This is a genomic window from Agrobacterium sp. 22-209-1 (assembly GCF_053522485.1).
The window spans coordinates 283,580-341,250 of record NZ_JBNWCH010000005.1; the positions used below are offsets into that span (position 1 = coordinate 283,580).

Sequence of the window (57,671 nt, forward strand, 5' to 3'; positions counted from 1 at the left end):
TGTCACGTTTTCGGTTCGCCGGAAAAAGACGATAGTGGCCCTTGCCGCGACGGGCGGCTGGGGGACAGAGATGCGAAACAGCGAAGACATATTGCCGGGCGCCGATTGGTGTGATCGCTTTCAGGGCGAGATGATGAGGACGGGCATAACGTCGCTCGATGTGAGCAGACTGCTTCTCGATCGTCCTCCGCCGTGGATCCGCAGCCTAATGGTGCTTCGAAACCGCGTGGTAGCGCTTTTCGGATTGAGAATGGTAGAAATTGCGGCTGGCACATCGGCAGGCGGTTTTCCCGTCCTGTCATCCACGCCACAGCGGACTGTGCTCGGCTTCGACGACCGCCATCTGGATTTCCGGATCGTCGTCGATCTCGAAGAGAAGGAAAACCGCCAGCTGGTGAGTGTCACCACCATCGTCAGGCGCAAGAACCTGTTCGGGCGGCTTTATCTTCTTGTCGTGGGACCGTTTCACCGCCGCATCGTGCCGGCGACGATGCGGCCGTTCTGCGCCAATGTCCGGCCCGTCAGCATCGGGAATGAGCCGGTCAATCGACCCGCGTGAGGGTGAAGCCTTCCGCGCGCAGCAATTCGACAAGACCTTCCTCGCCCGGCAGATGCAGTGCGCCAACGGCCATGAAAACATTGCCCCTGGCAAGTTCTGGTGTGGCCCGCTCCGCCATGACATGGTTGCGGTCGGTGATGATGCGCTGTTCGAAGGCGGCGTAGCCCTGTTCGCTTTCGGCCGCTGCCTTTTTGGGGTCCAGGCTTTTCAGCATGGGCATGGTCATGCCGATATCGCCGGCGACGTATAGATCGGTCATGGTTGTCATGATGTCATCCATCCGATCGCCCAGTTCGAGCGTTTCGATCAGCGCCTGAAGATGAAACTCCATCGGCAGCTCGGACATGGCCGTCAACTGCTCCACCATGGTCTCGAGCCCGACGAGCCGTTTTCCGTCCGCAATCGCATCTTCCGCCAGCTTCTTGTCGAGAAAGGAAAGGCCAGTGGCCTTACGGGCGAATTCACAGGCGGGAAGGGCGACGAAGCTCGAAAGCATCCACGGCTTCATGCGTGAAACGGCGTTCAACGGAATGCCGCGTTCCTTGAGGCCCTTTTCCAGACGCGTGACATTTTCCGGTGAGAGGATATCGGTGATCGATTTGCCATCCAGAAACATGGTGAGTTCAGGCTTGCTCAGCAGCGAGGCGGCGACCTTCTTGTCATCGACGATTTCGTCCGATTCCACGATGACAGTCGCGGCTTTTTCGAAGGCCGGGCTGGCAGCGGTTGGCATTTCCAGAACACGCGGATCGGTGACATGCATGGTGCCGAGAAGATAGGATGTGGGCGTTCCGGCCTTTTCGATGCGCCAGAAATTGCCCTTGCCGTTCGGGATAGCTGTCGCTTCCTGTTCGATCTTTGCGAAGGCTTGTGGATCAGTCTTGCGCATTTCCACGAGAATGTCGCTGCCGGTGCAGGCGATCTGCTGCTGCGCGGCTTCCGCTTCACTGAGCGACAGCAGGGTCATGAGCAGGATGGCGACGGCGGTGACGTGCAGGGCGGCCAGCAGCCAGAGCAGGGTGTCGCCGGTCTTACCCATCAGGGTGGCGGTGAAGTTTTGCGGTTTTATCAGGCTATTCATCGGTTCAATCCGGTTGTCGTTCGCTTATAGAACGGCGGCTTGGATGTCTGGTTAATGGTTATGGTTAACCATTTCGTGCTTCATGCGCGCGGATGGGCGTTGTCGTAGATTTCCAGCAGCCTCGCGGTGTCGACGCCGGTATAGACTTGTGTGGTGGACAGGCTCGCATGGCCCAGCAGTTCCTGAATGGTGCGAAGGTCGCCGCCGCCGGCGAGAAGGTGCGTGGCGAAGGAGTGGCGTAGCGCATGCGGTGTGGCGTTTTCCGGCAGGCCGAAAGCACCCCGCAGCTTCTGCATTTCCCGCTGGATGATGGCGGGTTGCAGCTTGCCGCCGCGCGCGCCGAGGAAGAGGGGTTCATCCGACGAGAGGGCATAGGGGCAAAGCTTCCTGTAGGTATCGACTGCTTCCGTCACCACTGCCAGCAGGGGCACAATCCGCGTCTTGTTGCCTTTGCCGGTAATGCGCAGGCTGCGGGCGCCGGACGGGAAATCGGCCGGGGTAAGACCAAGCGCCTCGGAAATGCGCAGACCGCAGCCATAAAGCAGTGAAAGGACCGCTGCGTTGCGGGCGGCGATCCATGGTTCGTCGTTCAGTTGCGCTTCACTCGTGGTGATTTTCAGCGCCTGCCGGTCGGTCAGCGGTTTCGGTAGCGATTTCGGCTGTTTTGGCGCGCGCATGGCAGTGGCACCGGCGGCATTCACCAGGCCTTTTTTCTGCAGGTACTGAAGCAGGGAGCGCAGGCCTGCCAGATGCCGTCCGAGCGAACGTGCGCCGGCGCCTTCCTTGCGCCGGTTGGCCAGAAAGGCGCGAAGATCGACCGGGCGCAAATCCGCTATATCGGTTACGGAGGCTGGTTTGCCGATATACCCGGTCAGGAAGGTCAGGAACTGACGGGTATCGCGCTCATAGGCCTCGACGGTATTGTCGGAAAGGCGGCGTTCACCGGCAAGTGCCGTCAGCCAGGCCTCGCGCTCGGCGAGGAGATCGGGTTGGGCAAATGTCAGGATTTCGGTCACGCGGCGCTCCATTCCATGGCTCTATGCTATACGCTTATGGTCAGCATTTGGTTAAGAGGTGGACTTTGCCGGGCGCGCCCACTACATCCGGGCGGTTTCCTTTTTCCTGTCGTCGGGGCATTGTCGCCACATCATGGCAAAAGATTCGTCCGATCTGTTTGGGGCTCTGTTCGACCCGCCGTCGCCCACGCGCACGGTGCCCGTTCTCGTGCCCATGCCGGCGCCCGGGCCTTACAGCTATTCGGTGCCTGAGGATATGGTGGTGGAGACCGGTTCCGTCGTGCAGGTGCCGCTCGGTCCCCGGCAGGTCTTCGGCGTGGTGTGGGACGATGCCGGCGAGAAGGGCGTCGATCCGAAGAAGCTGCGGCCCATCACCAAGAGTTTCGAGTGCCCGCCGCTGAAGGCGGAAATGCGCCGCTTCGTGGACTGGGTTGCCGCCTATACGCTGTCTCCGCCCGGCCTCGTGGCGCGCATGGCGCTGCGCGCCCCTGCCGCCTTCGATCCCGAACCGATGATCGAGGGGCTGCGGCTGACGGAGGGTCGGCCGGAGCGCCTCACCCCCGCCCGTGAGCGGGTGATGGAACTGGCGGCGGAAGGGCATGGCTGGACGAAGAGCGGGCTTGCCCATGCCGCCGGCGTTTCGACAAGCGTCATCGACGGTCTCGTCAAGCAGGGCGTGTTCGAGACGGTGTTTCTGCCGGCACCGCCTGTGGTGGCTGAACCCGATCCAGACTATGTCGAGCCGCGTCTGGAAGGCCCACAGAAACAAGCCGCCTCGGAGATACTGGAAGATGTGCGCAAGGGCGGTTTTCATGTCTCGCTGATCGACGGTGTGACGGGGTCAGGCAAAACCGAGGTTTATTTCGAGGCGGTGGCCGAGACGCTCCGTCAGGGCAGGCAGGTTCTCATCCTGCTGCCCGAAATCGCGTTGACGGCGGCGTTTTTGGAGCGTTTTCAGGATCGTTTCGGCGCGAAACCGGCGGAATGGCATTCTGATCTGTCGCCGCGGATGCGCGAAAAGGTCTGGCGGCAGGCGGTGACGGGTGAGGTGAAGGTGGTGGCTGGGGCACGTTCGGCGCTTTTCCTGCCGTTCGACAATCTCGGTCTCATCATTGTCGATGAAGAGCACGACCCGGCTTACAAGCAGGAAGATCGTGTCTTTTATAATGCCCGCGACATGGCGGTGGTAAGGGCGCGGATCGCGGAATTCCCGGTGGTATTGGTGTCTGCCACACCGTCGGTCGAAAGCCAGGTTAATGGTAGTTCCGGGCGTTACAACACCATTCACCTGCATACACGTTTCGGCGATGCAGCGATGCCGGACCTGCATCTTGTCGATATGCGCCGCCACCCGCCCGAGCGGGGAGGGTTTCTCTCACCCGTCCTGCTGCGCGGGATCGGCAAGACCATCGAAAAGGGCGAGCAGGCGCTGCTCTTCCTCAATCGCCGCGGTTATGCGCCGCTCACGCTCTGCCGCGTCTGCGGTCACCGTTTCCAGTGCCCGCAATGTTCCAGCTGGCTGGTGGAGCACCGGTTTCGCAATCAATTGCAGTGCCATCAGTGCGGCCATAATGAGCCGACGCCCGATCATTGCCCGGAATGCGGCACCTTCGATCATCTGGTGGCCTGCGGCCCCGGCGTGGAGCGCATTGCCGAGGAGGTGGAGAAACATTTCCCTGAGGCCCGCACCATCGTGCTCTCCTCCGATCTCATGGGCGTCAAGCGGTTGCGGCTGGAGCTGGAGGCGATTGTTAAAGGTGAGGCGGATATCGTCATCGGCACGCAGCTGGTCGCCAAGGGTCATAACTTCCCGCTGATGACGCTTGTCGGCATCGTCGATGCCGATCTCGGCCTTGCCAATGGCGATCCGCGCGCGGCGGAGCGAACCTTCCAGCTGCTTTCACAGGTGACGGGACGCGCCGGGCGAACCGGTTTGAAGAGCCATGGCTTGCTGCAAACCTATCAGCCGCAGCATCCGGTCATGCAGGCCATCGTTTCGGGTGATGCTTCGGCTTTCTATGAAAGAGAGATCGTGGAGCGGGAAAAGGCTGTTCTGCCCCCCTTCGGACGCCTTGCCTCAATCATCGTTTCCGCCGATACGCGTGCAGAGGCCGAAACCCATGCACGGGGTTTAAGGGCGGCCGCGCCGCAAGTTACGGGCATCATGCTGCTCGGCCCGGCGGAAGCGCCGCTGGCTCTCATCCGCGGACGCCACCGTTTCCGCCTCCTCGTGCACGGGCGTCGCAATTCCGACATGCAGTCTTTTCTGCGAACGCTTCTGACCAATGGCCCGAAAGAGCGCGGCAGCGTGCATGTGCAGCTCGATATCGACCCGCAAAGTTTCCTTTGAAACTCGCCGACGGGGCGTTTTTCCGTTGTCATGACCGTGTCATAACACAGCAGGCAATCAAAGATGATTTGGGGAACGAGATGGAGTTTTATTTTCCCGCCGAGTTCGGCGAGCAGCTGGCCTTCGGAGCGGCAGTAGTTTCGGCCATGATGGGCCTTTTTTTTATGTTTGCACCGGGTATTACGCTGCGTGCCTTCGGGCTGCAGCCAGCGGGTGAGCGCCACGATGGTTATACGCTCGCGCGCTCGTCGCTTGCCGGGTTCTATCTCGGTCTCGGCGCCGCCGCCCTGCTTCTCGCGCAGCCCATGGTCTATCTCGCCTTTGGTGCGGCTTTCGGCCTCAGTGTCTTTGGCGGCATTCTCTCCATACTCTCCGATGGCGGCGCAACCATGCGGAATTTCATACTTCTGGTTGTGCACTTTCTGCTCGCTGCGCTGTCGTTGAGCTACGTCTTCGGGCTGGTCTGAGGCGGGCTTTTTGGCTTTTGTGCCGCAGATGCGCCGCATCCTGAGCGAAATCGGAAAATTTAAACGCATTCCCCCTTGCCCAAACGGCGCTTTCCGCTATTACGCGTGTTGCGAGTCCCGGCGTCCTATGCTAGACGGACCGCGAAATTGGGAAAAGGCAGGGGGGAATTCCGGTCTTTTTCGGGGAAATTGAAACGATTTCAAGAATTTGATGCGGTGGAGCCCCATCGCTGATGGTCTTGGACGATTAGCAGGGAAAAAGTGCCCGTGGCAGACACCTCCCATGGAACATCCGGTGTAGCGGAAAGGTATGCGTCGTCGCTTTTCGAGCTTGCTTTGGAAGCGGGTGCGGTCGAAGCGGTTCAGGCCGAGCTGGACAAGTTTGGCGCACTTCTCGACGAAAGCGACGATTTGAAGCGTCTGGTTGCGAGCCCGGTGTTCTCCGCCGAGGATCAGTTCAAGGCAATCGCCGCTATCTGCGAAAAGGCCGGTATCTCCGGTCTCGCTCTGAATTTCCTCAAGGTTGTTGCGAATAATCGCCGTCTCTTCGCTGTTCCCGGCATGATCCGCGCCTACCGCACCATCGCTGCCGCCCATCGCGGCGAAATCACCGCCGAGGTCACCTCGGCACATGCGCTCGACGAGGCGCAGGAAACTGAACTGAAAGCGGCGCTGAAGAGCGTTACCGGCAAGGATGTGACGATTTCCGTTACCGTCGACCCGTCGATCCTCGGTGGTCTGATCGTCAAGGTCGGCTCCCGCCAGATCGATACGTCTCTTCGCACCAAACTTTCCACCCTTAAGCTTGCACTGAAAGAGGTTGGCTGATGGATATCCGCGCCGCGGAAATTTCCGCAATTCTGAAAGATCAAATCAAAAATTTCGGCAATGAGGCGGAAGTCTCGGAAGTCGGCCAGGTGCTTTCCGTCGGTGACGGTATTGCTCGCGTTTACGGTCTCGACAATGTTCAGGCCGGCGAAATGGTTGAGTTTCCGGGCGGCATCCGCGGCATGGCGCTCAACCTCGAAGCCGACAATGTCGGCGTGGTTATCTTCGGTTCCGACCGTGACATCAAGGAAGGCGACACCGTAAAGCGGACTGGCGCTATCGTTGATGTTCCCGTTGGTCCGGAACTGCTCGGCCGCGTCGTTGACGCGCTCGGCAATCCGATCGACGGTAAGGGCCCGATCAATGCCGCCAAGCGTTCGCGCGTTGACGTCAAGGCTCCCGGCATCATTCCGCGCAAGTCGGTTCATGAGCCGATGTCGACCGGCCTCAAGGCCATCGACGCGCTCATCCCGGTTGGTCGCGGCCAGCGCGAGCTCGTCATCGGCGACCGCCAGACCGGCAAGACCGCCATCATTCTCGACACGATCCTGAACCAGAAGGCCATTCACGACAATGGTCCTGACGGCGACAAGCTTTATTGCGTCTACGTCGCTATCGGTCAGAAGCGTTCGACCGTTGCCCAGTTCGTCAAGGTTCTGGAAGAGCGCGGCGCGCTGCAGTACTCGATCATCGTCGCCGCCACCGCTTCCGATCCGGCTCCGATGCAGTATCTGGCACCGTTTGCCGGTTGCGCCATGGGCGAGTACTTCCGTGACAACGGCAAGCATGCTCTCATCGGTTACGACGACCTTTCCAAGCAGGCTGTTGCTTACCGTCAGATGTCGCTGCTGCTGCGCCGTCCTCCGGGCCGCGAAGCTTATCCGGGCGACGTTTTCTACCTCCACTCCCGTCTTCTCGAGCGCGCTGCGAAGCTCTCCGACGAAATGGGCGCTGGCTCGCTGACGGCTCTGCCGGTCATCGAAACCCAGGGTAACGACGTTTCGGCGTTCATTCCGACCAACGTGATCTCGATCACCGACGGCCAGATCTTCCTTGAAACCGACCTGTTCTATCAGGGTATCCGCCCGGCCGTTAACGTCGGTCTGTCGGTTTCGCGCGTTGGCTCTGCCGCCCAGATCAAGGCGATGAAGCAGGTTGCCGGTTCGATCAAGGGTGAACTCGCCCAGTATCGCGAAATGGCAGCCTTCGCCCAGTTCGGTTCGGACCTCGATGCTTCGACGCAGCGCCTGCTGAACCGCGGTGCACGCCTGACCGAACTTCTGAAGCAGCCGCAGTTCTCGCCGCTCAAGACGGAAGAACAGGTTGCGGTGATCTTTGCCGGCGTCAACGGTTACCTTGACAAGGTTGCAGTCGCGCAGGTCGGCAAGTTCGAGCAGGGTCTGCTCTCCTACCTCCGGTCGGAAGGCAAGGCGATCCTCGACACCATCCGCACGGAAAAGGCTATCAGCGACGATACCAAGGGCAAGCTCAAGGGCGCTCTTGATAACTTCGCCAAGTCTTTCTCTTAAATCAGGGCTCTTTTACTCGGACGGATAACGGATGCCTTCACTAAAGGATCTGAAAAACCGCATTGCCTCCGTAAAGGCGACGCAGAAGATTACCAAGGCGATGAAAATGGTCGCCGCGGCGAAGCTTCGGCGCGCCCAGGAAGCTGCGGAGGCCGCCCGGCCTTATTCTCAGCGCATGAGCGCCGTTCTTGCCAACATCGCGAATGCGGTCGAGGCGGACGTTGCTCCGGCGCTGATGACCGGCACCGGCAAGGACGATGTGCATTTGCTCGTCGTCTGCACGGCTGAGCGTGGTCTTTGCGGCGGTTTCAACTCGCAAATCGCCCGTTTTGCCCGCGATCATGCCCGCAAGCTGATTTCGGAAGGCAAGACGGTCAAGATCATCACGGTTGGCAAAAAGGGGTACGACGCCCTGCGTCGCGAATTTGCAGCCAACATCATCGAGCGCATCGAACTGCGCGACGTGAAGAAGGTCGGTTTTGAAAATGCCGACCAGATCGCCAAGAAGGTGATCTCGCTCTTCAACGCCGGTGAGTTCGACGTCTGCACGCTGATCTATTCGGAATTCAAGTCCGTCATCAGCCAGATCCCGACCGGCCTGCAGCTCATTCCCGCCGCAACGCCTGTTGTGGAAGAGGATGCCGCGACGCAGAGCGCCGTCTATGAATATGAGCCGGATGCGGCTTCTATTCTGGAAGACCTTATTCCGCGCAACATTTCGGTTCAGGTTTTCCGGGCTCTGCTCGAAAACGTTGCCGGTGAAATGGGCGCCAAGATGAGCGCGATGGATAACGCAACGCGCAATGCCGGTGAGATGATCAACAAGCTGACGCTGTCCTACAACCGTCAGCGTCAGGCTCAGATCACCAAGGAACTCATTGAAATCATTTCGGGCGCGGAAGCGCTCTGAGGTAAGGAAAGAGGGTAAGGATAATGGCTAAGGCAGCTACCCCCAAGAAAACCGCAGCGGTGAACGGCGCGGGCAAGGTTACCCAGGTTATCGGCGCTGTTGTCGACGTGGCGTTCGAAGGCGAACTGCCTCCGATCCTGAACGCGCTCGAAACCGAGAACAACGGCAACCGCCTGGTTCTTGAAGTCGCGCAGCACCTCGGTGAAAACGTCGTTCGCACGATCGCCATGGACTCGACCGAAGGTCTTGTTCGCGGCCAGAGCGTTTCGAACACAGGCGCTCCGATCTCGGTTCCGGTTGGTCCGGAAACACTCGGCCGCATCATGAACGTTATCGGTGAGCCGGTTGACGAAGCTGGTCCGATCGTGACCGCTTCCAAGCGCGCTATCCACCAGGACGCCCCTGCTTACGTCGAGCAGTCGACCGAAGCACAGATCCTCGTCACCGGCATCAAGGTGGTCGACCTTCTGGCTCCTTACGCCAAGGGCGGTAAGATCGGCCTGTTCGGCGGCGCCGGCGTTGGCAAGACCGTTCTCATCATGGAACTTATCAACAACGTTGCTAAGGCACACGGCGGTTATTCCGTATTCGCCGGCGTTGGTGAGCGTACCCGTGAAGGTAACGACCTCTACCACGAAATGATTGAGTCCAACGTCAACAAGCTTGGCGGCGGCGAAGGTTCCAAGGCAGCTCTCGTTTACGGCCAGATGAACGAACCGCCGGGCGCCCGCGCTCGCGTCGCTCTGACCGGTCTGACGATCGCTGAGAACTTCCGTGATGAAGGTCAGGACGTTCTGTTCTTCGTGGACAACATCTTCCGCTTCACGCAGGCTGGTTCGGAAGTGTCGGCTCTTCTCGGTCGTATTCCTTCGGCCGTTGGTTATCAGCCGACGCTCGCAACCGACATGGGTCAGATGCAGGAACGCATCACCACCACGACCAAGGGTTCGATCACCTCGGTTCAGGCTATTTACGTCCCCGCCGACGACTTGACCGACCCGGCTCCGGCCACCTCGTTCGCCCACCTGGACGCAACGACGGTTCTGTCTCGTTCGATCGCTGAAAAGGGCATCTACCCGGCCGTTGACCCGCTCGACTCCACCTCGCGCATGCTGGACCCAATGATCGTCGGCGAAGAGCACTATGAAGTGGCCCGTAAGGTTCAGTCGACCCTGCAGCGCTACAAGTCTCTTCAGGACATCATCGCCATCCTCGGCATGGATGAACTGTCGGAAGAAGACAAGCTGACGGTTGCCCGCGCCCGCAAGATCGAGCGCTTCCTGTCGCAGCCGTTCTTCGTTGCTGAAGTCTTCACCGGTTCTCCGGGCAAGCTGGTTGCTCTCGAAGACACGATCAAGGGCTTCAAGGGCCTCGTCAACGGCGAATACGACAATCTGCCGGAAGCTGCCTTCTACATGGTCGGTTCGATGGAAGAAGCCATCGAAAAGGCAAAGAAGCTGGCTGGCGAAGCTGCATAATAATGAATTGGCGGGCGCGTGGTTTAACCGCGCGCCTTCCAGCCAATGACGGCGAAACCGGAACGGCTTTGCCTTTGTTGTAACAGACAAGTCTGCGACGCCCGCGTAATTGAAAAGAAGTGAATAGCCATGGCTGACAGTTTCAAATTCGATCTCGTTTCCCCGGAGCGTCTGCTCGTTTCCGAAACGGTTACGGAAGTCGTCATTCCGGCTACGCTGGGTGAAATGACGGTTCTGGCCAATCATGCGCCGACAATGACCACGATCAAGCCGGGTCTGGTGACTGTGAAGTTTGCCTCTGGCGAAACGCACAAATACGTCGTCTTCGGTGGTTTTGCCGATATTCTGCCGACCGGCTGCACGCTTCTCGCCGAATCGGCCGTCTCGGCCGATGATATGTCTCCCGACACGCTGCAGAAGCGTATCGATGCGGCCAAGGCCGAAATCGAAGAGGGTAATCATCACCACGAGCATTTGACCAAGCTTGAAAAGCATCTTTACGAACTGACGAACCTGCATGAGGTTCTCGTCGCTGCTTGAAAGCACCGGGCGGGTTCGAAAGAATGACTGCCCACAAAAAACCTAAAGCAGAAAGCGGCCGTTTCGGTCGCTTTTTTGTTTTGGCCTGTTTCCTCACCATATCAGGCAAAGCATGGCTGGCCTCGCATAGAAAACGTCAGTTGGCCTGGTCATAGCTTCGGCATGGCCTTGGCGGGATCGCATCAGTGCCGAAAATGGATAAGGCAGGGTAGCGCCTTCAACGGGTGCATCCGGGAAATCGATTCCGATTTTCCGGGCTTTCGGTTAGATGTGATACCGGGAAGAAATGCTGCTTTGGTATCTTGAGCGAGACGAGGCGGATTTTCGTCATGGAGGAGTGATCGCGTGTCGGCAAAGGCAAGTTACCGAAGGGTTGCAAGAACCGCTTTGCGCGAAGGTGCCATAGTGGAGGGCGAAAGGGCGGTGCCTGAGGAGGTGCCGGTTGCCTTTTCCTATGGCGGCAGCACGCATGCCGTGATGATGGCCAGCCCGGCCGACCTTGTCGATTTCGCGGTCGGTTTCAGTCTTACGGAAGGCATCATATCCACAAGGGCGGAAATCCGTTCCATCGAGGTGATCGAGGCGGGGCAGGGCTTCGATGTTCAGGTGGATTTGCAGGATGCCAATGCGGATGCGTTGAGGGCAAGAAGGCGGCATATGGCAGGCCCTGTCGGCTGCGGTCTTTGTGGTATCGAATCCATAGAGCAAGCGGTTCGTGTGGTACCGGAATTGAGCGACGTGGACGTCTCCGTTGACGGTGATGACATCGTCGCCGCGGTGAAAGCGCTGAATGAAGCGCAAAACCTCAATCGCGAAACGAGAGCAGTTCACGGCGCGGGTTTCTACAATCCTAAAAAAGGGCTGCTTGCTGTCCGCGAAGATGTCGGCCGCCACAATGCGCTCGACAAGCTCGCAGGTGCGGTCGTTAATGCGGACCAATCGCCCGATAGGGGTATTGTGGTGGTCACCAGCCGACTGTCGGTGGAAATGGTCCAGAAGACAGCTATCCTTGGCAGCCCGATTCTCGCGGCGATCTCCGCGCCCACTGCGCTTGCCATTGAAACGGCGCAGAGTTCGGGTATCACACTTGTGGCGCTGGTGCGGGGTGAAGATTTTGAAATCTTCACCCGGGCGGATCGTATCATTCTATAAAGATTGAGGCCGCCGTTTCCCGGCGACCCTTGGCTTCAGAGCGGGCCTAGAATTCCGCCCATTCAGCGGCTGCGTTTCCGTGAGACCTTGGCGCGGCGGCGTATCGCGGCTGCGGTGTCGGGAGCCGGGTGACAGGGGCGGGCTTTTTGTCGGCCGGGCGGGCGGTTAGTGCCGATGCCTCATGCGATATTCTGAACTGCCGCAGCAGTTCGTGCAGGATTTCCGCCTCATTTGCGAGTCCATGGCTGGCGGCAGTGGTTTCCTCCACCATGGCGGCGTTCTTCTGGGTAGCCTGATCCATGATGTTGACGGCCTGATTGATTTCCCTGAGACCGCTTGACTGTTCGCGGGAAGCTTCAACGATGGCCGAGACATTGGTGTCGATCTCGCTCATTTGGGACTGGATATCCCTGAGCGCGCCGCCGGTTCTGCCCACCAGATCAACGCCATTGGCGACCTGTTCGCGTGACGTGTTGATAAGAGACTTGATTTCCTTGGCCGCAACGGCGGATCGCTGCGCGAGTTCGCGGACCTCCTGCGCCACGACGGCGAAGCCTTTGCCCGCTTCGCCCGCCCGGGCGGCTTCAACGCCTGCATTCAGAGCCAGAAGATTGGTCTGGAAAGCGATGTCGTCGATGACGCCGATGATGTTGGTGATTTCGCCCGAGGAACGCGAAATCGCGTCCATGGCAGAAATTGCCTGCTGGACGATTTCTCCGGAATGTTCGGCATGTTCTCTCGTCCGCAACACCAGCTTTCCGGCCTCGCCGGCGCGCTGGCTGGCATCGGTAACGGTGGTGGTGATTTCTTCCAGCGCGGCCGCTGTCTCTTCGAGTGAAGCGGCCTGCTGTTCCGTGCGCTGCGAAAGCTGATCGGCGGCGATGCGGATTTCCCCGGAGCCTGAGGCGATTGTCGAAGCATTATGGGCGATGGTCTGCATGGTGGCCTGCAGCTTGGCGACAACTTCGTTGAAATCCGCGCGCAGCTTTTCCATGCTGGGTACGAAGCTGCTGTCGAGGCGTTGCACAAGATCGCCTTCGGCCAGCGCCCGCAGAGCATCTGCAAGCACACTAATGGCGCTCATGCGGGGCGTGACATCGGTGGCGAATTTCACCACTTTCACCACCTTACCGGCTTCGTCCATCACCGGATTATAGGCAGCCTGTATCCATATTTCCTTGCCGTTCTTTCCATAGCGGACAAATTCATCCGAGATGAACTCCCCTGCTGCCAGCCGCTGCCAGAAATTACCGTAGGCGGGTGAGGCGGCATAGTCCGGATCGCAGAACATGCGGTGGTGCCTGCCCTCGATTTCCTTGAGGTCGTAATTCACCGTTGCGCAGAAATTCGGGTTTGCGGTGATGATGGTGCCATCCGGAAAAAACTCGATTGTAGCCTGCGAACGGGAGAGCGCCTCCAGTTTGCCCGCGTCGTCCACGGCCCTGATCTTCTTGGCGGTGATGTCGGTGGCGATCTTCACGACCTTATAGGGTTTGCCCGAACGGAAAACCGGGTTGTAAGACGCCTCGATCCAGATAACCGATCCGTCCTTGCGGACACGGCGATATTCCTTTGCCTGGAACTCGCCACGGGCGAGAGAGTCCCAGAATTCCTGATAAGCCCGCGACCCGGCAAGCTCGCTGTCGCAGAAGATGCGATGATGCTTGCCGACGATCTCGGTGAGATCATAACCCAGCGCCGCGCAGAAGTTTTTATTCGCGGTGAGGATGTTACCCTTGAGATCAAATTCTATGACCGCCTGCGATCTGGATATCGCGTCGAGCATATTTCTGTTATCTGCGCTTTTCCCTAACCCCAGCATTATACGTCCCCCAAAATCGGTCCACAACGCGGCGTGGCGCACAGGACATGCGGTCCACATCGAATCATGTTGAACAATGAACAGGTTTTGCCGCCGAAGGCAGCAAGGCAGGCACTTCCGTCTTTCCGCCTCGGTCAGGTATCGGGTTCGCCTTATATGCGTAATGGCGCGACACTGATCTAGGGTCCGTAATATTAGACATCCATAATATTAAAATGTTCTTATTTGATGAAACGAGGTAAAGAAGAAAAACAAAACCGCCGGGCGGGTGCTCCGGCGGCCTGGATTTATAGATAGTCTTCGTGCGGCGAGGCCAGACGAAAAAGCCTTATTAGGCCGCGAGATCTTCCGCTTCTGTTCCCTTGAACATTTTCGCAAGATTGAGGAAGCAGATCATGCCGTGTTCGTTGGCGATGATGCCTTCCGAATAGGACTTGTCGAAAGAGGCCGAGATCTCCGGAACCGGCTGAACCTGATTTGCCGGGATCGTCAAAATGTCGGAAACGCGGTCGACGAGCATGCCGATGACCATGTTGTGCACTTCCGCCACCACAATCGCGCTTCTTTCATTGGCGACGGTGCTTTTCATACCGAGCTTGTGAGCCAGATCGATGATCGGAATGACAGACCCGCGCAGGTTCATGACGCCGATGACGTCTTTCGGCGCATGGGGAATGGGCGTGGAAGGAGCCCAGCCGCGAATTTCGCGTATGGTCGTCGTCTTCACGCAGAATTCCTGATCATGCAGGCGGAATGCGATGATCTCGAGCGTCTCACCGCCAAAATTGGTAGAGTTAATCATTGCCATCAGAATTCTTCCCAATGCTCGCTGTGGAGGCCGGCGCAAGTGCACCGACACTTGCATATGCGGATTCGGCGTTCTGCCTGGTGCCTGAACAGCCGGAAACAATATTTCCGTCTTCAATGGATGATTCGTAGCATGAGATGGTTTCGCAAACCTAAATGCGAAGCGACCCTAGAATATTTTGCGCATTGTCCGGGCGTCAAATCGTTACGCCCTCTTAGTGGAAATGCTAATACTCCTTCTCGTAAAATATGCCGGCTGCGCCTTCGCCATTGCCGCCCGCTTCTCCGCGCAGCTTCACGCCCCGCCCGACATCGAGGTTGATGATGGCTTTTGCGCCGGATTCGCCGCTTTGCTGCAGCTCGAGATACGTTCTTTCGTTGAGATATTTACCGGCGGAAACGCGGGCCTGCCCTTCGGAATCGGTCGAAATATCGAGGTCGTCGACACCGAGATTGCTTCTGAGCTTGTCAAACAGCGAAGTGGAACGTCCGCCGGCCAACTGTGCGGCTGCATCGGCCAGCCTTGCGATCTGCAAAGCCGAGAGTTTCGACATGGACTGGCCGAAAATCAGTTGCGCCATAACTTCATCCTGCGGCAGGGCGGGCGCGGAGGAGAAAGCAAAGGCCGGATCATTGGCGTTGCCGGACACCGACACAGTGACCGTGGTCGACCCCACCGTCGAGTCTGCCTTCATATCGAGAACCGGAACGAGGCCCCCGCCGAAGGTGATATTGCCGGTCGTGAAATCGAGGCGGCGGGTGAGGATTTCCAACCGGCCGCGACGCATTTCAAAGCCGCCCGAGATGACAGGAACGGCTGCCGTACCACGGATGGTCAGACTGCCGGTCAGTTCCGCATCAATACCGCGTCCGCGCACGAAGATACCGCTCGGTGCGTTCACCTGCAAATCGAGATTGATGGTGGACGAACTGCCGCTGCCGCCCTGATCGGCTCCGAGCGCCTTGGCCTGAGCGCGTACCTTCGGGGGGGCGTTCTTGTGCTTGACATCGATTTCCGTCAGCGAGGCCGGAAGTTTTTCCGGAATGGTGATGGCGCTTCTGTCCAGTGTCAGGTTGCCGCCCAGTACGGGGGAATTCAGCAGCGGGCCTTTCAACGTCAGCGTGCCGCTTACCACCGTTGTCACCAGCGTGCCGTCATTATAACCGGCACGATTAAGAGTAATCGATATATCGCCGGGGAAACCTGAGCCACCGGCTATGCCGACGCTGCCGGTTCCCGAGATCGTGCCGCCGCCCGCCAGCTTGCCCGTTAGTCGCGAAATAACGGCGCGGTCGCGGTCGAAGGTGATGGTGGCGCCCAGATCGTTGATGGTCAGGTTCCGCCGCACGTCTGTCAGGCGCGTGCCATCGGTGGTAATGCTGCCGGTAACGACGGGTGCGGAAGCGCTACCGGAGATCTTCACGTCGATGGCGGCCGTGCCGTTGACGTCAAGACCCTGCGCTGCCGTCTGTGCTGCGACGGCGGAGAAGGGCAGCCTGCCGGAAAACGCCATGGAAAGCGGACGATTGCCGGCGATGCCGAGCGAGCCGCCGCCGGAAAGCGACATGCCGCCCTGGCCGGATACATTGGTGTCGATCTGCAAGGTGCCGCGGGCGAAACGACCGTTCGCCTTGATGCCGAGCGCAGCGAGCCCTGCTGCGCGTGTCTGCGCGACCTCGGCATTGGTCCAGTTCAGATTGTATTCGACCGCGGGGTTCGATGCTTCTCCCTTGGCCGTCACCGTGCCGGAGATGCTGCCTGCCGCATCCAGCCCGGCGGCGAAGGCATTTGCGAGACTGGCGGGCAGCGAACGGATATCGGCATTGATGTCGAGCGTCGACCCGGCGGTGCCGTTGACCTCGACGCGTCCTTCACCCGTGATGACGGTCAGATCGGAGATGCGGGCCGTGCCGTTCTGGATGGCGATGGTGCTCGGTTTTTCAAGGCGAACCGCAATGCCCTTGGGGGCGGCCGAAAAGGCGTCGACGCGCACCGTCATCGGCGATCCGCCGGTCTCGGCGCTGCCCTTCACCACCAGTGGCGCGTTGTCGTAACGGCCGTTGACGTCGAACTGCGTCGTGGTGCCGGAATGGCCGATGGTGGCATTCAGGCCTGATATAGCGGCGGCGCCGGCATTGACGCTATCGGCGCTGACCTTGCCATTGATGGCGAGAGCCTGAAGGTCATCGATGGAAATATCGGCGGCGAGCTTGGAGATCGTTGTTGTGCCCTGACGGATGCTGCCGCCATTGGCCTTGATCGTTGCGGCAATCCGGCCATTGGCGTTGCTCAGGGCGATATCGCCAGCAATATCGCCGTCCGCCTGCTGCGCGGCGAGGGCGGCGAGAAGGGCAAGGTCGGGGAAATTGAAGGAGAGATTGCCCGATGGCAGGAATTGCTGCGAGAATTGCAGCTGTCCGTTCAAGATATTCCGTCCCACTGCCACGTGCAGCTCGGGGATAGCCGTGCCGTTTTCGGTCTGCACCACATCGGCATTGGCGTCGATCTTCTGTCGGTCGAGACTGCCGCTGGCGGTGAGCTTTGCCTGAGGCGCGGCGGGATCGGCCTTGCCCGTTGCATTGACCTTCAGCGATTCGAGTGTTCGTCCGGCAAGAATTGCGCTTTCGGAACTCAGAGTGACGTTGAAATCCGGTGCTGCCAGCGCGCCGCTGGCCTCGATTGCAAAATCGGCGACGCCCTTCGCCTGTGGCGTTAGTTTTTCAAGAGCGGGAAATTTACCCGTCAGGCTGGCGCTCAATGTATCGTTTTCGAGGCCGACATTGCCGGTTGCTTCGATCGTTCCCGACTTGACGACGAGGTTTTCAAGGCTGGTGCGTCCGCCGATGGTCACGTCGACATCGCCCTGGAGGGCGATGGTGGTGTCGAACTTTTCCGCGAGAACCGGTGGAAGGGTGGCGGGCAGCGCGAAGAGCTGCACACTGGAGGTCAGGCGATTGCCGGCGAGATCGAAACTGCCGCTCAGCGTTCCGCCGACACTGGCGCTTTCCAGCGTCGCGCCATCAAAGCCTATGGCGGAAGAGGTGAGGCTGAGCGGCGCCTTGACGGTGAGGGGCGCCCGCACCAGCCGGTCGATATCGGGGCTGACGAAGGAGGATTGCGCCACGGACAGGACCGTCGCGATCGTGCCGCTGCGGTTGGCGATGTTGAGATCGGCGCTCTCGGCCGTCAGCTTGACGTCATCGAGCCTGCCTTGCGGCAGGGAAAGGCTGCGCAACGATACCGTCGTGTTGAGATGCGCGGCGTCTGCGCCACCTTTGAGGGAAAGATCGAGGCCGTTGATGAGGGCCTGAACCTCGCCATTCTCCAGCGGCCAGCGAAAATCCACGGGGCCGGCGGTGCCGATGAGATTGGCGGCGAGATCGTTCTGACCGTTCGGATCGACCGTGCCTGACGCCGTCAACAGCAGGGTGCCGGTCTCCAGCGTGCTGCTGCCGATTTCGATGCGGCCCTGCGGGGAAAGCGCGGCGTTTGCGTCGAGCTTTGTCTCGCCGGCAAAAAGCTGTCGGAAGGCCGGAGGCAGAAGCAGATCGGGCTGACCACCGCCTGCAATTCCGATACGGCGGGTGCCATCATCAGCAAGAAGATGGCGGCCGGTGACGTTGACGACTTGGTTGCCGGCGACATTGCCGCGCAGCGTTCCTGTCCAGTTGGAAAGCGGGCCTTCGCCGTTGAGCTCTATCGCCACCGCAGGTGTTCCGGGAAGCGAAAGCAGCGTGGCGAGAAGACCGCCTTCGGGCTCCTTCATCTCCGCTTTCAGCTTCAGAACGTTTTCATTCGGAAGGAAGGCGATGTCGGCATTCACCTCCGCATCCGGCGCATTGAGCCGATGGGCGGTGAGCGATAGCCGCATATCGTCCTGCGCAGCCGTCAAACTGCCTTCCGCGTTCAGGTCGAAGGGACGGCCGAGAAGCGGCGTGCCAAGGCTGATATCGGGAAGACTGAAATTGTCTACGGCGATTTCGATCGGCAACGAGGAGTTACCGGAGCTTTTGGTCGATGTCTGCTCCGCCGCAAGCGGTTTGCGCTCGACATCGATCGATCCGGCCGAGACGCGGTCGGCATGGAAGGTGCCGGCAAGCAGCGAAAGCGGCGACCAGTCGACGGCGATCTGGTTCACGCGCGCATAGGGTCCCTGCCGGTCTGAAAGAGTGACATTGTCGAGCCGCAGGCGGCCGGTCAAAAGGCCGCTCGGGGGAGAAATATCGATTACCTGATCGGGTGTGGAAACGAGCGATGAAATCTGCTTTGCGGCAATTCTCGCGCCCATCGGCGTGAAACCGACGAACAGAACCGCAAGCAACACCAGCACCACGCCGCATAAAGCAGCGTAGCCCAGCCATTTCAGCAATCGAATCAACGTTTTCATAAAGGATAATCTACACTCTGTTGTAAGGGTGTTCGACTGCGGCGTTTAAAAAGACTGACCGATGCCAGCATAAATGCCGAAACTGTTGCCGCCGTCATATTTGTCGAGCGGCATGGCGACATCAAGACGCAGAGGCCCGAAGGGCGTCGCGTAACGCAGGCCAATACCGGCGCCAGCCCGGATATCGGAAAAATCAGGGGTCACCTCATCCGAAACCACGCCGGCGTCGATGAATGGCACGATGCCGATTGTATCGGTGACCGTGATGCGGGCCTCAATGGAGCCGACGACATAGGAGCGGCCGCCGGTCGCGTCGCCAGCGGCATTATACGGCGATATTTCCTGATAGCTGTAGCCGCGCACCGATCCGCCGCCACCGGCATAAAAGCGCCTTGTGGTGGGAATGTCCTGCAGATCGCTGCCGCCGACGAGCACGCCGCCGGAAAGCTTTCCGGCCATGATCAGCCGGTCTTCGGCGCCAATCCCCTTGTAGCCCGAGATGGAGCCTTCGAACGAGGAAAAGAAGGTGCCGTTCAGCGCTTCATAGCTAGGCTTGGCGGCCAGCGAGGCACGGAAGCCTTCGGTGGGGTTGAGCTTGTCGTCGCGTGTATCACGAACGAATTCCAGCGGGATGGAGGTGGTGAGGTATTCGTTTTTGCCAAATGCGTCTTCCGTATCGGCCCATTGCACCTCAAGGCCGGCTGCGGCTGTATCGGTATCGTTGAGCTCGTAGGCGAAACCGGCTGTGCCCGTCACTGTCTTGGCGTCGTATGTATCGGGGTGTTCGGTCTTGGCAATCAGGCTGGTCTTGAAGGTGGTTCGCGGATTGAACATGCCGGGCTTGGTGAAAGTAATGCCCGCCGAATAATCCATGCCATCGACGCTCGATGCTTCGGCGATGCGCGAAACCGAACCTTCGATACGCAGCGATTCCGCCTGTCCGAACAGGTTCCGGTGGCCCCAATAACCCTGAAGGCCGATGCCTTCCGTGGTTGAGTATTGTGCGCCGACGCCGAAATAGCGGTGCTTTCCTTCAGAAACCTCGATGGTCAGCGGAATGGTGCCGTCGCGCGCCAGTGTTCCCGCTTCCTTGATCGTCAGGCTGGAAAAGACGCCGAGCTGCCGCAGCCGGTCGGCGGCCTTGCGCAGTTTTTCCGGCGAATAGGGTTCGCCGCCATTGAGGCGCGAATAACGGCGGATGAAATCGCCGTCGACGGTTTTTTCACCCGTGACGGTGACCGTGCCGAGGGGTGCCACGGGACCGCCTTCAGCCGCCATGGTAATGTCCACCGTGTTCGTCGCGTGGTTGGCGACGGCCTCGCGTTTCGTCAGCTTCGCAAGCGGACGGCCTTCGGCCTTCAGGTCATCGATCAGCTTGTTGCCGGCGCGGATGATGGCGAGAGAACCGGCGTCACCCCCGGCTATCAGGCCGTATTCCTCAAGGTTACGGCCGGTCACATCGCCTTCCAGCCGTACATTTCCAAGTTTGAAAACCGGGCCGGGCGAAACCGTGATCACCACGGGTACGGGAGCGGAATGATCGAACACAGGATTGGGCGGCAGGCTATCCACATCCTTGCCGGCGACGGTAACATTGACGATGCCGCCATAACGGGCGTTTTCATAAAGCGCCGCGATCAGCCTGTCCCTGTCGTCTCTTGCCTTTATCAGAAGTCCGAGATCGCCGGAGGTGGGCTTGTCCTTGTCAGCCAGGAGGAGCGAGCTGTTTTCCAGGCTGTTTTTCAGGGACTTATCGGCGTCCGCGGCATCAAGCGTGACGGTGAATTTGACAGGGTTTATAACCTCCACTTCCGGTTCTTCCGAACCCCAGAGGCGCATGCCAAACAGTTTGAAGGCAAATGCATCACGGGTAAACGCCGGATACAGGGCGAACGTCACGGCGACCGCAAGCGCGGTGCCAGCTTTCCGATACGCAATACCTGTCTTCGGGTTAGTTCGTGTTCTTCGCATAAGCTGCTTTATGGTTGAGCCTTTATTGTCGCCCTAACCCGTTTCCTGTCCGTTAACAGTGCAATTTAATCATAAATAAACTGCTTTGAGGACCCTTGCGCTTGTGTTTTGCCTGCCATAACGCAAAAAGCCCCGGGTGACCGGGGCTTCTGTGCAACGGTATTTCGCGAAGCGATTAGCGGCAACGCGCCGTGTAACGCTGACCGTACTGGTCACGATAATAGCAATAGCCCGGTTCGGAAGCATTGCCGATGAGGGCGCCGCCCACGCCGCCGATTGCTGCGCCTACTGCCGCACCACGAACGTTGCCAGTCACGGCGCCGCCGATGACCGCACCGGAAACGGCACCGATGGAAGCACCCTTTTCGGTCTGCGTGCAGCTTGCGAGCGACAGGCCGACCAGCGCAAATATGATTGCCTTTTTCATGAAACTCTCTCCAACGTTACAATGAGCTCTTGTGGCTCGGTAGGCGTCCCATATTTATCTGCGGCGACTGCTACCTCCGACCGCCACAGATAACTAACAATTCGATGTCGTTTAGGGAAGCCTCCTCTTTGCAGGCATTCCTCCGAGCGTAAATCGATTGTGCCCCAAACAACGGCGCGGCGCAAAAAAGGTTCCAAAAATCCGCTTTTTTGATGTGAATCAATTTTGCGCTTTTCATAGGCGCCTATAAACGCTTTATTGGAATGGTTCAAAACAACGGCGAATTGACGCAGACGCGGTTAATGTGGCCCGAAAGGGTTGACGGTCCCGGCGACGAGGCAGAAAACGATCTGGTCAATTCTGGAGCATGGCATGGACTTCGAGGCATTTTTCACGACGGAACTGCAAAGCCTGCATTCCGAGGGACGCTATCGCGTTTTTGCAGATATCGAGCGCCAGCAGGGCAATTTTCCCCGCGCCACACGGTACAACGCCAATGGCGAACGCAAGGACGTTACTGTCTGGTGCTCTAACGACTATCTCGGCATGGGCCAGAACCCCAAAGTCATCGAAGCCATGAAGGCCGCCATCGATCACTGTGGCGCGGGTGCGGGAGGCACCCGGAATATTTCTGGCACCAACCACTATCACGTCCTGCTGGAGCGGGAGCTTGCCGATCTCCACGGCAAGGAATCGGCGCTGATCTTCACGTCGGGTTATGTATCCAACTGGGCCACCCTCGGCACGCTCGGTCAGAAAATTCCAGGCCTGATCATTTTCTCGGATGCGCTCAACCATGCATCGATGATCGAAGGCATCCGTTACGGCCGCTGCGAGCGGGTGATCTGGAAGCACAACGATCTCGAAGATCTCGAAGCCAAGCTTAAGGCCGCCGATCCGAATGCGCCGAAGCTGATCGCCTTCGAATCCGTTTATTCGATGGATGGCGATATCGCGCCTATCAAGGAAATCTGCGATCTGGCAGACCGTTACGGCGCCATGACCTATCTCGATGAAGTTCACGCTGTCGGCATGTACGGCCCGCGCGGCGGCGGCATTGCCGAGCGCGAAGGCCTGATGGATCGCCTGACGATCATCGAGGGAACGCTCGGCAAGGCCTTTGGCGTAATGGGCGGTTATATTGCCGGATCCACGGCGGTCTGCGACTTCATCCGCTCCTTCGCCTCCGGCTTCATCTTCACGACGGCCCTGCCGCCGTCCCTTGCTGCCGGTGCCATTGCTTCGATCCAACATCTGAAGGCGAGCCCCTTCGAGCGCGCCCGCCATCAGGACCGGGTGCGCAAGCTGCGTGGTCTTCTCGATGCACGCGGTATTCCGCATATGGACAACCCGAGTCACATCGTGCCTGTCATGGTTGGCGATGCCGCCAAGTGCAAATGGATTTCGGATATCCTGCTGGACAATCACGGCGTCTATGTTCAGCCGATCAATTATCCGACCGTGCCGCGCAAGACCGAACGTCTGCGCATTACCCCGACGCCGCTGCATAGCGATGCCGATATCGAGCATCTCGTCGGCGCGCTGCATCAGCTTTGGTCGCATTGTGCGCTGGCGCGTGCGGTGGCGTGAGGCCGCTGTTTAGATAAGAGTAGATCGGGGCCGCGTTTAAGCGGCCTTTTCTTTGGTGGCGATCAATTCGCGGGCGTGGCGACGGGCCTCCTTATCCGCTGCGAATACATCTTCAATCGTGGCGGCGGAGCGGCCGTCATGCATGCGGTCCATGACCGTTTCAACGATCTCGGCCATATCGAGAAAACCGATATTGCCCGCAACGAAGGCGTGAAAGGCGGCTTCTTCGGCGGCGTTCAGGGCGGCGCCCTGCAAACCGCCGCGCTCCAGCGCGGTGCGGGCCAGACGAATCGCCGGGAAACGGGCTTCATCCGGCGCTTCGAAATCGAGCCGCGCGAGTTTTGCGAAATCCAGCCGCTCAACGTTTAGATTGCCGCGTTGCGGATAGGTGAGGGCATAAGAAATAGCGGTGCGCATGTCTGGAGAGCCGAGCTGGGCGATATAGGAGCCGTCGGTGTAGCCCACCATTGAATGGATGATCGACTGCGGATGGACGATCACCTCCACCTGATCGGGCCTGAGATCGAACAGGTATTTCGCCTCGATCATTTCAAGCCCCTTGTTGAACATGGAGGCGCTGCCGATGGAGACCTTCAGCCCCATCGACCAGTTGGGATGGGCGCGGGCGATATCCGCCGTAACATTGGCCATCTCCTCGCGCGACCAGGTGCGGAACGGGCCGCCGGATGCGGTCAGCACGATGCGTTCCACGGCCTGCTTATGGTCGCCCGTCAGGCACTGGAAGATTGCGCTGTGCTCGCTGTCGACCGGGATCAGCCTGCCGCCGCCCTGCTTGACCGTGCGCAGGAAAACATCGCCAGCCGAAACCAGGCATTCCTTGTTGGCGAGCGCTATGTCTGCGCCACGTTGCGCGGCTGTAAGAGTAGGTGCAAGGCCGGGGGTTCCGGCAATCGCCGCCATCACCCAGCCGGCATCCGTCGACGCGGCCTCTTCGAGGCCGGATTTGCCCGCCGCAACCTCGATGCCGCTGCCGGCAAGGGCCGATTTCAGCGCTTCGTATTTGTCGTCTTCGGCGGTGACCGCCAGCCGCGCGCCGAATTCCCGCGCCTGTTCCGCCAGAAGCGCGACGTTGCCCGCGCCGGTCAAAGCCGTGATCTCGAACGCGTCGCGGCCACCCAGCTGGCGGACGACATCCAGCGTATTGGCGCCGATCGAACCGGTCGAACCCAATATTGTCAGCTTGCGTGGCATGTCACTGGCATTCGTCATTTTCAGTCCGTCGGTCGTTTCCGGTTCGCACCCCTTGGTGCACGTCGTTTTCCCGAAAACGCCATGCACTTTCAGGCAACATTCCTTAGCCTCTACCCGCGAAAACCAGCCATCACAAGGACAAAGCCCAGGCTATTGTTTTTGCGGAAGGCAAAGCCATATGCAAGAAAAACAATGAGAGGATATCGATGCGACGTTTTCTGGTTTCCAGCGGGTGGGTCTTTGCGGCAAGCCTTGTGCTGGTCCTTGCCTTCATTCCTTTTGATCCGCGTCTTTCCGAAAGTGCGCAGGCCCTGCCGGGCGGAGTGGTTTCCTTTAACCGCGCGATTACCGATTTCGGAACCTTCCGCTGGATGCTCTATTCCACCGGCCTTCTGGCGATATTGGCCTATGTCGCCGCACGGGTTTTAAAGGCGCAGACCTACAATGGACGGCTGAGGACGGCATGGCGGCTTCTGGCTTATTTCTTCCTGACGATCGGAACGGCGAGCATTCTCGTCCATACGCTGAAATTCCTGATCGGGCGGGCAAGGCCGGAGCTTCTCCTTGAAATGGGCGCCTATAGCCTCACTCCATTTACCGGCGACAATCTCTATGAAAGTTTCCCCTCAGGCCATTCGACCGCCGCCGGGGTGTTTTTCGGCGCTTTCGCCATGTTGATGCCGCGCTTCCGCTGGGTGTTTCTCCTGCTTGCGCTTGTCATCGGTGTTTCGCGTGTCATCGTCGGCGCACATTATCCAAGCGATGTCGCCGCCGGGCTGTTGCTCGGCATGTGGACGGCCATGGCCTTCGCCTTTATCTTTGCCCGGTCCGAAATGCTGTTCCGATTCGATGCGCATGGCTGGCCGCAGCCGAAGAATGCAAACCTCCCGACGGCGGATACACGATAAGGACCTCAAGCAGGATGTAAGGGGGAAGGTGATGGAGGAAGCGACAAACGCTCCGGAAAATGACGGCAAGTCCGTTCAGCATATCCGTACATCAGTCGCCGTGGCTGGCGGCGGGCCGGCGGGCTTGATGCTTGGCCTGCTGCTTGCGCGCAGCGGTATAGATGTTGTCGTCGTTGAGAAACATGGAGATTTTCTCCGCGATTTTCGCGGCGACACCATCCACCCTTCAACGCTTGAATTGATGGAGCAACTCGGTTTCATCGATGAGTTCCTGAGCCTGCCTCATACGCGCGCGCCAAGACTGAATGCGGTTATCGGCGGCGAGCGTATCACGATCGCGGATTTTTCCCGCCTGCCGGTCCGCCACCGCTTCATCGCCTTTATGCCGCAATGGGATTTTCTCAATTTCATCGTCGGCAAGGCGGGGCAATACGAAAATTTCCGATTGCTGATGAATGCGCCGGTGACCGGACTGATCGAGAGCGGCGAGCATGTCGGGGGTCTCGCGGTCAGCACACCTGAAGGCATCATCGAGATCGAAGCCGATCTGGTGGTGGGGGCGGATGGGCGCAACTCCACCGTCCGTGAGGCGGCGGGGTTGGAAGTGCAGCGCTTCGGCATTCCGACGGAGGTGCTGTGGATGCGCCTTTCCAAACAGCCCGACGATCCGACGGAAACCATGGGGCATGCCGGCTCGCGGCAGGGTTTCGTCATGATCAACCGGGGTGATTACTGGCAATGCGGCTATGTGGTGCGAAAGGGATTTTTCGCCGACATAAAGCTGCAGGGAATTGAAGCCTTCAGGGACAGGGTCGCGGAAATCTGCCCTTTCCCACGCGAAAGGCTCGATGAGCTCAAGAGCTGGGACGATGTGCATCTCCTCACCGTCCGTATCGACCGGCTGAAGCGCTGGTGGAAACCGGGTCTGATCTGCATTGGTGACGCGGCCCATGCCATGTCCCCCGTCGGCGGTGTCGGCATTAATCTGGCTATTCAGGATGCGGTTGCGGCGGCCAATATATTGGTGCCGGTGCTCGTATCCGGCCGCGCCGTTACCGACGAGGATCTTGCCGCAATTGAAAAGCGGCGATCCTTCCCGACCAAGGCCACGCAATTTCTGCAGCGCATGATGCGTATCGGCCGCAAGAAGGGACGGGCGGATGCGGAAAAACCGAAAGGACCGCCAGCTTTTGTGCTGGCCATCATGCGGTTTCCGCTCCTTTCCCATCTGACCGGCCGGCTGGTAGGGCTGGGTTTTCGCCGGGAAAAGATCGAGACGATGTGACGCCGCTCAGGCAGTGCCTTCGGCTTCTTTCTCATGTTTCAGCCCGATAACGGCGGATCCGATCAGCCCCGGCTCGATGCGGCAGATGGCGGGCACGACCAGAGGGCGGTCGAAGCGCCTCAGAATGCGGCTCCTTACCACCTCGTCCAGAGCGGCCAGAAGCGCTTTCGAATTGGAAAGTCCGCCGCCGACCGGCACTATGGTTGCGCCGGTAACGTTGATCACCATTGCCAGAGGCGAGGCGAGAATATCGATAAGGACATCGATGGTTCTTGCGGCCTTCGCATCGCCCGCCTGCCAGGCCGCAATGATGTCCTCGCTGGTCATCGCCTGCCGGTGAAGATGCGAATGCAGTTTTTCCATGCCACGGGCGCTGCCGATTGCGTCGACGCAGCCGGTAAGCCCGCAACCGCATTCGAAACGCGGCAGCGAAACCGGCGGATTTCCGGCCAATGTCGCGGCCACCGGCCCATGGCCCCATTCGCCGGCGAAACCGCCGTGGCTGTTGATGAGCTTGCCGTCGATCACCAGGCCGCCGCCGACACCCGTTCCGAGGATGACGCCGAAGACCACGCGATGACCCCGTCCGGAACCGATTTCCGATTCAGCGATCACGAAGCAATCCGCATCGTTCGATACGATGACGGGAAGGTTCAGCGCCTTTTCCAGCTCGTCCTTCAGGACCCTGCCATGGATGCTCTGAATATTGGCGACAGTGGCCTTGCCGGTATCGGGGTCGATGACGCCGGCAATCGACAGCGACACGCAGGCGGGTGTGCCGCCGCTATTGTCGATGATGGATTTCAGGCCGGCGGCGAAGTCTTCGAAACTGGTCTTGGGCGTCGGGATGCGCGGCACGGGCCGAATATCGTCGGGAGCGTAGGCAATCGCGCCCTTGATGGTCGTTCCGCCTATATCGAAACAAACGATCATGATTCAGGCTCCGGAACGGGTGGCATCGTGGATTTTTTCTGCGCCGATCCATGTCGAATGCATCTGAAGGTCGGGTGTCAGCATGACGAAATCCGCATCGAATCCGGACAGGAGCTTACCCTTTCCGGAAGCGCCGACCGCCTCGGCGGGATAGGCAGACGCCATTCTCAAGGCCTCTTCCAGCGGTGTCGCCAGCTTTTCATGCATGAAACGAATGCAGGAAAGCATATCGATATCCGCCCCCGCCAGCGTGCCGTCGGCCAGCGTCAGCCGGCCGCCGTTGCGATAGACACGCCTGCCGTTCAGTTCGAAACCGTCATCATCCGTTCCGATAGTAGACATGGCGTCGGTGACGAGGAAAATGCGGCCGGGACCATTCTTGGCGCGAAGCGCAATGCCGATCGCTGCGGGATCGACATGGAAACCATCGGCGATCAGCCCGCAATCCAGCTTGCCGTTCGAAAGTGCCGCGCCCACCAGTCCCGGCTCGCGATGGCCGAGCGGGCTCATAGCGTTGAAGAGATGTGTCACCATGGATGCGCCGGCCTCGGCATAGGCCGTCGCGACGCTGAGGCCCACATCGGTATGGCCGAGGCTGACGACGATGCCGGCTTTGTGCAGCGCTGCGACCTGCGTCTCGGTTACGTTTTCCGGGGCGATGGTTGTCAGCACAAAAGGAAGCTTCGCCTTGCAGCCCGTCAGAACAGCAAGATCGGCCGTTTCCATCTTTCGGATCAGCGCCGGGTCATGGGTGCCCTTGCGTGCGACAGAAAGATGCGGCCCTTCGAAATGCAGGCCGAGAAAGCCGGGCACCCCTGCTTCGTGCGCGGCGATGCCTGCTTCGGCGGCTTTGGCTGTGATATCCGGTCTGTCTGTTATGAGGGTGACCATCAGCGCCGTAGTGCCGAATTGCGCATGGGCCGAGCAGATGCGGGCAATGCCTTCCACATCCGGCTCGTTGTTGAACATCACGCCGCCGCCGCCGTTGACCTGCAAGTCGATGAAGCCCGGCGCAATGAACAGTCCTTCCGCGTCGAAGATGTCGGCGTTTGCGGGCACGGATACGCGGTCGACGATGTCGGCAACGTGGCCATCACCGGTCACGAGCGCTTTGCCTTCGTGCCACGCGACGCCATCGAAAATACGGGCGCCGACAAATGCCTTGCTGCTGCTCATTGGGTTTCCGTCACCTTTTTCAACGCCACCGGCGCATCCGGGTTGAAGCCGCGGGCACGCGACAATTGCTCAATGAAGCCGTAAAACGGTGCGATCAGCAACAGGGCGTCAGTCAGCGGATGATTGGTTTCCACGAAAGGCAGGGACTTCGCCGGGTTGCCCTTTGCGGAGGTGACAAAAACACTTGCGCCCTTGCCGGCGAGGCCGGCCGCGATATCCGTCACCGAGGTTTCGGCGCGGTCACGTGCGGCAAAGGCGATGACGGGAAATTTCGGTGCGACCAGCGAAACGGGGCCGTGCATGACTTCCGCCGATGAATAGGCCTCTGCGTGGAGCTCGCAGGTTTCCTTGCATTTCAACGCGGCTTCCGCTGCGATGGCGAGGGCGGGACCGCGGCCCAGCATATAGAGCGATTCCTCGCCCCTGACCGCTTCGCTGATCTGGCTCCAGTCGAGCGCGATGGCCTTGGCGAAATTCTGCGGCAGGGCGTTGACGGCTTTGGCGAGCAGGCTGTCTTCCGTCCATTCGGCAAGGATCGCGAGGCCGGCGACGATGGAGTTGACGAAGGATTTGGTTGCGGCCACCGCTTTTTCAGGGCCCGCCTGGATATTGATGGCGTGATTTGCCGCATCGCCGAGCGGGGAGGGCAGGGTATTGACAAGCGAAAAGGTGAGCGCGCCGCCCTTGCGGGCGCTTTCCGACAGAGCGACGATGTCAGGGCTTTTACCCGATTGCGAGACGGCGAAGGCCGCCGCCCGGTCCAGCCGCAGCTTCGTCTGGTAGATCGAGGCGAGCGAGGGGCCGAGCGACGCGACCGGTAGACCGGTCTGCAATTCGATCGCATATTTCAAAAAATGCGCGGCGTGGTCGGAGGAGCCGCGTGCAATGGTGACGATAACGGCCGGGTCACGGGCCTTCAGCCTGCCTCCGGCTTCGTGGAAGTCGGCATTGGCATTGTCCAGCAGGCGAGCGACTGCATCGGGAATCTCATCGATTTCCTGGCGCATCAGGGTTGTCATCGTTTCGTGTCCTTGATCAAGAGATTTGTCACTCGGGCCCCATCGTCAGTTCGGCGACGAGGTCATAGGCGTCGCTGCGGTACAGCGCGCGGGATATTTCCATGAGGCGCCCGCTTTCCAGATAGGCCATTCGCTGAACGGAAAGCGCTGCCGAGCCCGGCGGAACCCCAAGCAGTAATGTTTCCTCATCGGTAAGGTTACGGGCGGAGATGCGCTGAATGGCGCGCACCGGGCGAATGCCGTTTTTCTCAAGCTCCAGATAAAGCGAGTTTTCCACCAATTGCGGGTCAGGCAGAATATCGCCCGGCAGGCTTGTGACTTCGAGCGCGATAGGTTGGTCATTGGCAAGCCGCAGGCGCTTGAGCCGGGCCACCATGGCCGATTGGGAAAGGCCGAGCGTCATCATCTCGTCTCCGGTCGGGTGGAACAGGCCCCTGTCCAGCCAGCGGGTGCTTGCCGTCATGCCGCGCCGGCGCATGTCCTCGGTAAACGAGGTGAGCTTGGTCAGGGGCTGCTGCATGCGGGTGATGGGCTTGACGACGAAAGTACCCGAGCCGTGCCGGCGAACGAGAAGACCGTCGCGGACGAGATCGTCCACCGCCTTGCGCACCGTGACGCGGCTGACGCAGGCGCTTTCGGCGATATCCCGCTCCGGCGGCAAGGCGTCGCCGTGCTTCAGGCGGCCGCCATTGATGGCGTCTTCAATCGTCTGGCGCAGTTTCAGGTAAAGCGGGCCGCCGCCTGATTGCAGGTCGTCCAGATTAAGCGCTGCCCCGTTCATCCATAACCTCTGTCACGATCCATGTGGTCGGCGATATGGCCGGCTCTGGCTATATCATATGCCACGCAATCGGCAATACCAAAATAGAACCATTGCTGGATTTGTACGATTAATCGGTGGTTTTTTTCGATCTTTTGCCGAATAATGAGGCTTAATGCTTGATATTTTCGCATTAACCAAAAAAATTTTCCCGATAACGGAATTGCTCTGGACGATTGGCATTTTTTTGGTATTGTTTTTTGTGTCGGTGGTCGGCGGCGATCCGTTTCGCATCCGTCGCGCCGGAAAATCGGTTTCCGACTCGCGGCAGCGTTTGCGAAATCGAATTTAGCTTGACCGTTGTGAAAATTAATTTCATCGTGGCAAGAAATTATCGCAGATATCTGGACGACCAGCAGAGAAATGGTCGCATCTGCGAAAATGAATTACGAATGAACAGGGAACAAAGTTCATGAAGGTGGGAATTATCGGACTCGGATTCCGTCTCGGTTATCTGGGCTACGTTTTTCATGAGATCGACAAGGATTTCGAGATCGTCGGTTATGTCGATCCCGCGCCGGCGGGCCTGCCGGGCCTGCAGGAAAAGGGCATTTCGGCCGGTAAGACTTACGATAGTCCCGAGGCGTTGATCGCAAACGAAAAATTCGATCTCTTGATGATCGGCTCGCCGAACCACATGCATCTGGAGCATATCCGTATCGGGCTTGAGGCCGGATGCACCATCTTCTCGGAAAAACCCATCGTCGTCAGCATCGAGGAAAGCCTCGAGCTTGCCCGGTTGCTCAACAAGCATGGTCACGAGCGGCTGCTCGTTGGTCTCGTTTTGCGTTATTCCCCGCTCTACCGCGATCTGCGCGCCGCACAGGCGGAAGGCAAGCTGGGCGATGTCGTTTCCATCGAGGCTTCGGAGCATATCCCGCCCTATCACGGCGCATTCTTCATGCGCGACTGGCGACGTTACGAAAATTACTCCGGCTCGTTCATGCTGGAAAAATGCTGCCACGACCTCGATCTCTATAATGGCGTGGTCGGTGCGCGGCCGCGTTTCGTGTCGAGCTTTGGCGGACGCAAGAGCTTCACGCCGGCAAACGCGCCGCAGAATGACGGCATCAACGATATGGAGGTCTACCATCGCAAGCCGAGCGGCTGGATGGGTTCCGACAAGGTTTTTGACAGCGACGGCGACATCATCGATTACCAGACGGCCATCGTCGAATATGAGAACGGCGCATCGCTTGCCTTCCATACCAATCTCAACGTTCCCGACGATTTCCGCCGTTTCTGCGTCATCGGCGCCAAGGGCATGGCAGAGGGCGATTTCGTGCGCGGTTTCCTGAACGTGCACAATGCCCGGACCAATGAAAAAACCGTCGCCAAGACCTATTCTGCGGCAACCGCGCTCTCACAGCATTATGGTGCGGACGAGCAGATGGCGGAGGACGTCATCGCCCATATCGTCAAGGGCGCGCCCTTGCCGGTTTCCGCGCTCGACGCGATTGAGGCCGGCATTCTGGCGCTTGCCATGGACGAAGCGCGCCATGGCCGCAAGGTGATCGATCTCAAGCCGGTATGGGAGGAGTACGATCTTGCACTGCACGGTCAGCTGAAATCCCCCGCCGCGAAATCGGCTTAAGGGGGGCGGCGCGATGGATGCGAAACGCAGCGCGGTCGTCTTCGCCTGGCTTCTTCTTCTGCCGGCGCTTTTATACATCACGGTTATCGTTGCTTATCCGCTCGTCGATACCTTCATCCTGTCCTTTACCGATGCGTCGCTTAGAAAAACGACGAACTGGGTCGGTTTCATCAACTACGAGAAGATTTTCAACGCGACTTTTGCCGATGTCATCACGCGGACCTTCATCTGGACGTTCTTTTCCGTCTCGATAAAGATGATTATCGGCACATTGGGTGCGGTTTTGCTGAATTCGGCCGTGCCTGGCCGGGCGCTCTTCCGTCTCCTGACCATGCCGCCATGGATCGTGCCGATGGCTATCGGCATCTTCATGTGGGGCTGGATGTATAACGGCCAGTTCGGCATGATTTCCGGCGTGCTCCAGAATATCGGTCTGGTGGATGGGCCGGTCGCGTTCCTCGCCTACGGCAATACGGCCTTCTGGGCAACGATCATCACCGACGTCTGGATCGGTGTGCCAATGGTTACGCTCTATCTGCTGGCCGCCATTCAGGCCATCCCGCAGGATCTCTACGAGGCCGCGTGGACAGATGGGGCAAGCCGCCTCTACCGCTTCCGCCGCATCACGTTGCCACTCATGCTGCCTGCGATGATTACCATGTCGATGATCTCGCTGATTTCGACTTTCAATTCCTTCGATATCATCTGGATCCTGACGCAGGGCGGTCCGACTGGCCAGACCACGACCATGATCATCGACACGTACAAGACGGCGATCGGTTCTTACAAATACGGTGAAGGTGCTGCGCGCGCCGTGCTGATCTGCATCTTCCTGTCGATCTTTACCTATTTCTACTTCCGCATCACCAGCCGCATCTCGCAGGAGGCCAGCCGATGACTGACAAGAATGCGATGATCAACCGCTACAGGTGGTATGAAATCGTCGGGATTTATTGCGGCATCGCCGTATTCCTGACTTTCGTGCTGGCGCCCTTCGTGGAAGGATTTCTGGTTTCGCTGAAGCCGCTCAGTCTGCTTTTCTCATCGCCCTACACGTTCTGGCCGGAAAACGGTTCCTTCGAGGCCTACCGGACCATGTGGGTCAGCGTTCCCGGTTTTGCCCGCTACGTTTTCAACTCCTTCTTCATCTCCACCATTTCGACCATTATCGTCCTTATTCTGGTGGTGCCGGCCTCCTATGCTTTCGCCCGTTTCAAGTTTCGCGGACGAGGGCAATTGCTTGGCGCATTTCTCGCGATCAACATGTTCTCGGGCGCCGTGCTTCTGATCCCGCTTTTCCGGCTGATGCGCAACATGGGTGTGCTGAACACTTATCTGGCAATGATCATTCCCGGCGCGGCCTTCCTGATCCCCACCGCCATCTGGCTTTTGCGCACCTATATGCTGCGTATCCCGCGGGAACTGGAAGAAGCGGCCTATGTGGACGGTGCGAGCTATTTCTATACTTTCCGCCGGGTGATCTTGCCGCTGGCGATGCCGGGCATCGCAGTGGTCTCCATCACCACCTTCATCGGCGCCTATGCCCAGCAGTTCATCTTCGCGCTCACCTTCAATTCCAAGACCGAATATATGCCGCTGCCCATCGGCCTCTTCGCTTATTTCGGTCGTCAGGAAGTCATCTGGAATGAGTTGATGGCGGCCAGCTTCGTCGGCATTGCGCCGGCGATGGTCGTGATCTTCTTCATGCAACGATATCTCGTCAGCGGCCTTACCGCCGGCGCGGTGAAATAATCAACAACCGGAACGACCACCAAAACGGGAGACTACCTATGGCACTGAAACATTACGGATTGGCGCTTTGCGCTTTCGCATTTGCCGGTTCCACTGCCCTTACGACGGTGACGGCGCACGCCGCCGACAAGGAGATCAGCTGGATCTATTGCGGCGACAAGATGGACCCCATCCATGAGAAGTACATCAAGGAATGGGAAGGCAAAAACGAAGGCTGGAAGGTCGTGCCGGAAGTCGTCGGCTGGGCCCAGTGCCAGGATAAGGCGACCACGCTCGCCGCTGCCGGCACGCCGGTCGCCATGGCCTATGTCGGTTCGCGCACGCTGAAGCAGTTCGCGCAGAACGATCTCATCGTTCCGGTGCCGATGACGGAAGACGAAAAGAAAAGCTATTATCCCAACATCGTCGATACGGTCACTTTCGAAGATACGCAGTGGGGCGTGCCGGTCGCCTTCTCGACCAAGGCGCTCTACTGGAACAAGGACCTGTTCAAGCAGGCAGGTCTCGATCCTGAAACGCCGCCGAAGACCTGGGCCGAAGAAATCGCCTTTGCCAAGCAGATCAAGGAAAAGACCGGCGTTGCCGGTTACGGTCTGTCCGCCAAGACCTTTGACAACACCATGCACCAGTTCATGCACTGGGTTTATACCAATAATGGCAAGGTGATCGACGGCGACAAGATCACGGTCGACAGCCCGCAGGTTGTCGAGGCACTGAAAGCCTACAAGGACATCACGCCCTATTCCGTCGAAGGCCCGACGGCCTATGAGCAGAACGAAATTCGCGCCATCTTCCTCGACGGCAAGGTTGGCATGATCCAGGCAGGTTCTGGTGCGGCCACGCGCCTGCAGGAAACCAAGATCAACTGGGGCATCGCGACCTTGCCGCTCGGCCCGGAAGCCAAGGGTCCCGGCACGCTGCTCATCACGGACAGCCTTGCGATCTTCAAGGGAACGGGCGTGGAAGAAAAGGCGACCGAATTCGCCAAATTCATCACCTCTCCTGGTCCGCAGGGTGAATACGAATTGCAGGGCGGCGCCGGCCTCACCCCGCTGCGTCCGTCGCCGAAGGTCGATGAGTTCATCGCCAAGGATCCCTTCTGGAAGCCGCTGATCGACGGTATCGCCTATGGCGGTCCCGAGCCGCTCTTCACGGACTACAAGGGTTTCCAGGACACGATGATCGAGATGGTGCAGTCTGTCGTCACGGGCCAGGCAACACCGGAAGATGCCGCGAAGAAAGCGGCTTCGGCTCTCGAGCAGTATAAATAATCTTTCATGAGCACGGATGCGGGCGGGAGCCGTCCGCATCCGGCAAGTTTCGCCGAGGGAACGCCTGCGTCTTCCGGGATGCTTTTTCCCCCTGTTTTTCAACGGTCCCGATCCGGTGTGGCTTTGCCCCTGTTTCGGAACATCTCTGAACGCGGCCTGATGTCGGCCGCTGACGGGAGAGGCAAGTCTTGGGTCAGCTTTATCTCAACAACGTCCGCAAGAACTATGGACATTTCGAAGTCATCAAGGGCGTTCAGCTCGACATCAGGGATGGCGAGTTCGTCGTTTTTGTCGGCCCCTCGGGATGCGGCAAATCCACATTGCTGCGCATGATCGCCGGTCTTGAGGATATTTCCGGCGGCGACGTCGTCATCAATGGCGTGAAGGTCAATGACTTGCCGCCGGTCAAGCGCGGCATCGCCATGGTGTTCCAGTCCTATGCGCTTTATCCGCACATGACGGTGTTTGAAAACATTGCTTTTCCGCTGCGTGTCGAAAAGATGGAAGAGGACAAGATCAGGCAGAAGGTCGAGGGTGTGGCCAAGATCCTCCAGCTCGACCAGCGTCTGCAGCAGCGCCCCGGCATGTTGTCCGGCGGTCAGCGCCAGCGCGTGGCGATCGGCCGCGCCATCGTTCGCGAGCCGAAAATATTCCTGTTCGACGAGCCGCTTTCCAACCTCGACGCTGCCCTTCGCGCCGACATGCGCATCGAACTTACCAATCTTCACCGGACGCTGAAGGCGACGATGATCTATGTCACCCACGACCAGGTGGAAGCCATGACCATGGCCGACCGTATCGTGGTGCTGAACGCCGGTAAAATTGCCCAGGTCGGCGCACCGCTCGAGCTTTACCACAAGCCGGCGAACCTGTTCGTGGCGGGCTTCATCGGCAATCCGAAAATGAATTTCCTGAAGGTCACCTGCAAATCGGTCAGCGCCGAGGGCGTGACGGTGGCCTATGATGGACAGACGGTCACCGTGCCGGTGGAACCCCGTGCCGGTCTTGAAGGCGCGCAGCTGACGCTCGGCATCCGCCCGGAACATACCGGTCTCGAACCGGCCGACCTCAATGTCACGGTCGCACCCAGCGTGATCGAGCGGCTCGGGGTCAATACCATTGCTTATGGTGTCGCGCCGACGGGTGAGAATTATTGCGCGTTGCTTTCCGGCTCCGCACCTGTGGTCGTGGATGAGCCCATCGTCACCGGTATCAAGGCTTCGGACTGCCATCTGTTTGATGAGAGCGGCGTTGCGCTGGAAAGGCGCGTCGATCTTTCAGTCCTCAAGCTGATCCAATAAGGCGCAGGAGCCGGGCCATGTTCTCTGTTTCCCCATGCCCGGCTGCTCCTGAGGCGATCCGTCTCCAGCAGCATTTTCCTGCTCATTCCAGACGAAAAAATAAAGCCGGGCTTTCGGCCCGGCATGCAAAGCTTGTCAAGATTTCTTCTGGATCACGGCATGGGGTTGGGCATGTAGCCGGTGAAACCGCTGATCTTCCAGCGTCCCTGATGCAGCCGGCAATAATAGAGCGTCTGCCATTTCATGACGTCGAAGCTGCCATCGGCCTTGCGAAGCCCACCGTCGAACTTCTTGCGCACCAGCGCGGTCTCACCTTCCACTTCGATTTCTTCCAGCGTGGTGGTCGTAAAGATCGCATCGCGCGGGTTCTCTGCGAATTGCTGGGTTTGAAAATCCTGCGCCTGCCGCAGCCACTCGTCCCGATAGGCGCTGAGCGAAGGGAAGGACAAGCGCCAATTGTCCGGGTTCGCATCCCGGTTGGCGTTGATGCCGAGAAAGCCGTCCTCGACGAAATCATCCGCGACCTTCGACCAGTCGGCGGCCAGAAAAGCGTCGATGTCACGCGTTACCAGCATCTCCCAGATGGAATGGCGGGCGCTGTCTGTTTCGGGAAAAGGGTTTTTGAAGGGATCACGCATGGTTTCGGTCCGGTGTTGAAATTATTTTCAAGATTTGGAGATTTCTCTGGTGTTGATTGTTGGCATATGCTCATCTCTCAATCAACAAAGAAAATAATTTTCAAATTAAAGGTGTGCGTGGTGTCGTCAGCAAGACGAAACATCCTTGACTCACGGATCTATGCGGTTGACGGGCGCGCTTTCTTAGGGTGCATCGGAAACGGGGCCAAGCCTTAAGTTTTGGCGGAACGGAGACCGGTGAACATGGATATTTTTGCAAGAATACAGGAAGACAGGGGACAATTCTCGCAGTCTGAGCGACGGATTGCCGATATTCTGGTTTCGGACTTCGAATTCGCCGTCAATGCCTCGATCATCGAGCTGGCGGCGCGCGCGGAAGTGTCTCCGCCGACCGTGACGCGGTTCTGCCGCCGGCTGGGGTGCCAGAGCTTTTCGGATTTCAAGGTCAGCCTCGCCAAGACGGCCTATGTGGGTATCCGATATCTCACCTCCGAACCCTCCAGCACGGGACCCTCCGATGTTGCGGAAGAGGTGCTCGCCAAGGCGCAGGAAGCGCTTTTCCTGCTGCACAGGACGCTCGATCCGGCCCTTGCCGATGAAGCGGCGATCAGGATCGCCAATAGCGGCATGATCTATGCCTTCGGCGCTGGCGGCAATTCCTCGATGATCGCTTCGGAAATCCAGAACCGGCTGTTCCGCCTGGGGTTGCGCGTTTCGACCAGCGCCGATCACAGCATGCAGCTGATGATGACCGCCGCTGCGCGCAAGGAAGATGTCGTCATCGGCTCGTCCTTTTCCGGCCGTAACATGGAACTGGTGAAGTGTTTCAAGCTGGCGCGGGAAATGGGGGTCACCACCATTGCGCTCACCCAGAGCGACACGCCTGTTGCCGCGGCCGCCGACATGGTGGTGGCCGTCAATGTGCCCGAGGGGAACAATATCTTCCGCCCCACTTCATCGCGCTACGCCTATCTGGCCGCCGTCGATGTTCTGGCAACGCTTGCTGCCTATCATCAACGGCAACGATCGATGGTGACTTTACGTCACATCAAGCAGCAGTTGGTGGAGCATCGCGATCCGGATGACAAACAATTGCTCGGTGACTGAGGCGGGCTGACAAACAACATAGGCTGCTTTGCCTGAGATCCGTTTTGTGGCGGGTCGGAAAGCTTCAAGGGAGTTTCAGGAGATGAAGGACAGGAAAGACCAGCTCGCTGTCGTTACCGGCGCGGCAGGTGATATTGGCCGGGCGATTGCCGCGGCGCTCGCTGAAAGCCATGCAAAGGTCGTGTTGGTCGATATCGACCGCGGCGCCCTTTCGAGCGCGCTATCGGCGCTTTCCGATCCCCGCTTCGTTGCGAAAACCTGCGATGTCACCGACCCGCAGGACCTTGCAAGGCTGGCCGCCGAGGTTGCGGCGCTGGGCGATGTTGTAACCCTCGTCAACAATGCGGGCGCCGCAAGGGCGGTCAGCCTGCATGACACGACCGCCGATATATGGCGCAAGGACAATGCGCTCAATCTGGAAGCGCCGTTTCTCTGCTTCAGGGCTTTCGAAGAGGCGTTGAAGAAAACTCAGGGGGCGGTGGTTAATATCACCTCCGTCAATGGCATGGCGGTGTTCGGGCATCCTGCCTATAGCGCGGCAAAGGCCGGGCTGATCCATCTGACCAAGCTGATCGCCGTCGAATACGGCAAATTCGGCATTCGCGCCAACGCCGTGGCACCGGGCACCGTGCGCACGCAGGCGTGGGAAGCGCGGGCTGCAAGCAATCCTCAGGTCTTTGAGGAAGCAAAGCATTGGTATCCCCTGCAGCGCATCGTGAAACCTGAAGACGTGGCCAATGCCGTCGCCTTTCTGGCCGGCCCGCAGGCCGCCGCCATCAGCGGCGTGTGCCTGCCGGTCGATTGTGGTCTCACGGCAGGGCAGGCGCCGCTGGCCCGGACATTTTCGCAATCCGAACATTACTGACCGAAACCCGTTGACGGGTTCAATGCGCAATAAAGGGGAGCATCATGGCGCTCGCACAGTATCGTCTTGAAAATTCGTGGCATCCGCTCGCAGACTCCGCATCCGGCGGCTTCACCTTCACGCTGGTCAATCTTTCCCGCGAGCCGCTGAAGGATTTTCGCATCGTCTACACGTCGTTGACGCGGACGGTAGACAAACCTACGTGCGACAATGCCGTTTATCTGCGCCGCAATGCCAATTTCCATGAATTTGCACCGCCGCCGGGTTTTGTGCTGGAGTCCGGAAAATCCTGGTGCTTCACCGTCGATGGCCTGCTGCGGTCCGCCCGACATCGCACAGACGGCGCGAAATCTGCCTATATCAGTCTTGCCGATGGCACACATCGCGCCGTCGATGTCGGTGACCTGATGATGGATGGACGCCACAGCGAGCCGGCGCCGGTGCTGCTTCCGGAGGGCAAGCTCGATCTGCCCTTTTCGATCCAGCCATGGCCCGCTGAAATCGATGCAGAACCGGGTGAGGGTTTTCCCGTCGCGCTCTTCCCGGCGGAAGATGCGGGCGCAGAAGAAGTGCTTGCGGTGGAAACCGTGCTTTCGCTGTTCCGCCGGCTTTTTGCCGTCGGCCACGTGCCTTTCAGCCTCGCGCCGGTTCACGAGGGAAAACCGCTGCGTTTCAAGCAGCATAGCGGACTGGAAGCGGAAGGTTATCGCCTCAGCTTTTCCAAAGAAGCCGTTGTCGTGGAATATTCGGCCGCTGCCGGCCTGCAATATGGTCTGACGGTTCTGGCGCAGCTGCTGCATGGTGCGCGCATCGATCCGAAATTCCGTTTCCCGGCCTCCGGCACCATCAGCGATGCGCCGCGTTACAGTTGGCGTGGCTGCCACCTCGATGTTTCGCGGCAATTCTATCCGACAGGCGATGTCCTGCGGCTTATCGATATTCTCGCATGGCTGCGCATGAACCGCTTCCATTGGCACCTGACGGATGACGAGGCATGGCGGCTCGAAATCAAGGCCTATCCGCTGCTGACCACCGTCGGCGCCACGCGCGGCCCGGATGCGCCGCTCCTGCCGCAGCTCGGTAACGGGGCTGAGCCGGTGTCGGGCTATTACACGCAGGATGAGGTGCGCATGGTTGTCGCGCATGCGGCGGCATTGAACGTCGAAATCGTGCCGGAAATCGATATTCCCGGCCACAGCACGGCGGCTCTCGTGGCCTATCCGGAGCTGACGGATGGGCAGGAAGCGCCGGATAGCTACCGCTCTGTGCAGGGATATCCGAACAATGCACTCAACCCAGCGATAGAGCCGACCTATGAATTCCTCGGCAAGATATTCGACGAGATGGTGGAGCTGTTCCCGTCGCGGCTGATCCATATTGGCGGCGATGAGGTTGCGGATGGGTCGTGGCTGGCCTCGCCGCTTGCCAAGGCGCTGATGGAAAAGGAAGGGCTCGACGGCACCTTCGGCATTCAGTCCTATTTCATGAAGCGCATACAGGGCATGCTGCATGAGCGCGGCCGCCAGCTTGCCGGCTGGGACGAAGTTTCCCATGGTGGTGGCGTCGATCCGGCCGGAACATTGTTGATGGCATGGCAGAAGCCGGAAGTCGGCCGTGAGCTTGCAAAGCAGGGCTACGACGTGGTGATGACCCCGGGTCAGGCCTATTATCTCGACATGGTGCAGGATGAAGCCTGGCAGGAGCCGGGGGCGAGCTGGGCCGGCACCGTTCCGCCTTCGCATACTTATGCCTATGAAGCCGTTGGCGAATTTCCCGAGGAGTTGAAGGAGCGGATGAAGGGCGTTCAGGCTTGCATCTGGTCCGAACATTTCCTCAATCGCGCCTATTTCAACCATCTGGTTTTCCCCCGTCTGCCAGCGATTGCCGAGGCGGCGTGGACGCCAAGGGCGCAAAAGGACTGGTTGCGTTTTGCGGCCATCGTCCCCTTGAACCCGGTTTATTGAGGGGAAACCGACATGCGTATTGCCGTGGGTGGAATTCATACCGAATGCAGCACCTACTCGCCGGTGCTGATGGGCGAGCAGGATTTTCGCGTCTTTCGCGGCGCCGAAATGCTGGAGGCTGAGTATTTCAGTTTCCTCGGAGAAGGCGGGGCGGACGTGTTGCCGCTTCTGCATGCGCGGGCGGTGCCGGGTGGTCCGGTGTCACGCGTGGCCTATGACGCTTTCAAGCGGGAGTTCCTCGAACGCCTGAAGGCGTCGTTGCCGCTGGACGGGCTTTATCTCGCCATGCACGGTGCGATGAATGTCGAAGGCATGGACGATGCGGAAGGTGACTGGATTTCAAGCGCCCGCGCCGTCGTCGGGCCGGATGTCGTGGTCGCCGCGAGTTATGATCTGCATGGCAATGTCAGCCAGACGATTATCGATCAGTTGGATATCTTTGCCGGCTACCGAACCGCGCCGCATATCGATGTGCGCGAGACGATGGTGCGGGCATGGACGATGTTGCTCAAGGCTCTGAAGTCGGGAGAAAGACCCGGCGTGACCTGGGCGAAAATCCCTGTTCTGCTGCCGGGTGAAAAAACCTCCACGGAGGATGAACCCGCCAAAAGCCTCTATGCCGTGCTGCCTGATTACGATGCGCGGTCCGGCATATGGGATGCGAATTTCATGATCGGCTACGTCTGGGCGGACGAACCCCGGGCGACGGCCTGCGCCGTGGTGACGGGAACGGACAAAGCGGCCGCACAGGCGGTCGCGGCCGAGATTGCGCAATCCTACTGGAATGCCCGGCAGGATTTTCGTTTCGGGCCTGTGACGGAGCCGCTCGACGCCATCATGGATATTGCGGAAAAGACGACCAGCCGACCGATCATTCTTGCCGACTCCGGCGACAACCCGACCGGTGGTGGGGTTGGCGATCGCGCCGATGTTCTGGCCGCGCTGATTGCGCGCAACTGGCAGGGTGCGCTGCTGGGCGGCATCACCGACAGGCCGGCGGTCGAAGCCTGTTTTGCGGCCGGCGAAGGTGCGAGCCTTTCCCTGAAGATCGGCGGCAGTCTCGATCCGCAGAGCCAGTCCGTGACCGTCGCGGCCCGTGTTGTGAAATTGGACGACCCAGGTGCTGCTGACCAGCGTCAGGCAGTGGTCGCCATCGGCGGCGTCACGGTCATTCTGGCGGCGCGGCGCAGGCCTTATCACATGATCTCCGATTTCACTCGTCTCGGCTTTAATCCAAAGGAGGTGCGGTTACTGGTCGTCAAGTCCGGTTATCTTTCGCCGGAGCTTGCGCCTATCGCCAATCCCAACCTCATGGCGCTGACGGAAGGGGTCATCAATCAGGATATCGAAAATCTTCCCAATCGCCGCCGGGACGGCGATTTGTACCCATGGAAGCCGCATTTCGATTATACCCCTCAGCCCATCCTTTCGGCCCGCTGGCGATGACAGCGGTCCGGTAGCTTTACCCAGCGATCCGGCCCTGCCGGATCATCTCAGGCGAATATCCATGCCGTCGGCTCTTTCCATCGTCATCAACAATCCGTCGATCCGCATCGGGGCGCTCGCCATCCTGTTCTTCGGGTTTTCGAATGCGGCGACCGCCCCCTATCAGGCGGTTATCGGCATTCGCGAAATAGGACTGAGCAACAGCGTCTATTCGCTGCTGATGCTGTTTGCTGCCGTCATCAATGTCAGCGCCAGCGTGTTGATGGGCATCGTCGCAGACAGGCTGGGTGAATATCGCAAGCCAATGCTCTATATCGCGCTCTTCGGCGTCAGCGGTTATCTGCTGGTCTATCTGGCCGGCAACACTACCGCCTTCGTCGCCGCGAAGCTGGTGCTTCTGCCGATTTTCGGAGCGATGAATTCGTTGATCTTCGCCCATGTGCGCGCCGATGCGCGCAACCTTTCGACGGGTGAGATGATCGCGGTGAATTCGATCATGCGGGCAACCATCTCGCTTTCCTGGGTGCTGGTGCCGGGCATTGTCGGTGTTTTTCTGGTGAATTCCGGCAATATGCTGATGGCTTTCCTGTTTTCGGGCATCTGCGCGCTTGTCTGCTTTCTGCTTGTCGCCTTCTGCCTGCCGCGGGCCGCCACGCCGGCATCGGCAAATACCGAAGCGCGGTTCGGCCTGCGCGCCTCGCTTGCGGAAATCGGATCGCGGCGGGTGCTGCTCCGGATCATCGCGATTGCGCTCATCTGCTCGATGCTGCATCTCAACGATTCCGTGCGCTCGCTCATCATAACCGGACAGGCCAAGGGCACGGTGGCGGATATCGGCATTGTTGCGGGTATCGTCGCTGCGCTGGAAATCGTCTTCATTCTCCTGTGGGGCTGGATCGAGAAGAAGGTTCCGCAGACGCTGACACTTGCGGCGGGAGCGGGGCTTTACGCCATCTATCTCATTCTGCAGGGGCTTGCTTCAGCGCCGTGGCATATCTACGCCCAAACGGTCATCAGTGCACTGGGTGCCGCCGCGATCATCAGCATTCCAATTACCTATCTGCAGGAACTGATCGCGGACCGGCCGGGACTCGGAAGCTCGCTGATCGCCGTCAATATCTTCCTCGGCGCTGGTCTGGGCGCGTTGATTTTTGCCGTTGGAACCCTGGTCTCCAGCTATTCGGGAACCTCCATATTGGGGGCGATCGTAGGGCTCGGCGGCGTTTATATGCTTTACGCGCTTGATGGAAACGGCCGCCGCAGGTAACGGCCACTCAAATGAAAGAGGTTACGATGATTCTCGAAATTTGCGTGGACGATGTCGCCGGTCTGGAAGCGGCGGTCAGCGGCGGGGCTGATCGGATCGAGCTCTGTGCGGCTCTTTCCGGCGGCGGTGTGACGCCCTCGGCGGGTTTCATGCAGCGTGCGGCGTCCTGCGGGTTGCCGGTGAGCGTCATGATCAGGCCGCGCGCCGGTGATTTTGTCTTCACCCGCGACGAAGCGGATGTGATGAAACGCGATATCGACGCGGCGCGTGCCGCCGGCCTTTCCGGTGTGGTGCTCGGCGCGTCGCGTGGCGATGGTTCGCTCGATATCGGCTTGCTTGAAGAACTGCGTCGTCATGCCGACGGGCTGGATGTTACGCTGCACCGGGCTTTCGATGTCGTGCCTGACATGGAAGAGGCGCTGGAAGCCGCCATCGCATTGGGGTTTTCAAGAATTCTCACCTCAGGCGGGGCGCGTTCGGCGCTTGAAGGGATTGAGGCTCTGGCCCACCTGTCCGAGACGGCGGCAAGCCGCATCGTCATCATGCCCGGCGCCGGGGTGCGTCCGCAGAGCGTTCAGACATTGCTGGATCGCTTTCCGATAACGGAAATCCACGCATCCTGTTCCGCCGTTCCATCCTATGATCCGGACAGCAGGGTGGCGAAGCTCGGTTTCACCGGCGCAGGGCGCAAGATTACCGATGAGGCGGCGGTTCGCGAGTTGAAGACGATCCTCACCGCTCATCATAAAGGCGGCGCAGCGCTCTAGCTGTTCCGGCCGCGCCATCGAGATCGAGCGCGATCGTGCCGGGCGCCGGTAGGGAGAATGCCGTCTTGATGGTATCGGCCATCGCTTGCGCCGAAATATCCTTCTCCTCCAGCACATACGCCAGCCCCAGCCGCGCCAGCCGTTCGGCGCGGGCGCTCTGTTCGGTTTCGCCTCCGGCTGCGAAGGGGATCAGAAGCGAGCGGCATTTTGCCTGAAGAATATCGCAGACGGTGTTGTAACCGGCCTGTGAAATCGAAAGCCGTGCGCCGGCGAGCAAACTTGCGAAATCCTTGCGGAAACGGAAGACGGACACATTGCCCGCCGCCTGCGCCGAGATTGCATCGAAATCCGCCTGCGGCATGTTGGGACCGGTCACGAGGCACCAGTTCTTGATGCCATCCAGTAGAGGGGCAGCCTCGAGAGCAGCCCGGATGAGTTCGGCGCCAACGGCGCCTCCGCCTGCGGAAACCACGATATCGAATTTTTCCGCCGGTTCCGGCGGCGGAAGAGGAGCGACGAGGCCGGTATAGACGATGCGCTGCCTGATCTCGCCTGCGAGGGGAAAAGTGTCTTCCAGCCGGGCAAAATCCGGATCGCCATGGACGAGCACCGCATCGAAATGTTTCTTAACCAGCGACACGGTCTCTTCATCCCGTCCCGGTTTCGTCTTTTCTTGCAAGATATCGCGCAGCGACGCCATGACGAGCGGGCGCGGTTCGCTGCCTTCTATCTCATCGAGAAGCGGCAGCAATTCGAAACGCACCTGCCTGCGGCCGAACGGGAAGGCTTCAATGATAACGATATCGGGTTTGGCGCCGTGATAGGCCCCGATCAGCATATCGGTTCTCAGCCTCTTGAAGTCGTCGTCCACCGGTTTGCCGGAGCTGTCGACCAGGCCGGCAAAGCTGCCGTCGCTGACGGCGATGGGTGGCAATTCGACATGGCGGATACCCTCGCCCGGAAAGCCCGGAACAGGCGTGCCGCCCGTGACCAGCACGACATCGAAACCGTTCGCCTGAAGGGCGTTGGCAATGCGGCTGGCGCGGGCGATATGGCCGATGCCGAGAAGGTGCTGGACGTAGAAGAAGACGCAGGGGCGTTTTTCCGTATCGGTCATGGCGTTTTTTCCCACTCTTTCTCGAACAAGGCCTTCAGCTCGATAATGCTGGTGCGATGGTCGAAGGCGGTGCGCACACGGTCTTCCGCAGCGCTGCCAAGACGCTGGCGCAATTGCGGATCGGTGATGGCCATGCGCAGCGCCTCTGCGAAAGCGGCCGGATTTTCCGGTTCCGTCAGCAGGCCGTTTTGACCGCTGACGAAAAACTCCGGTATCCCGGAAATATTGGTGGAGATGCAGGTCAGCGCCTGGCTCGCGGCCTCGACCAGCACATTTGGCAGGCCGTCGCGGTCGCCATCGCTGGTGATGCGGCAGGCTAGAGCGAAGAGGTCCGCTTCGCGATAGTTCTCCAGCACCTGTTTCTGGTCCATGGCCCCGGTCCAGACGATCCTGTCGGCGACGCCGAGTTCGTCTGCGAGTTTCTTCAGTCCGCCCAGTTCATCGCCGCCGCCGATATGGGTGAAGCGCCAATGCATATCCTGCGGCAGCGAGGCGAGCGCACGCAGGAGAATATCGATGCCCTTTTTCTTGACCGCCCGGCCGACGCTCAAAATCCTCACCGGATCTTTGGCGTCTGAACCGTCTCTTGCCGTTCGCGACGTGTCGAAATGCGGGAAACGGGTGAGATCGAGGCCATGATAGCTCAGATGCACATTCCGCCGGGCCCCGGAAAGGGTTTGCAGATGCTGGAAGCCGCCGGCAGTGCAGGTCACCGCCCAGCGCGCGCTTTGCAGTTTGGCGGCAAGGTCGCGGTCGCTGGAGGTCCAGATGTCCTTGGCGTGAGCTGAAATCGTCCAGGGCGTGCCGGTGATGAGGTGAGTATAGGCGGCGACCGAGGCGGGGGTGTGGATGAAATGGACATGCAGCCATTCGGCATCTTCAGGCCATTCATGCGCGAGCACCGCAGCCTGCCCGAAACGGCGGAAGCGATTGCGGCTGAGATCATGCGGCAGATCGTTGAAAAAGCGGCGAAGCGCCTTGGTGAAGCCCGGCTTCCCGCGGCACGCCCAAAGCGCCTTCAAAACCCGTAGCGGCTCCTCATGCAGATATTCCGGCAAGTATGTCACGGGCGCGCGGATTTCATCGTGAACGGGGTGGCGCTTTTTATCCGTCGGACGGCGCATCGACATGAGTTCGAGCTTCAGCCCGGCCTTCTCCAGTCCCAGAAGTTCCTGGGCGATGAAAGTCTCGGACAGGCGCGGATAGCCCTTGAGGAGCACCACGATTTTTTTTGTATCGGTCACGTTGCGCGTGTCTCTTTTGAAGCCGTGTTTGTCGGGGAACCGGTCACGCGGAGAGCGTAATCGGTGCCTTATCGCTTTCGGGCGGCAGCCATTCGGCTATCCGGCGCGATATGTTTTCAAGACCGTCCAGCTTCAGCCCGCACGCATTGACGGAGGGCGGCGCGCGGTGCGGCAGGGCTTTCAGAGCCGCGGCCATTTTTGCCGGGTTTTCGGCATCTTCCGGCAGAAGCATGTCGAAAAGACCAAGCTCCGAGGCGCGACTGGCGCGGATAAGCTGCTCTTCGCGCGGCACCGTGCGCGGTACGACGAGGGCGGGTTTGTCGAAGGACAATATCTCGCAGACGGTGTTGTATCCGCCCATGGAGACGACGGCCTGTGCGCCGGCGACGAGATCTTCCATGCGATTGTCGAATTCGATGATCTCGATATGCGGAATGTCGGCAACACTGCTCATGAAGCGCTGGCGTTGATCCGCTGGCATATAGGGGCCGAGCACCACCAGCGCCTTGTGCGTCAGTTCGCTGTCATGGCGATAGGCGTTGATGACGTCGTCGATCAATTCGCTGCCATCGCCGCCCCCGCCCGTGGTGACGAGAAGATAATCGCCTTCCGGCCGATGCGATACGGTTTCGGCCTGGGTCTTGGACCTTTGCAGAAACCCGACGAAATCCATCTTGTCGCGGACGGTGTGCGGAACGTCGAGTCCCGTCAGCGGATCGTGGAAATCGGGTGGGCCATAAATCCAGACGTGGTCATAGAACTGGCCGATCTTTGTCATGACATTGTTGCGCTTCCACTCCGCCTCGAGCAACTGCGGCGCATCCATGACGTCGCGCAGGCCGATGACGAGCTTGGTGCCCTGTCCCTTGAGATAGGCAAGCGTTTCCTCCACCTCGCCGCGCAGGCCCATGGGCTCCTTGTCGACGATGAAGATATCCGGCTGGAAGCTTTCGGCGGTGTGGTAGATGATGGAGCGGCGCATCTTCAGCGTTTCCTGAAGATCGATATGCCTGTCCATGGACGTATATTCGCCGTTGCGCAGCTTGATGACGCTCGGGATTTTCACGAAATCGACGCGGGCGCGGTAATCGAAAGCGCCGGCAATCGTCGCGCCGGAAATGATGAGGACGTTGAGGCCGCGATAATCCTCCACCAGAGCATGCGCGATGGTGCGACACCGCCGCAGATGCCCGAGCCCGAAGGAATCGTGGCTGTACATGAGAATACGCGCGTCGTTCAAACGGGAGGTCATGGGCCACACCTCTTTTTGCCTTTCACAAAAAAGGCGATGGCGGAAGGGCAGTTTATCAAAGGGTGTTCCATTTTATCTGAAGGGATCCGCAGCATCACGTAGTCCGTCACCGAAGAAATTAAAGGCCAGAATGACGAGAACGACCGGGATCGTCGGGATGAGAAGCCATGGATATAGCGCAATGACGCTGACGCTGCGCGCCTCCGTGAGCAGAATTCCCCAACTTGTGATCGGTGGTCTGAGACCGAGGCCGAGGAAGCTCAGGGCGGTCTCGCCGAGAATCATGCCGGGAATCGTCAGAGTGGCCGATGCGATCAAGTGTGACATGAAGCCGGGAATAAGGTGTCTGCCGATGATGCGCGGCGTGCCGGCACCCATTAATTGTGCAGACAAAACATAGTCTTCTTCGCGAAGCGCCAGAAGTTTCGAGCGCACGGCGCGTGCAAGGCCCGTCCAGTCCAGCATGCCGAGAATGATGGTGATGCCGAGATAGACAAGGATCGGGCTCCAGGTCACCGGCATGATTGCGGCAAGCGCCAGCCACAGCGGAATGCTGGGAATGGATTGCAGCACTTCGATGATGCGCTGGACGATCAGGTCAAACGTGCCGCCGCGATAGCCCGCCAGACCGCCGATCACAATGCCGAGAACGAAGCTCATGGCGACGCCGAGAAGGCCGATGGTCAGCGAAATGCGCGCACCATAGATGATGCGCGACAGCACGTCACGCCCGAGACGATCCGTGCCGAGCAGGAACAATTCACCACCCTCCGCTGGGCAGACGAGATGGGTTCTGCCCTCGAACATGCCCCAGAAGCGATAGGTATCGCCTTTGCAGAAGAAACGCAGCGGCTGGATATCCGTCGGGACATCCCGATAGATCCGTCTCAGATTGTCCATGTCGAGCGTCATTTCCCGGCCGTAAACGAAGGGGCCGACAAATTTTCCATCATTGAACAGGTGAATGGCCTGCGGAGGGGCGTAGATATTCTCAATATTGCGGGTGTGGAGATTATAGGGCGCCAGAAACTCGCAGATCAGGATCGAAAGATAAAGCACCACCAGAAAGACGCCGGACCACACGGCGATCTTGTGCTGACGGAACTGCCACCACATGAGGCGCAGCTGCGAGGCCTTGCTGAAGGCGGCCATTCCAGATGTGTTGGGTTCGATCAGCGAAGGATCGAAGGGTGCGGTCGAGACGTAATGGGGCAGCGTTTCGCCGGGTTTCGGAATGGATGAAGTCATTTGACGTTACCACCTCCGAAGCGGATTCTCGGGTCGAGTATGGCAAGGGCAATATCCGACACCAGAACGCCGATCACCGTCAGGAATGCCAGGAACATCAGGAACGAACCGGCCAGATACATATCCTGGCTCTGCAACGCCCTGATGAGCATGGGGCCAGTGGTTTCGAGTGATAGGACGACAGCGGTGATTTCCGCGCCTGATATGATAGCGGGCAGGATCGAACCGATATCTGAGATGAAGAAATTCAGCGCCATGCGCAGCGGATATTTGGTCAGCACCTTGAAGGGGTGCAGCCCCTTGGCGCGGGCGGTGACCACATATTGTTTCTGCAATTCGTCGAGCAGATTGGCGCGCAGGCGGCGAATCATGCCGGCGGTGCCCGCCGTTCCGATGATGAGGACGGGAATCCAGATATGTTCGAGGATCGATTTGAACTTCGCCCAGCTCATCGCCTGGTTCAGATATTCCCGGTCCATCAGATGGCCGATGGAGATGCCGAACCAGATATTGGCGAAATACATCAGGATCAGCGCCAGCATGAAGTTGGGAATGGCGATGCCGAGCAGGCCGAGGAAGGTGAGGCCATAATCGCCCCAGCTATATTTATGCGTGGCGGAGTAGATGCCGATCGGGAAGGCGATAAGCCAGGTGACGATGATGGTGACGAAGGAGACGAGCACCGTCAGCCACAGGCGGTCTCCCACCACATCGCTGACCGGCAGCTGATATTCGAAGGAATAACCGAAATCGCCGACCAGCATGCCGGTTGCCCAGCGGAAATAACGGATCGGCGCCGGCTGGTCGAAACCGTAACGGGTGCGCAGCTCCTCGATTTCGGCAAGGTTTGCCGTTTCGCCCATGGCGCGCAGCTCGGCGACATAGCTTTCGAAATAATCGCCCGGAGGCAGCTCGATGATGGTGAAAACCAGCATCGAGATCAGGATTAGCGTGGGGATCATGACGAGGACGCGCTTTAAAATATACCGCAGCATATCAGGCGTCTCCGTCGTACCAGAAGCTATCCGGCATATAGACGCCGAGATAGGATGTGGGCTCGTAACCGAAAAGCGCTTTTTCCGGCACGTTTCGCATGCGTTTGACGTGAACGACGGGTTGCAGCGCGCCGTTGACGATGCCGATGGAAAATACCTGCTGCGTATAAATCTCCAGCATTTCCAGCCAGATGGCCTCGCGCTCTTCCTCGGTGACGCTTCTGCGCCATTTTTTCAGCAGATCGAGCAGGTGCGCCGCCTCCGGCAGATCGGGCTCCTTGCCCTCGCGGCCGCCCGAAAGATAATGCACACCCCAGACCGGCCATTGCAGCTGGTCATCGCCGGTGGGGGCGAGGCCGGAAGGCAGCATGTCTGGTGTCGGAACACCGTTGTCCATGCCCATCCAAACGGACATCAGCACTTCGCCGCCCATGGCGCGCTTGCGGAAGACATCGCGCTGGGTGGGGCGGACGGAAACCGCAATACCGATATGTCGCCAGTGATCCGTCACCAGTTCCATCACGTCGGTTTCGAGCGTGCTTTCGCCTGTCGTCTCGACGATGATGTAAGCCGGGCGGCCATCGGGCAGAAGGCGCAAGCCCGCGTCATCGCGCTTGTGGAGACCGGCTTCATCTAGCAGCCGGTTGGCGGTTGCGCGGTCAAATGCGCTCCAGGCATCGGCAAATTCCTGCCGGTAAAGCGAGCTTTCCGGGAGCACGGTATCGGCACTTTCCTTTGCCAGCCCGTAAAAGCAGACCATGTTGATTTCGTGCCGGTTTATCGCGAGCGACAGCGCCCGGCGCACGCGCACATCCTGAAAAGCGCTGCGCCAGACCGCGTCGGCGCAATTGAGATTGGGCAAAAGCGCGATGCGTGAGCCCTGGGAGCGCTTGTAGAGATTGACTTTCAGGGGGAACCGCTTTTCGGCATCCTTCAGGAAGGTGTAGTCGGCAAAATCGAGGCCGAAATATTGCAGGTCGCTATCGCCCGATGCCGTCTTAGCCGAGATGATATCGGAGGAGGTGACGTTGAGCAGGAAACGGTCGAGATAGGGCAGCTGCAGGCCGTTTTCGTCGACGCGGTGGTAATAGGGGTTGCGTTCGAACACGAACTGCTCAGAGGGCGGCGCGGTGGTGTTGCGCCAGGCATCCAGGGTCGGCAGATCGGGATTTTCGGGCCGCACCTGCCGCGACATCTTGATATGCAGCCCGCTCCAGTCATCCGTCTTGTTTTTCTTGATCAGCTTGGCGAGCTTTTCCGCCGTCTGATATTTGATGTGGAACTGTTTCATATAGGCGGCGGGCAGGAACAGCCGCGCCGGTGAGGCCGCTGCGAGTTTCGCCAGAAAATCCGGATTGGGGCCATCCCAGGTGTAGCGCACCGTCTGCCGGTCGATGACTTCGATAAGCGGCGGCTTCTCGTTGACCAGAAGTTCGATCGGCGGGCCGCCCTTGTGGATTTCCCTGTTGAGGGCGACGTCCTCCCAGAAATAGCGGAAATCCTCGGAGGTGAAATCGCTGCCGTCGGACCATTTGTGGCCCTCGCGCAGCTTGAAGGTGAAGATGCGTTCTTCCTGAACGTCGTAGCTTTCGAGAATATCCGGATGCAGTTCGAATTTTTCGTCATAACCGACAAGACGGGCATAGCTGCTGATCGGCATCAGGCGAATGTCGCGCTGGCCGCCAATGAGCATACGCACCGAGCCGCCATGTTTTCCCGGCTCGCGGCCAAGCGCTTTCATGTCAATGACGCGCGGGTTTTTCGGCAGGCGCTCGGCCACGTCGGGCAATTCACCCTTTTCCCGTTTTTCCTTGAAATAGCTGGGGTCGGTGTAGGCGGCCCGCGCATAGGCCGGCAGGAAGACGGAAGCCAAGAGGGCAAGGGTGGTGCGACGCGTGATCAAGGGCGAAGCTCCCGGATATCGGCATTGCCGTTTGCAAGGACGAAATGGCCTTCGCCGAGATCGGCGGAAATCATGTCGCCATCACCCTCGTCACGAAACTGTTTACCCCAGTCGAATTTGCCCGTCGCGCTAATCTTGCCGATGGTGCGGAAATCGAGCGGGCGGTCGAGATCGGGGAAAGGCACGGCCGCCAGCAGGGATTTGGTATAGGGATGAACCGGAGAGCGCATCAGGATTTCGCGCGGCGCCAGTTCCACGATACGGCCTTCGCACATCACGGCCACGCGGTCGGCCATATAGTCCACCACCGCGAGATTGTGCGAAATGAAGAGATAGGTCAGCCCGAGATCCTGCTGCAAATCCTTAAGAAGATTGAGGATTTGCGCCTGTACGGAGACATCGAGGGCGGAAACGGGTTCGTCGCAGATGAGAAGTTCGGGGCCGAGCGCCAATGCCCTGGCGATGCCGATACGCTGCCTCTGTCCGCCCGAGAAACTGTGGGGATAACGGTTGAGCGCACTTTCTCCAAGCCCGATGGCCCTGACGAGACCGCGAACTTTCTCCGCGCGGTATTTCGCGTCACCCCGCCCGTGGATTTCCAGGGGTTCGCTCAGGATGTTGCCCACGGTCATGCGCGGAGACAGCGAGGATATCGGGTCCTGAAAGACCATCTGTATCTTCGACCGCAGCTCTTTCAGGTCTCCATCCCTGGCATTGAGGACATCGATGTCGCCTTCAGGCCGGTGAAAGGTCACCGAACCCTCATCCGGGCGTACGGCGCGCATGAGGATTTTGCTGACTGTGGTTTTGCCGCTCCCGCTTTCGCCGACCAGTCCGAGGCATTCGCCACGTCGGATTTCGAAGCTGACGCTGTCGACAGCCTTGGTGGCGTTGGCGGCGCCTTTGCTGAACCAGCTCGATTTCCGGGTAGTGAAGGTCTTGCTGATATTGTTCACGGTCAGGAGGGGGCCGGGAGTTTTATTGAATGCGGCCGTCTTTTTGCCGACGAGGCTTTCGTGATCGATGTTGATTTCGCGCAGCGCCTTCAGCCTTTCGCCGGGCTTCATGTCGAAATGGGGCACGGCCGCCATGAGGCCCTTGAGATAGGGATGGGCTGGTGCCCTGAAAATATCGTCGACGGTTCCGGCCTCCATGATCTCGCCCTGATAGATCACGGCGACCTCGTCGGCGATGTTGGCGACTACACCAAGATCGTGGGTGATGAGCAGCATGCTCATGTTCAGCCGGCTCTGGAGATCGCGCAGCAGCTTGAGGATTTGTGCCTGTATCGTCACATCCAGCGCCGTTGTCGGCTCGTCGGCGATCAGAAGTGCGGGACGACAGATCAGCGCCATGGCGATCATGGCGCGCTGGCGCATGCCGCCCGACAGCTCGAAGGGATACATGTTCACGACCTTCTTGGGGTTGGAAAACCCCACGAGGTCGAGCGTTTCATGCATTTTTTCCGCGCGTTCGGCCGGTGACAGGATGCTGTGAATCCTGAGCGCCTCGTCGATCTGGTTGCCGATGGTGTGCAGCGGCGAAAAAGATGTCATCGGCTCCTGAAAGATCAGGCCGATGCGATTTCCGCGTATCGAACGGATTTCTCGGCCGTCCTTCGGCAATTGCAGCAGATCGACAGGGCCGGCCGCGGCATTTTCCGGATCGGTGAATAGCACGCGTCCATTCACACGCGCCGTCTTGGGATGGATGCCCATGATGGTCTGGCCGATGACGGATTTTCCCGAACCGGACTCGCCGACGAGTGCTGTGACTTTCCCCGGAAGAATGCGAAGGCTTGTGCCCCTGACGGCATTGATGGTGCCGCCCATGAGAGAAAACGAGACCTGCAGATTTTCAATACGGAGCAAATCTGCGCCTGCGCTCATGCCAAAGGGTTCCTTGCCGTCTCTTTATCGTTGCGTTGTGACAATTTGCTTAGGAGGGCTTAAATCAACGTTATCGCAGGGTTTGTTGTCTGTCTATGCCTCTGAAACATCGAATTGTTTAGCAAATTCGAAGCCGGCTTCCGAAACACGACGGCTTGCCTGACGCCTTTTGTTTGGCGATATGTTAACGTGCGTTTCTGGATGAGGGTCCATGTCCGACAAGAAATATTACGACGCCCAGCTGGATAAAGCCCGGCAGTTGCAAAATGGCGGCCAGTATGTAGAAGCCAATGCGCTTCTCTTATCGCTGGTTGCAGCAAAGGACAGCCACCTGATGGGTGAGCGGACGGTGCTCGGCCTGCCGCGCCGCTTGCATGCGGCGAGGCTGCGCCTCGCCAAAGCCGAGGGCGATGTGATCGCCAAGATCGGTTATCAATATACGCTGGTTCCACCGCCGCAGGTGCTGGAGAAATATGCGCGGTTTTCCACGCAAGACCGTCGCGCGATCAGTGTCAAAAGCCGTGAAGATGTGCCAAGGCTCATCCACCAGATATGGATCGGGGAGAAAGCTCCGCCAGTGTCGGTTGAGGCATGGGCCGCCCACGCTTCGAACCACGGTTACGGCTATCGGCTCTGGCGGGAGGCCGATCTTGAGCGGCAAGGCGTGTTTTCCAACGGCGTCTTCAAAATCATGCTGGAAAAGGGCGATTATCCGGGCGCGGTGGATGTGGCCCGTTATATGCTGCTGGAGCGGTTTGGCGGAATCTATCTCGATTGCGACTGGTATCCGGCACGGGACGACGCGAGTTTCGATACATTCCTGCCTCTGACGGGGCTGACGGCGTTTGACGAAAAAACCCCGCGGGACACGGGGCAGGGTAGCATGCTGCTTGCCAATTCCTTCATAGCAGCGCCTGCCGGACATCCTGTTTTCAGCAGGATGCTGGAAGCCTTCCCCGGAATTATCGAAGACCTGCCGCGCGCGCCCGCCTGGTGGTCGACCGGCCCCTTGATCTTCACCGTCATCGCCCGGGCAGGGAGCATCAGCCTCGCGCCGGCGGGGTTCGTTGCCGCGTCCCTTCCCGATCGCGCGCCTTTTGAGGCGGTGGAAGCGGTCAGGCGGGAACTTTCTACCGAGGCGAGCGGGTTGCTGATTGCCTGGAAATCATGGTGAGATTTCGTCGATGAGGTCTCTTGAAGAGCGCCAGCGGGCGGCGGGATGATCGGTGGTCACCTTGAAAAACCGTCTCAGAAAGCGCCAGACATTGTCATCATGGACGAGATGGTGGGTGAGGATGCCGGTCGTGCCGCCGTTTTCGGCGGTCATCAGGATGCGGGCGGCGGTTTCCGCAAAGAGCACGTCGTCGTCGCGGCCACCGCGGCTGCCGTGCCAGTCGATCACATCGACATGGGTGTTCAGGCAGGGCGGCAAGGTGCTTTTCTCCGGCCCGAAAACGGATAGGGCGCGATATCCGAGGCCCGCGAGTGCCTTCACGATACCGGGATCTATGCGGTTCCACGGCGGCACGAGCATCGGCACCAAACGCCCGCCATGCAGGTCGTGGAGTTTATCCAGGCCGGATTGCAATTCATCGAGAACGACAGCGGGATCGCGATGCGATCCGAGTTCCTGTTTCTTTTCCTTCTCGCTGGCATAATTCGTATGGGACCAGCCATGCACGGCGACCTGGGCAATGTCCGACACATCCAGATGCCGTGCGAGCTTATCGGTCGTCATCTCGGGGATGACCGCGAGCGTGACCGGAGCGGAAAAGCCGCCGCAAAGATCGAGCAACGTGTCGAGCGCAGGCGTCGGCTCCACCGCATCGTCGTCGCGGAGCCAGAGATCGGCGGATATGCCGCGCCGCCCGCATTCGTCGAGTGCCGCAACGAGTTTTTCCAGACTCATGATGTTCGCGCCTTTGCTTGCAGCAGTATATGGTTCAGTTCTTTTGCGGCGGTTTGCAGAGACCGTTCATTCCTGACGAACTGCCGGGCCGCCTGCGCCAGTTCTTTGCGCTGTGTGTCGTCGCCGAGCAGGGTTTTAATCGCGTCGGCATAGGCGGCTCTATCATTTTCTGGTGTCAGTAATCCTGTGGCGCCGGATTTTACCACTTCGGGGACGCCAGCCACTTCTTCGGCCACAACGGGCAGGCCGGCAGCCTGCGCCTCGAGATAGGCGAGACCATAGGCCTCGCCATGGCCCGGCCAGACATAGAGAGAGGCTTTTGAAAGAAGCATGGCGATCTCGGTCGCGGTTTTTTCCCCGTGCCAGACGAGACGGCGATTGGGAAACGCGCTGAATATGGCCTGCACGGCCGTGCGTTCCGGTCCGTCGCCGACGATATCCAGCGTCCAGTCGAGATCCTGCGGCAACAGGGCGAGCGCTTCGGAAAGGGCGCGGTAGCTGTCGAGCTTGTCACCCGCCCGCATCATGGCGACGGTGATGAGCCTTGCAGGTGTCGGCTGGGGTGAGTTTCTGAGAAAGGCCTCGGCATCGATGAAAGGTGGCAGCATGGCCCAGCGAAGGGCGGGCGAGGCCCGCAAGAGGCCTTCACGATCCCGTGCGGTGAAGCAGATATTGATGGCGGCGGCGTTCCATGCGGCCAGCAACCCATCCTGGACCGCCTGCCATCCCATCCCATTTCGCTTCGGCGAGTAGGACGCTTCGGCAGTGACATAGGGGATGCTGAAACGTCTGCCCAGTTCCGGTCCAAGCAAGTCCGGTGCCTTGTAATAGGGGTGGTAACAAAACCAGAGATCCGGCACGCCCTCCCGCTCCCAGCGTCGCGTGATGACCTCGATTTCCCGCTCGGCCTCATCGGCGAGCAAGACTCTTGCCGGGGCATCCGCCTGTTTCAGAAAACTGCGCAATTCCGAGGCAACGGAAACATCGTGACCGCCAATCGTCATCGCTTTCATCAACAGGCGAGCCATCAGCCGGTCGCCGGAGGGAACCGGATGGTTGGGAGATTTGAGCGGCGCATAAAAGGCGATCTTCATGGCGAAGGTTGTGCGTTGCCGGCGGCTCGCGCGTCAACCGGAATTTGAAAGGCCCGAGCCTTGACAGGTCCGTCATTCTTGCCCAACTGAGAGGCATCTTTTGCACATGCGCGGAGCGTGACACGCTTTGACTTCCCCAGACATCTCCCGGAACCTGCTTTCCAGTATTGAAAACAAAAGCGCCAAAGCGGGGGTGATCGGCCTCGGCTATGTCGGTCTGCCGCTTGCCATGACGATCGCCAGGGGCGGTTTCAAGGTTGTCGGTTTCGATATCGATCCCGGCAAAATTACCGCGATCGAGGCCGGCCGCAGCTATATCGAGGCCGTTTCCGATGAGGTTCTGGCGAGTGTGAGACAGGATGAAGGTTTTGTCGCCACCTCGGATTTCTCCAAGCTGGCCGAATGCGATGTCATCGCCATCTGCGTGCCCACGCCCCTGACGAAATATCGCGAGCCGGACCTTTCTTATGTCGAAAAGACCTGCCGCGATATTGCCGCCCATCTGCGCAAGGGGCAGCTCGTGGTTCTGGAATCGACCACCTATCCCGGTACGACTGACGGGGTGGTAAAGACCATTCTGGAAAGTGCCGGGCTTGTCTCCGGCGTCGATTTCTTCATCGGCTTTTCACCTGAACGGGAAGATCCCGGCAATCGCGATTTCGAGACCTCGACCATTCCGAAGGTTGTCGCTGGCGATGGCGAGGCGGCCGGAAAGCTGATGGCGGCATTTTACGGTTCGGTGGTCAAAAAGATCGTCCCCGTCTCGACAAACGCCACGGC

General features: G+C 59.3%; 48 protein-coding genes (1 of these 48 cut by a window edge). 26 read left to right on the forward strand and 22 right to left on the reverse strand.

Annotated features, from left to right (window positions below; translation table 11 throughout):
• Positions 1 to 70 precede the first annotated feature (70 nt).
• On the forward strand, positions 71 to 559 hold the full coding sequence (locus ACQZ48_RS14315) for a DUF2867 domain-containing protein (protein ID WP_191217234.1): 489 nt from the start codon (positions 71 to 73) through the stop codon (positions 557 to 559).
• Here the strand turns inward: ACQZ48_RS14315 and ACQZ48_RS14320 are convergent.
• Positions 543 to 1,640, reverse strand: coding sequence for a TraB/GumN family protein (locus tag ACQZ48_RS14320; RefSeq protein ID WP_191217235.1), 1,098 nt, complete (start codon positions 1,638 to 1,640; stop codon positions 543 to 545). The genes ACQZ48_RS14315 and ACQZ48_RS14320 overlap by 17 nt on opposite strands.
• 80 nt (positions 1,641 to 1,720) lie before the next feature.
• Positions 1,721 to 2,668: a tyrosine recombinase XerC gene (locus ACQZ48_RS14325; RefSeq protein WP_142912980.1), complete on the reverse strand. Its 948-nt coding sequence runs from the start codon at positions 2,666 to 2,668 to the stop codon at positions 1,721 to 1,723.
• A gap of 121 nt (positions 2,669 to 2,789) precedes the next feature.
• Between ACQZ48_RS14325 and ACQZ48_RS14330 the strand changes: the two genes are divergently transcribed.
• From ACQZ48_RS14330 to fdhD, 8 genes are all read left to right on the forward strand, one after another.
• A complete protein-coding gene (locus ACQZ48_RS14330) occupies positions 2,790 to 5,006 on the forward strand; it encodes a primosomal protein N' (protein ID WP_191217236.1) in 2,217 nt (738 codons plus the stop codon).
• 80 nt (positions 5,007 to 5,086) lie between these two features.
• On the forward strand, positions 5,087 to 5,473 hold the full coding sequence (locus ACQZ48_RS14335) for an AGROH133_08824 family phage infection protein (protein WP_191217237.1): 387 nt from the start codon (positions 5,087 to 5,089) through the stop codon (positions 5,471 to 5,473).
• Between the two features lie 261 nt (positions 5,474 to 5,734).
• Entirely contained in the window at positions 5,735 to 6,301 is a 567-nt protein-coding gene (locus ACQZ48_RS14340) for a F0F1 ATP synthase subunit delta (protein ID WP_170985684.1), read from the forward strand.
• Positions 6,301 to 7,830 carry a F0F1 ATP synthase subunit alpha gene (gene atpA, locus ACQZ48_RS14345; RefSeq protein WP_077985521.1) on the forward strand — a complete coding sequence of 510 codons (1,530 nt, stop codon included), beginning with the start codon at positions 6,301 to 6,303 and terminating at the stop codon, positions 7,828 to 7,830. Before ACQZ48_RS14340 ends, atpA begins: the two co-directional genes overlap by 1 nt.
• A 31-nt stretch (positions 7,831 to 7,861) precedes the next feature.
• On the forward strand, positions 7,862 to 8,740 hold the full coding sequence (locus ACQZ48_RS14350) for a F0F1 ATP synthase subunit gamma (protein ID WP_137412259.1): 879 nt from the start codon (positions 7,862 to 7,864) through the stop codon (positions 8,738 to 8,740).
• A 23-nt stretch (positions 8,741 to 8,763) separates the two neighbouring features.
• Entirely contained in the window at positions 8,764 to 10,218 is a 1,455-nt protein-coding gene (gene atpD, locus ACQZ48_RS14355; protein ID WP_063948353.1) for a F0F1 ATP synthase subunit beta, read from the forward strand.
• 129 nt (positions 10,219 to 10,347) lie between these two features.
• A complete protein-coding gene (locus ACQZ48_RS14360) occupies positions 10,348 to 10,758 on the forward strand; it encodes a F0F1 ATP synthase subunit epsilon (protein ID WP_003492358.1) in 411 nt (136 codons plus the stop codon).
• Between the two features lie 345 nt (positions 10,759 to 11,103).
• On the forward strand, positions 11,104 to 11,910 hold the full coding sequence (gene fdhD, locus ACQZ48_RS14365; RefSeq protein ID WP_077985523.1) for a formate dehydrogenase accessory sulfurtransferase FdhD: 807 nt from the start codon (positions 11,104 to 11,106) through the stop codon (positions 11,908 to 11,910).
• Positions 11,911 to 11,956: 46 nt separating this feature from the next.
• Here fdhD and ACQZ48_RS14370 read toward each other — a convergent pair whose 3' ends face one another.
• From ACQZ48_RS14370 to ACQZ48_RS14390, 5 genes are all read right to left on the reverse strand, one after another.
• A complete protein-coding gene (locus tag ACQZ48_RS14370) occupies positions 11,957 to 13,732 on the reverse strand; it encodes a methyl-accepting chemotaxis protein (protein ID WP_077985524.1) in 1,776 nt (591 codons plus the stop codon).
• A 331-nt stretch (positions 13,733 to 14,063) separates the two neighbouring features.
• Entirely contained in the window at positions 14,064 to 14,540 is a 477-nt protein-coding gene (locus ACQZ48_RS14375; protein WP_003504949.1) for a chemotaxis protein CheW, read from the reverse strand.
• Positions 14,541 to 14,766: 226 nt separating this feature from the next.
• Positions 14,767 to 18,927: a translocation/assembly module TamB domain-containing protein gene (locus ACQZ48_RS14380; protein WP_191217238.1), complete on the reverse strand. Its 4,161-nt coding sequence runs from the start codon at positions 18,925 to 18,927 to the stop codon at positions 14,767 to 14,769.
• A 45-nt stretch (positions 18,928 to 18,972) separates the two neighbouring features.
• Positions 18,973 to 20,898 carry an autotransporter assembly complex protein TamA gene (locus ACQZ48_RS14385; protein ID WP_191217239.1) on the reverse strand — a complete coding sequence of 642 codons (1,926 nt, stop codon included), beginning with the start codon at positions 20,896 to 20,898 and terminating at the stop codon, positions 18,973 to 18,975.
• Positions 20,899 to 21,073: 175 nt separating this feature from the next.
• The gene (locus tag ACQZ48_RS14390; protein ID WP_004443753.1) at positions 21,074 to 21,325 is read right to left on the reverse strand and encodes a YMGG-like glycine zipper-containing protein; all 252 of its coding nucleotides are present in this window, start codon (positions 21,323 to 21,325) and stop codon (positions 21,074 to 21,076) included.
• Positions 21,326 to 21,697: 372 nt separating this feature from the next.
• Here ACQZ48_RS14390 and hemA point away from each other — a divergent pair, with 372 nt between their 5' ends.
• The gene (gene hemA / locus ACQZ48_RS14395) at positions 21,698 to 22,915 is read left to right on the forward strand and encodes a 5-aminolevulinate synthase (protein WP_142912987.1); all 1,218 of its coding nucleotides are present in this window, start codon (positions 21,698 to 21,700) and stop codon (positions 22,913 to 22,915) included.
• 36 nt (positions 22,916 to 22,951) lie between these two features.
• Here hemA and dxr read toward each other — a convergent pair whose 3' ends face one another.
• Positions 22,952 to 24,145 (reverse strand): 1-deoxy-D-xylulose-5-phosphate reductoisomerase, encoded by a 1,194-nt coding sequence (gene dxr / locus ACQZ48_RS14400; protein WP_173990234.1) that lies wholly within the window; start codon positions 24,143 to 24,145, stop codon positions 22,952 to 22,954.
• Positions 24,146 to 24,333: 188 nt separating this feature from the next.
• Here dxr and ACQZ48_RS14405 point away from each other — a divergent pair, with 188 nt between their 5' ends.
• Positions 24,334 to 25,035 (forward strand): phosphatase PAP2 family protein, encoded by a 702-nt coding sequence (locus tag ACQZ48_RS14405; protein WP_137412253.1) that lies wholly within the window; start codon positions 24,334 to 24,336, stop codon positions 25,033 to 25,035.
• 31 nt (positions 25,036 to 25,066) lie between these two features.
• Positions 25,067 to 26,320 carry an FAD-dependent oxidoreductase gene (locus ACQZ48_RS14410; RefSeq protein ID WP_191217240.1) on the forward strand — a complete coding sequence of 418 codons (1,254 nt, stop codon included), beginning with the start codon at positions 25,067 to 25,069 and terminating at the stop codon, positions 26,318 to 26,320.
• Positions 26,321 to 26,326: 6 nt separating this feature from the next.
• On the opposite strand, the gene ACQZ48_RS14415 is transcribed toward ACQZ48_RS14410, so the two are convergent.
• The 4 genes from ACQZ48_RS14415 to ACQZ48_RS14430 are packed head-to-tail and all read right to left on the reverse strand — an operon-like array spanning position 26,327 to position 30,229.
• Positions 26,327 to 27,253: an ROK family protein gene (locus ACQZ48_RS14415; RefSeq protein ID WP_077985529.1), complete on the reverse strand. Its 927-nt coding sequence runs from the start codon at positions 27,251 to 27,253 to the stop codon at positions 26,327 to 26,329.
• A gap of 3 nt (positions 27,254 to 27,256) precedes the next feature.
• Positions 27,257 to 28,429, reverse strand: coding sequence for an N-acetylglucosamine-6-phosphate deacetylase (gene nagA / locus ACQZ48_RS14420; RefSeq protein ID WP_448728917.1), 1,173 nt, complete (start codon positions 28,427 to 28,429; stop codon positions 27,257 to 27,259).
• The gene (locus ACQZ48_RS14425) at positions 28,426 to 29,448 is read right to left on the reverse strand and encodes an SIS domain-containing protein (RefSeq protein ID WP_077985531.1); all 1,023 of its coding nucleotides are present in this window, start codon (positions 29,446 to 29,448) and stop codon (positions 28,426 to 28,428) included. The genes nagA and ACQZ48_RS14425 overlap by 4 nt, the downstream gene beginning before the upstream one ends.
• 28 nt (positions 29,449 to 29,476) lie before the next feature.
• Positions 29,477 to 30,229, reverse strand: coding sequence for a GntR family transcriptional regulator (locus ACQZ48_RS14430; protein ID WP_191217243.1), 753 nt, complete (start codon positions 30,227 to 30,229; stop codon positions 29,477 to 29,479).
• A 154-nt stretch (positions 30,230 to 30,383) separates the two neighbouring features.
• On the opposite strand from ACQZ48_RS14430, the gene ACQZ48_RS14435 reads away from it, so the two are divergent.
• The 6 genes from ACQZ48_RS14435 (at position 30,384) to ACQZ48_RS14460 (ending at position 36,186) form a co-directional block, all read left to right on the forward strand.
• A complete protein-coding gene (locus tag ACQZ48_RS14435; protein WP_244634960.1) occupies positions 30,384 to 30,560 on the forward strand; it encodes a hypothetical protein in 177 nt (58 codons plus the stop codon).
• 120 nt (positions 30,561 to 30,680) lie between these two features.
• Complete coding sequence (locus ACQZ48_RS14440) at positions 30,681 to 31,862, forward strand: Gfo/Idh/MocA family protein (RefSeq protein ID WP_077985533.1); 1,182 nt, start codon at positions 30,681 to 30,683, stop codon at positions 31,860 to 31,862.
• A 13-nt stretch (positions 31,863 to 31,875) separates the two neighbouring features.
• On the forward strand, positions 31,876 to 32,760 hold the full coding sequence (locus tag ACQZ48_RS14445; protein ID WP_077985534.1) for a carbohydrate ABC transporter permease: 885 nt from the start codon (positions 31,876 to 31,878) through the stop codon (positions 32,758 to 32,760).
• Entirely contained in the window at positions 32,757 to 33,614 is an 858-nt protein-coding gene (locus ACQZ48_RS14450; RefSeq protein ID WP_077985535.1) for a carbohydrate ABC transporter permease, read from the forward strand. Before ACQZ48_RS14445 ends, ACQZ48_RS14450 begins: the two co-directional genes overlap by 4 nt.
• A gap of 38 nt (positions 33,615 to 33,652) precedes the next feature.
• On the forward strand, positions 33,653 to 34,885 hold the full coding sequence (locus tag ACQZ48_RS14455; RefSeq protein ID WP_077985536.1) for an ABC transporter substrate-binding protein: 1,233 nt from the start codon (positions 33,653 to 33,655) through the stop codon (positions 34,883 to 34,885).
• A gap of 188 nt (positions 34,886 to 35,073) precedes the next feature.
• On the forward strand, positions 35,074 to 36,186 hold the full coding sequence (locus ACQZ48_RS14460) for a sn-glycerol-3-phosphate ABC transporter ATP-binding protein UgpC (protein ID WP_191217244.1): 1,113 nt from the start codon (positions 35,074 to 35,076) through the stop codon (positions 36,184 to 36,186).
• Positions 36,187 to 36,338: 152 nt separating this feature from the next.
• On the opposite strand, the gene ACQZ48_RS14465 is transcribed toward ACQZ48_RS14460, so the two are convergent.
• Positions 36,339 to 36,824 (reverse strand): hypothetical protein, encoded by a 486-nt coding sequence (locus ACQZ48_RS14465; protein ID WP_191217245.1) that lies wholly within the window; start codon positions 36,822 to 36,824, stop codon positions 36,339 to 36,341.
• 243 nt (positions 36,825 to 37,067) lie between these two features.
• On the opposite strand from ACQZ48_RS14465, the gene ACQZ48_RS14470 reads away from it, so the two are divergent.
• The 6 genes from ACQZ48_RS14470 to ACQZ48_RS14495 all read left to right on the forward strand — a co-directional run bounded on the left by ACQZ48_RS14470 (position 37,068) and on the right by ACQZ48_RS14495 (position 44,240).
• Positions 37,068 to 37,931 (forward strand): MurR/RpiR family transcriptional regulator, encoded by an 864-nt coding sequence (locus ACQZ48_RS14470; protein ID WP_077985539.1) that lies wholly within the window; start codon positions 37,068 to 37,070, stop codon positions 37,929 to 37,931.
• Positions 37,932 to 38,013: 82 nt separating this feature from the next.
• Positions 38,014 to 38,796, forward strand: a complete 783-nt coding sequence (locus ACQZ48_RS14475; protein ID WP_077985540.1) for an SDR family oxidoreductase — start codon at positions 38,014 to 38,016, stop codon at positions 38,794 to 38,796.
• Between the two features lie 44 nt (positions 38,797 to 38,840).
• The gene (locus ACQZ48_RS14480; RefSeq protein ID WP_191217246.1) at positions 38,841 to 40,760 is read left to right on the forward strand and encodes a beta-N-acetylhexosaminidase; all 1,920 of its coding nucleotides are present in this window, start codon (positions 38,841 to 38,843) and stop codon (positions 40,758 to 40,760) included.
• 12 nt (positions 40,761 to 40,772) lie between these two features.
• Positions 40,773 to 42,206 (forward strand): M81 family metallopeptidase, encoded by a 1,434-nt coding sequence (locus ACQZ48_RS14485; RefSeq protein ID WP_191217247.1) that lies wholly within the window; start codon positions 40,773 to 40,775, stop codon positions 42,204 to 42,206.
• Positions 42,207 to 42,267: 61 nt separating this feature from the next.
• The gene (locus ACQZ48_RS14490) at positions 42,268 to 43,473 is read left to right on the forward strand and encodes an MFS transporter (protein WP_191217248.1); all 1,206 of its coding nucleotides are present in this window, start codon (positions 42,268 to 42,270) and stop codon (positions 43,471 to 43,473) included.
• 26 nt (positions 43,474 to 43,499) lie between these two features.
• Positions 43,500 to 44,240, forward strand: a complete 741-nt coding sequence (locus ACQZ48_RS14495) for a copper homeostasis protein CutC (protein ID WP_142912998.1) — start codon at positions 43,500 to 43,502, stop codon at positions 44,238 to 44,240.
• On the opposite strand, the gene ACQZ48_RS14500 is transcribed toward ACQZ48_RS14495, so the two are convergent.
• The 7 genes from ACQZ48_RS14500 to ACQZ48_RS14530 form a co-directional block, all read right to left on the reverse strand.
• Positions 44,206 to 45,357, reverse strand: a complete 1,152-nt coding sequence (locus ACQZ48_RS14500) for a glycosyltransferase family protein (RefSeq protein WP_191217250.1) — start codon at positions 45,355 to 45,357, stop codon at positions 44,206 to 44,208. The two genes, ACQZ48_RS14495 and ACQZ48_RS14500, sit on opposite strands and share 35 nt — an antisense overlap.
• The gene (locus tag ACQZ48_RS14505; protein WP_165691374.1) at positions 45,354 to 46,601 is read right to left on the reverse strand and encodes a glycosyltransferase; all 1,248 of its coding nucleotides are present in this window, start codon (positions 46,599 to 46,601) and stop codon (positions 45,354 to 45,356) included. Before ACQZ48_RS14505 ends, ACQZ48_RS14500 begins: the two co-directional genes overlap by 4 nt.
• 43 nt (positions 46,602 to 46,644) lie before the next feature.
• On the reverse strand, positions 46,645 to 47,853 hold the full coding sequence (locus tag ACQZ48_RS14510) for a glycosyltransferase family protein (RefSeq protein WP_137412242.1): 1,209 nt from the start codon (positions 47,851 to 47,853) through the stop codon (positions 46,645 to 46,647).
• Between the two features lie 72 nt (positions 47,854 to 47,925).
• Positions 47,926 to 49,101: an ABC transporter permease gene (locus ACQZ48_RS14515; RefSeq protein ID WP_077985546.1), complete on the reverse strand. Its 1,176-nt coding sequence runs from the start codon at positions 49,099 to 49,101 to the stop codon at positions 47,926 to 47,928.
• Complete coding sequence (locus tag ACQZ48_RS14520) at positions 49,098 to 50,096, reverse strand: ABC transporter permease (protein WP_077985547.1); 999 nt, start codon at positions 50,094 to 50,096, stop codon at positions 49,098 to 49,100. The genes ACQZ48_RS14515 and ACQZ48_RS14520 overlap by 4 nt, the downstream gene beginning before the upstream one ends.
• A gap of 1 nt (position 50,097) precedes the next feature.
• On the reverse strand, positions 50,098 to 51,999 hold the full coding sequence (locus ACQZ48_RS14525) for an ABC transporter substrate-binding protein (protein ID WP_191217251.1): 1,902 nt from the start codon (positions 51,997 to 51,999) through the stop codon (positions 50,098 to 50,100).
• Positions 51,996 to 53,888 carry an ABC transporter ATP-binding protein gene (locus tag ACQZ48_RS14530; RefSeq protein ID WP_191217252.1) on the reverse strand — a complete coding sequence of 631 codons (1,893 nt, stop codon included), beginning with the start codon at positions 53,886 to 53,888 and terminating at the stop codon, positions 51,996 to 51,998. Before ACQZ48_RS14530 ends, ACQZ48_RS14525 begins: the two co-directional genes overlap by 4 nt.
• A 211-nt stretch (positions 53,889 to 54,099) precedes the next feature.
• Here ACQZ48_RS14530 and ACQZ48_RS14535 point away from each other — a divergent pair, with 211 nt between their 5' ends.
• Complete coding sequence (locus tag ACQZ48_RS14535) at positions 54,100 to 55,062, forward strand: glycosyltransferase family 32 protein (RefSeq protein WP_173990208.1); 963 nt, start codon at positions 54,100 to 54,102, stop codon at positions 55,060 to 55,062.
• On the opposite strand, the gene ACQZ48_RS14540 is transcribed toward ACQZ48_RS14535, so the two are convergent.
• A complete protein-coding gene (locus tag ACQZ48_RS14540) occupies positions 55,054 to 55,797 on the reverse strand; it encodes a polysaccharide deacetylase family protein (RefSeq protein WP_077985550.1) in 744 nt (247 codons plus the stop codon). The two genes, ACQZ48_RS14535 and ACQZ48_RS14540, sit on opposite strands and share 9 nt — an antisense overlap.
• Positions 55,794 to 56,891 (reverse strand): glycosyltransferase family 4 protein, encoded by a 1,098-nt coding sequence (locus ACQZ48_RS14545; protein ID WP_173990206.1) that lies wholly within the window; start codon positions 56,889 to 56,891, stop codon positions 55,794 to 55,796. Before ACQZ48_RS14545 ends, ACQZ48_RS14540 begins: the two co-directional genes overlap by 4 nt.
• 127 nt (positions 56,892 to 57,018) lie before the next feature.
• Here ACQZ48_RS14545 and ACQZ48_RS14550 point away from each other — a divergent pair, with 127 nt between their 5' ends.
• On the forward strand, positions 57,019 to 57,671 hold the 5' portion of the coding sequence (locus ACQZ48_RS14550) for a nucleotide sugar dehydrogenase (RefSeq protein WP_165691376.1). Its footprint extends 688 nt past the window's final position; 653 of the gene's 1,341 nt are visible here — the first part of the coding sequence; it begins with the start codon at positions 57,019 to 57,021; the stop codon falls past the right edge of the window.

Coding starts and splice junctions, on each gene's coding strand:
- ACQZ48_RS14315 (WP_191217234.1), top strand. CDS start 71: ATGCGAAACAGCGAAGACATATTGCCGGGCGCCGATTGGTGTGATCGC.
- ACQZ48_RS14320 (WP_191217235.1), bottom strand. CDS start 1,640: ATGAATAGCCTGATAAAACCGCAAAACTTCACCGCCACCCTGATGGGT.
- ACQZ48_RS14325 (WP_142912980.1), bottom strand. CDS start 2,668: ATGGAGCGCCGCGTGACCGAAATCCTGACATTTGCCCAACCCGATCTC.
- ACQZ48_RS14330 (WP_191217236.1), top strand. CDS start 2,790: ATGGCAAAAGATTCGTCCGATCTGTTTGGGGCTCTGTTCGACCCGCCG.
- ACQZ48_RS14335 (WP_191217237.1), top strand. CDS start 5,087: ATGGAGTTTTATTTTCCCGCCGAGTTCGGCGAGCAGCTGGCCTTCGGA.
- atpA (WP_077985521.1), top strand. CDS start 6,301: ATGGATATCCGCGCCGCGGAAATTTCCGCAATTCTGAAAGATCAAATC.
- ACQZ48_RS14350 (WP_137412259.1), top strand. CDS start 7,862: ATGCCTTCACTAAAGGATCTGAAAAACCGCATTGCCTCCGTAAAGGCG.
- atpD (WP_063948353.1), top strand. CDS start 8,764: ATGGCTAAGGCAGCTACCCCCAAGAAAACCGCAGCGGTGAACGGCGCG.
- ACQZ48_RS14360 (WP_003492358.1), top strand. CDS start 10,348: ATGGCTGACAGTTTCAAATTCGATCTCGTTTCCCCGGAGCGTCTGCTC.
- ACQZ48_RS14370 (WP_077985524.1), bottom strand. CDS start 13,732: ATGCTGGGGTTAGGGAAAAGCGCAGATAACAGAAATATGCTCGACGCG.
- ACQZ48_RS14375 (WP_003504949.1), bottom strand. CDS start 14,540: ATGGCAATGATTAACTCTACCAATTTTGGCGGTGAGACGCTCGAGATC.
- ACQZ48_RS14380 (WP_191217238.1), bottom strand. CDS start 18,927: ATGAAAACGTTGATTCGATTGCTGAAATGGCTGGGCTACGCTGCTTTA.
- ACQZ48_RS14385 (WP_191217239.1), bottom strand. CDS start 20,898: ATGCGAAGAACACGAACTAACCCGAAGACAGGTATTGCGTATCGGAAA.
- ACQZ48_RS14390 (WP_004443753.1), bottom strand. CDS start 21,325: ATGAAAAAGGCAATCATATTTGCGCTGGTCGGCCTGTCGCTCGCAAGC.
- hemA (WP_142912987.1), top strand. CDS start 21,698: ATGGACTTCGAGGCATTTTTCACGACGGAACTGCAAAGCCTGCATTCC.
- dxr (WP_173990234.1), bottom strand. CDS start 24,145: ATGACGAATGCCAGTGACATGCCACGCAAGCTGACAATATTGGGTTCG.
- ACQZ48_RS14405 (WP_137412253.1), top strand. CDS start 24,334: ATGCGACGTTTTCTGGTTTCCAGCGGGTGGGTCTTTGCGGCAAGCCTT.
- ACQZ48_RS14410 (WP_191217240.1), top strand. CDS start 25,067: ATGGAGGAAGCGACAAACGCTCCGGAAAATGACGGCAAGTCCGTTCAG.
- ACQZ48_RS14415 (WP_077985529.1), bottom strand. CDS start 27,253: ATGATCGTTTGTTTCGATATAGGCGGAACGACCATCAAGGGCGCGATT.
- nagA (WP_448728917.1), bottom strand. CDS start 28,429: ATGAGCAGCAGCAAGGCATTTGTCGGCGCCCGTATTTTCGATGGCGTC.
- ACQZ48_RS14425 (WP_077985531.1), bottom strand. CDS start 29,448: ATGACAACCCTGATGCGCCAGGAAATCGATGAGATTCCCGATGCAGTC.
- ACQZ48_RS14430 (WP_191217243.1), bottom strand. CDS start 30,229: ATGAACGGGGCAGCGCTTAATCTGGACGACCTGCAATCAGGCGGCGGC.
- ACQZ48_RS14435 (WP_244634960.1), top strand. CDS start 30,384: ATGCTTGATATTTTCGCATTAACCAAAAAAATTTTCCCGATAACGGAA.
- ACQZ48_RS14440 (WP_077985533.1), top strand. CDS start 30,681: ATGAAGGTGGGAATTATCGGACTCGGATTCCGTCTCGGTTATCTGGGC.
- ACQZ48_RS14445 (WP_077985534.1), top strand. CDS start 31,876: ATGGATGCGAAACGCAGCGCGGTCGTCTTCGCCTGGCTTCTTCTTCTG.
- ACQZ48_RS14450 (WP_077985535.1), top strand. CDS start 32,757: ATGACTGACAAGAATGCGATGATCAACCGCTACAGGTGGTATGAAATC.
- ACQZ48_RS14455 (WP_077985536.1), top strand. CDS start 33,653: ATGGCACTGAAACATTACGGATTGGCGCTTTGCGCTTTCGCATTTGCC.
- ACQZ48_RS14465 (WP_191217245.1), bottom strand. CDS start 36,824: ATGCGTGATCCCTTCAAAAACCCTTTTCCCGAAACAGACAGCGCCCGC.
- ACQZ48_RS14470 (WP_077985539.1), top strand. CDS start 37,068: ATGGATATTTTTGCAAGAATACAGGAAGACAGGGGACAATTCTCGCAG.
- ACQZ48_RS14475 (WP_077985540.1), top strand. CDS start 38,014: ATGAAGGACAGGAAAGACCAGCTCGCTGTCGTTACCGGCGCGGCAGGT.
- ACQZ48_RS14480 (WP_191217246.1), top strand. CDS start 38,841: ATGGCGCTCGCACAGTATCGTCTTGAAAATTCGTGGCATCCGCTCGCA.
- ACQZ48_RS14485 (WP_191217247.1), top strand. CDS start 40,773: ATGCGTATTGCCGTGGGTGGAATTCATACCGAATGCAGCACCTACTCG.
- ACQZ48_RS14490 (WP_191217248.1), top strand. CDS start 42,268: ATGCCGTCGGCTCTTTCCATCGTCATCAACAATCCGTCGATCCGCATC.
- ACQZ48_RS14495 (WP_142912998.1), top strand. CDS start 43,500: ATGATTCTCGAAATTTGCGTGGACGATGTCGCCGGTCTGGAAGCGGCG.
- ACQZ48_RS14500 (WP_191217250.1), bottom strand. CDS start 45,357: ATGACCGATACGGAAAAACGCCCCTGCGTCTTCTTCTACGTCCAGCAC.
- ACQZ48_RS14510 (WP_137412242.1), bottom strand. CDS start 47,853: ATGACCTCCCGTTTGAACGACGCGCGTATTCTCATGTACAGCCACGAT.
- ACQZ48_RS14515 (WP_077985546.1), bottom strand. CDS start 49,101: ATGACTTCATCCATTCCGAAACCCGGCGAAACGCTGCCCCATTACGTC.
- ACQZ48_RS14520 (WP_077985547.1), bottom strand. CDS start 50,096: ATGCTGCGGTATATTTTAAAGCGCGTCCTCGTCATGATCCCCACGCTA.
- ACQZ48_RS14530 (WP_191217252.1), bottom strand. CDS start 53,888: ATGAGCGCAGGCGCAGATTTGCTCCGTATTGAAAATCTGCAGGTCTCG.
- ACQZ48_RS14535 (WP_173990208.1), top strand. CDS start 54,100: ATGTCCGACAAGAAATATTACGACGCCCAGCTGGATAAAGCCCGGCAG.
- ACQZ48_RS14540 (WP_077985550.1), bottom strand. CDS start 55,797: ATGAGTCTGGAAAAACTCGTTGCGGCACTCGACGAATGCGGGCGGCGC.
- ACQZ48_RS14545 (WP_173990206.1), bottom strand. CDS start 56,891: ATGAAGATCGCCTTTTATGCGCCGCTCAAATCTCCCAACCATCCGGTT.